Genomic DNA, 56,961 nt, shown 5'->3' on the forward strand with positions numbered 1-56,961 from the left:
ATGCCACAGAACCTACGCGGACGCAGTTTCATCAAGCTGCTCGATTTCACACCGGACCAGATCCGGCACCTTCTGCAACTGGCCGCAAGCCTCAAAATGGCTAAGGCAGGTGGATATGAACGGCCAATGCTGGAAGGCAAGAACATCGCCCTGATCTTTGAAAAGGACAGCACCCGCACTCGAAGTGGTTTCGAGGTCGCGGCATATGATCAAGGTGCGCATGTGACCTATCTGGGGCCATCGGGCAGCCACATCGGCCACAAAGAAACGATGAAAGACACCGCGCGGGTTCTGGGCCGTTTCTACGATGGCATTGAGTATCGCGGCTTTGGCCAGAAAGACGCCGAGGTGCTAGCAGAGTTTTCCGGCGTGCCGGTCTTCAACGGGCTGACGGATGATTTCCACCCAACGCAGATCCTTGCCGATCTGATGACCATGAAGGAATTCACGCATAAACATCTGTCCGATATTGCGTTCTGCTTTATGGGGGATGCAGGCAATAACATGGGCTCGTCCCTCATGGTCGGGGCGGCCCTGATCGGAATGGATATCCGCCTATGCGGTCCGCTAAGTTGTTGGCCCGATGCTGACCTTGTCACGCAGTGCCGCACCATTGCCGAGACCACGGGCGCACGGATCACGTTGACCGAGAAACATGCCGAAGGGTTGGAAGGTGCCGATTTTGTCTATACGGACGTCTGGGTGTCCATGGGCGAGTCCGATAACGTCTGGGAAGAACGGATCGCGCTGTTGTCGCCTTATCAGGTCACGGCAAAGATCATGGAGTTGACCGGCAATCCCTACGCGAAATTCCTCCATTGCCTGCCCGCCTTCCACAATCGCGACACCGAAGTGGGCGAGACGACCTTCCAGAAGTTCGGGATCGACTGCATGGAAGTGACGGAGGAGGTGTTTGAATCCCCCGCCTCTGTTGTTTTTGATCAGGCAGAAAATCGGATGCACTCGATCAAGGCGGTCCTCGTCGCCACAATGGGGGCCTGACATGCGTGTCGTTGTGGCTCTTGGCGGGAATGCTTTGTTGCGCAGGGGCGAGCCGATGACAGCAGCCGTTCAACGTACGAACGTGCGGATTGCCGCCCTTGCACTTGCAGATCTGGCACGCGATCATGAAATTATCGTGGCACATGGCAATGGCCCGCAGGTCGGGCTTTTGGCGCTGCATGGGGCGGCATATGATCCGGCAAAGCCATGGCCACTGGATGTTCTGGGTGCTGAAACTGACGGCATGATCGGCTATCTGATTGAGCAGGAGTTGATGAACGCCCTGCCCAATGGTGCGCAGTGCGCGACACTTCTTAGCCGGGTCGAGGTGGACCCGAACGATCCCGCTTTTGCGCATCCAAGCAAACCGATCGGCCCAGTCTACGCGGAGGATGAGGCAGCACAGGTCGCAAGTGAACATGGCTGGTCAATGGTGCACGAAACATCTGGTGGCCGCAGACGCGTTGTACCGTCGCCCCTGCCGCTCCGGATCATTGGCCTGGATGCTATTAAGGCTCTGCTGGCCGCCCAGCATATCGTTATCTGTGCGGGCGGTGGTGGCATACCGGTGATGCGAAATGCTGCAGGCGAGATGGAAGGCGTTGAAGCGGTCATCGACAAGGACCGCACGTCCGCCCTTTTGGCTGTGGGTCTGAATGCTGATGCGCTTTTGCTGCTTACAGATGTCGCGGGCGTCTATCGCGGTTTTGGTGCCGATGACCAACGCATAATCGGGTCAATAACACCGTCCGAGATCGAAACCCTTGAGCTACCGCTCGGGTCAATGGGGCCAAAAGCCGCTGCAGCTGCCACCTTCATCAATTACGGCGGCAAATGCGCTGGTATCGGCCAACTCTCCGATGCACGCGCCATACTTGATGGTCATGCCGGAACACGTGTTGCGCCAGACGCGCGCTGTTAAAGATGATGCTCACACCTTTCTCAGGGACCCTAAAGTGCGGCACATCCGTTCTGATCAGGGAAGTGACGCAAAACGACCGTCACCTTCTTGAGATAGGTCTTGAGCACTTGTCAGCACGCGCAAAGTATTTCCGTTTTCTGGGCGCACACAAAGATCTTTCGCAAAAGGAATTGGACAAATTCACAGCGACCAACACGCCTGATCACGTCGCCGTTGGCGCGCTGCTGACTGGCACGGATGAACCTCAACCGATCGGCATTGCCCGTTTCATTCGGTTGCCCGACCAGCCGAATATTGCAGAAATCGCGATCACCATTTCCGACAAATATCAACACCTTGGACTTGGCAGCCTCCTGCTTGGCGTGCTTGCCAAATTTGCGCAACAGGGCGGCATTACTGCGTTCAATGCCTTGGTACACAGCGAAAACACTGCCATGCTTGGGCTGCTAGGTCATTTTGATTGCGCGCAGACGTCGCTTGGTGGAACAGAAATAGATGTCATATTTCCAGTTCCCACGGACCTTGATCAACCAGCGGCACCGGCATGGCGAGAAAACCTTACATCTTAGGTCCGAACCAACTTGCATCAGTATGGGAAGACGACGGCGGTGCGATACTGAAATTGTTCGCTACGCAACAGTGAACAGTCGACAAGTGAGAAACACGCGGGGAACGACATGTCCCTTGTCCCCCTACCCGCGTGTTTCTCGTTTTTCGCTCGTGGCGGAACTACAAAACACGCGCTCACTTTAACAGTGGACCCAACTGATCCAGATAGCTGACTTCAAATTCTGCAAATGCGACCAACTTATCATAATCATCGAACGTCACATGCCCGTCGCGAAACGTGACCATGCCCTGCTCGCACAACTGTCGCAGCACCCGATTGACATGCACAGCACTCAACCCGATTGCATCGGCGATCAAGTATTGGGTCAGCGGACAATCATATCCCGCCTTGCTGCCCATGCCGACAAGGGATAACCTGTTGCCAAGTTCCAGCAGGAAGTGGGCCATGCGTTCCGCCGCACCCCGCCGCCCGATACCCACCAGATGTTCCACCACCATCGCCTCATCGCGGGACGCCGTCCAAAGGAGAGCTGTCGCCAGACGTGGCGTCTCAGCAAACGCCTCAAACAGATCAGCGCCAAATACTTCGGTGACTTCTATGTCTGTAACCGGCTCAACGCTGTGATCCGAGACGTGCAGGACCACACTGCGCAACCCCAAAAAGTCACCGGGGATTTGGAAATCTACAATTTGTCGTTGGCCATCATGCAAAAGTTTGTATGAACACGCCCAACCGGAAACAAGGATATAGGCCGCTTGATCCGCCTGCCCTTGATGCACCAAGTCGCGCCCGGCTACAAAAGTACGCCTACGCTTGTGCAACCTTTCGAGAACGCAAAGCTCCGCCTCGGACAGTGCTACAAAAGCACCCAGTTTACGCGCGAGTGGTCTTGTTTCGATGATGGTCCCCTTTCTCAAAAGAATGAACACTTATCAAATAAAAACCATCATTGACTGATGTAGATCAGCCCAAAGTCGTTGGTTCTTTGAGAGTCTGTTATGACCGCTGCGCGGGTCCACTGTGCAAGCGCAACAGTCCGGAGAGGCCATCAATATGTCCGAGCATAGCACATCAGGTATCGCAGCGCTTTCAATTTGTGAAGCACTCATGCTTGCACTGAACGATGCGAAAGTCCTGCCAGAACGGGAGATTTTGGGCGTCCTAGAAGATGCTGCCGCCACCCATGAGAATGCGGGCGGTTCTGACCTCGAGATAGAAGAGCACAAAGCGGTCGCGAGGCTGATCAAAAAGATCATCGCTGGCGGAAATTCTGTCCGGAGGCAACAATAGTACTGCGCGAGACTTAGTCGAATGATGTCGATTTACACATTTGCGCGCTTATGCGAATTTGTCCCTATGTTCGGGCAGCCGTCCCACCAGTAATAACGATCATTTAGCAAGTGTTTGAAGCCTGCCAAGAAACGCAAACAACTCTTCGGGCGTTGTCGATTTGGCCTTCGCCAACATCTTGGAACCAATCTTAGCGTCAACGAAAGCTGCCGTTTTTCTTGAATTAAGCCACAGTATTGCCAACTCCGATGTTTCCCAAACAGAGACCAAACCAACCATGCTCTTGCCATCCGGTCCGATGAGCCGCGCAATGGGCGTTGCTTCGTCATTTAAATGGGGCACTCTTTAATTCACTCTTGTCTGCAGGTCGGATGTCGTGCCGCCGATAAGCAGCTTCGATATTGATCCATATTGAGGGTTAAGTCATCGTAAAAGATCAGAAAATTCAGGAATCAAGCCTGCCTCCTGTAACAGTCCTATTCTTGATGGATCCTCCCGTTGGGATGGATAGGCACCTGATAAAATAATCAGTCACAGTTCTCACCCAACTCCCACGTGCAATTTTACTTCATCACTCGCCCAATATGGCGTGCAACGATAATTTGAAAAATTTTCACCCAAAGACAATAGCCTGAGATGCGAATGTAGAATATATTGCGTGGCTAAATACTCTACATCCGGGCTCTGCCTTTGGCATGAAGCTACGGGTACAACGTATCCGTCCGGTCTGACTGCCCTGCCTGCGTGATAGAGTGGGTGATAGTGTCCATTATGGATAGTGGACATCTTGAGGTTGGTCATGGGTGGGGTGAAGGGTCAGAAGAAGCGGCGCTGGTCTGACGACGAAAAGCGTTCGATTTGCGAGCAAACGCTGACGCCGGGTGTTTCAGTTGCGCAGGTTGCGCGGCGGTATTCGATGAACGCGAACCTGATCTTTACGTGGCTACGGGATCCACAGTTTGCGCCTGATCGAAACACCAGCGCAGCGACCGAGGACACTTCGGATTTTCTGCCTATCGAGATTGAGGGCACAGCGTGGTCCTCCGAGATATCAAACCCGCCCATTTCTCCACGCCCACCGAAGACCGGTGCCGCTATCTCGGCGCACCGCGTGGACATCACCTTGTCTGATGGGCGGCGCATTCTGGTGGAAGGCTCAACGGAGTTGTCGGCGATTTTGGGTCTGATGCAGGGGCTGATGACATGATCCCGGTGCCGAGCAACACGCGGGTTTGGCTCGCGGCAGGCGTGACGGACATGCGGCGTGGGTTCAATACGCTGGCGGCGCAAACCGAGCGGGTGCTGGCCGAGGACCCGTATTCGGGGCATCTGTTTGTCTTCCGTGGCCGCCGTGGCGATCTGCTGAAGATCATTTGGTGGGATACGCAGGGCGCCTGTCTTTTTATGAAGCGTCTTGAGAAGGGACGGTTTGTCTGGCCCGCAGCCAAGGACGGAAAAATTTGCGTGACAGCTGCTCAGTTGGCGATGCTTCTGGAGGGAATCGACTGGCGAATGCCGCAAAGAACTTGGCGGCCCCTGCAGGCGGGATAGCCCAACAAAGCATGGGTTTTTTGAGTGTTTTAGTGTTCCGTTCGGTAGGCTGATCGGATATAAATTCCGTATGCTTGAGACCTTCAAATCCCTGCCCGAAAGCCCCACCGAACTGCGGGCTATCAGCGAGCTGATGGCAGTCGAGATCAAGTCTCAAGCCTACCAGATCGAGAAGCTGAAGAAAGAACTGGCGGCACATCGCAAGGCCCGTTTTGGGGCCAAGTCCGAGAGCCTGGATCAGCTCGCGTTCGATCTGCAGGAAGACACTGAGATTGAGGCGGCCGCTGAGGTGCAAAAGGCAGCGCCAAATGGCGACGTGGATGAGGCTGCCCCAGCCAAACGCACCCACAATCGCGCCCCACTGCCTGACCACCTCGAACGCCAAGAAGAGGTGCTCTCGCCCGGTGATGCCTGCGGCGATTGCGGCGGTGCGCTCAAGCAGCTCGGCGAAGATGTCACCGAAGAGTTAGAATATGTCCCCGGCCACTTCATTGTGAAGCGGATCGTGCGTCCGCGTATGACCTGCACCTGCTGCGAGGCTTTCGCTCAGGCCGAGTTGCCCTCGCGCCCGATTGCGCGCGGACGTGCCGGTCCGGGTCTTCTGGCACATGTGTTGGTCGGCAAATATTGCGATCACTTGCCGTTATATCGCCAGTCCGAGATCTATGCCCGGGACAAGGTCGATCTACATCGCTCCACGCTGACCGATTGGGTTGGCCGTTCCACGGCGCTGCTGGAGCCCTTAGCCGACCATATTGGAAAGTTGGTGCGGGCAGGACCAGCCCTCTTTGCAGACGACACGCCCGTCAAAATGCAAACCAAGGGGAAAACCGGAAAGGCCCAAACCGCGCGACTGTGGAGCTATGTTCGCGATGAACGCCCCTGGCGTGGGCAGGCACCGCCCTGTGCGTGGTATCAGTTCAGCGTGGATCGCAAGGGGGAGCATCCGGTCAGCCATTTGTCTGGCTACAAAGGGGTCGTGCATGCGGACGGATATACTGGCTTTAACGGGCTGTTCGGGCATGGCAAGGCCAGCGAACAGGCTTGCATAGTCCATGTGCGCCGTAAATTTGTCGAGGTCTATGATCGCGAGGGCTCTGCCATCGCCGAGGAGACGATCAAACGGATCGCTGCCCTCTATGCCGTGGAAAAAGAGGCGCGCTACAAGCCCGTTGAAGAACGCGTTGCCCTGCGGCAGGAAAAAGCAAAGCCGGTATTCGACAATCTGGAGGTATGGCTGCAACTGCAATTGCCCAAGATCTCCGGCAAGTCGACATTGGCCGCGGCCATCCGCTACGCGCTCGGCCGCATGCCCAAGGCCCGGGCGTATCTCGAAAACGGCAAGCTGGAGTTGGACAACAATATCTGCGAGCGCTCAATCAGACCGGTAACTCTTGGCAGGAAAAATTACTTCTTCATGGGGTCAAAGGGGGGCGGTGAAGCCGCCGCCATCGCTTACACGCTCATCGAGACCGCCCGTATGAACAAGGTCGATCCAGAGGCCTGGCTTCGCTGGGTTCTCGCTCGCGTCGCGGACCACAAGATGACCCGTCTCGAAGACCTCATGCCTTGGAACTGGGCGGAATAAGTCAACGCCAGTCAGACCGGACGGATACTCATGATCCGGGTTTTGCCCTCAATGACATCCACTGGAAAATGGGTATGGCCGTAAAGCCAGTAGTCCGACTGATAGGTATCGATCACCTCGGACAGGTCTGACGTATATGCGGGCGCGCAGCTTGCATCAGACTCCATGCAAAGGCCAAGAGGCCCATGGTGAGTGATGACGCCGTCACCCCCTCAAAGGGCTCTGAGAGCCGCGCTTAAAGCCAGGCGCGATGCTCCCTGTGAAGGATGAGCGTCTCGACCGGCCGGGCGGGCGGGGCGATACCCAGCCTTGTCGACCCGCTCATCATTCATGATCTGTCCCGCCTCATACATCGCTGACTGGCGGTTGGATCATCCAGCCGCTACCAAGGCGGACTTTTGCACCGCCGTTCTCAAGGTCGACCCGGCGACACGTATCAGCGCCGAATATGAGCACTGGGACACTGTCGGCGCCATGACTGATGGCGGCACGCTTGGGATCCAGCATGATGTCACTCCATCGATCTATCTCGATGGCCAGGTGAGCTACTAGGAAACCGAAGGCGCGGACATCAACGGCGTGAGCGTTGGTCTGGGCTTCCGCTTCTAACCAGACCCCCCTGCCCCGCTACAGTAAGGCCTGCCGGAAACTGCGGGCATTATTTCTTTCTAGGGCGGGTGATCCAGCCACTGCCGATTTCTCATTATCCAGTCGATGATGACCTTGACGCTTGTTTCGTCAATTTCAACGCATCCGGGGCTTGGATCTGGAATCCCATCACGAAAGTGAGGATTCATCGGCAAATCTCGGATAAGATCATATGAAGCATATTCTACTGCCTGTGGAAAACTCTTGCCAGATCGTCCTCGCGATGTCAGAACGGAATAAGTAACGCCGTTGCGTCAAGCTTGAGGCATTCGCGTTACGAACAAGAGCCCCTGAAGGGGCCAGATCAGGCACGAGGATATAGCATGAGTCTCGACGGACAGGAAACGGTCTTCCATGAGATCGAACGTGATGCCAAAAGGCTCACCAGCGCACTCAATGCGCATATTAAACGAAGTTTCTCTCCTGAGAACGTAAAGACGCTACGGCGCTTCACCTCCGGCGAGGTGGCGGATCTGCTTGGCATCAGCCAAACCTATCTGCGCAAGCTTCATCATGATGGCAAGATTCCCGACATCGAGAATGATGAGCGGAACCGGAAGATGTACCGCGCGGAGGACGTCCAGGAAATCCGGGTGGCGCTCGCGGCGCAGTCGAAGACGCCCGGTAAATTTCTTCCCAAAAGGCAAAAAGATGAGCCAATTCAAATAGTTGCGGTGACGACCTTCAAGGGCGGCTCCTGCAAGAGCACATCTGCCGTCCATCTCGCCTCCTTCTTTGCATTGGCGGGATATCGAGTGCTTTGCGTGGATCTCGATCCGCAATCATCGCTTTCTGGTTTACTCGGCCAGATGCCCGACGCGGACCTGAATGCGCGACGAACCATCTACGATGCCATACGATATGATGAGCAACAGGTTCCGATGCAAGACGTTATCCACAAAACTTACTTCCCGAATCTCGATCTTGCTCCGGCGGGTCTGATCCTCTCGGAATTCGAGACCGAATCGCCCCGCGCACTCCGCGAAAGCGACCAGATGCCCTTCTATCTCAGACTGAAAGCGGCTATTTCGCAGGTCGAGGAGCAGTATGACATCGTTATCATTGATACTCCGCCGCAGCTCGGTTTCATCACCCTATCGGCAATGGTTGCAGCCACCGGACTTCTGGTCACAGTCGTCCCGAACATGATCGACATGGCCTCATTGGCGCAATTCCTGACCATGGCCAGCTCCCTGCTCGATGTGGTGCGTCAAAACGGTTATGAGCTGAATTACGACTTCATCCGCTACTTAGTCGCCCGGTTCGAGCCCTCGGATGGACCTCAGGCGCAGATGGCTGCGTTTCTACGGGTTCAGTTCGGATCAAGTGTCATGACGGAGCCTTTCCTCAAATCGACTGCCGTTTCGGACGCGGGAATGACCAATCAGACCCTGTTCGAGATCGACCGGGGGCAGATCAACCGCCGCACCTATGATCGCGCGTTCGAGTCGATCACACGTGTCGCCAAGGAACTCGAGGAATCCATTCACCATGCATGGGGACGGGTCTGATGGCACGAAAAAACATGTTCGAAGGGTTGGAGCCGCGCGACGAGGCTGAATCTGAGGCCCCCACGGCCCCCTCCCCTGCCCCGCCCGAACCCAAAGCGACTCCGCCCAAGGACAAAGGTCCGAGCATGGGCGCGCTCGGCGCGCTCAGCATGGATTTGTCCGGGCGCAATTCGCGCATGGTGCAGGATCTCGATCCCAGCCTCATAGAGAGCTCCGGTCATCGCGACCGGCTCGACATCGATGCTACGGATATTGACGCGCTCGCGCGCAGCATGACCGATCATGGTCAACAGGTGCCGATCCTTGTGCGCCCGTTGTCGAGTGACAGATCCCGCTATCAGATCGTCTACGGCCGCCGCAGACTTGCCGCCGCGCGCCGCGCAGGATTGCAAATCAAGGCGATGGTCCGCACGATGGGCGAAGAGGAGGCCGTTCTTGCCCAAGGGCAGGAGAATAGCCAGAGAACCAACCCGACCTTCATCGAGAAGGCGGTCTTTGCAGCTGATCTTCGAAAAGCCGGGTATGAAACCGACATCATCACTGACGCGCTCGCGATAGATCGTACCTCACTGTCACGGATGGAAGTCGTCCTGTCGCTCATCCCGATGGATTGGATATGTGATATCGGCCCTGCCCCAGATGTTGGACGTCGCCGCTGGCATGACGTTGCCTTGCGTCTGAAGGATGGGATCGAGTTGCCGGACCTACCATTGGGTGCTTTTTCGCAAGCACCGGGTTCACTGGAGCGTTTCGAGATATTCGAGGCCCTCATTGCAGATCTTGAGGCGCAGAAGGCGTCAGGGAAGGCAGTCGGGAGCGGATCCGCCCGCGCCAAGGTCCCTCCACGCAAGATTACGACGGCTGACGGCCGGGAGATTGGCGAGATCCGCTCCGCTGGATCAGCCCTCACACTCAAGGTTCTGTCAAAGCAGAACCCGGAATTCGGGTCATGGCTCGAGGCACGCGCGGATCAGGTTCTGCGTGAGCTTTTCGAGCAATGGTCTGAAAGCTCGACCCATAGCGCCGATAGCGCATCGGGCGATAACTCGTAACCATCAACCTAGAAAAGGAGGCACGTCAGAGGACCATAAAAAAAGACCCCCCAGGACATGATATCCCGAGAGGCCTCTATGCTTGACACCACAGAGATACCACTCCCCGCACTCATGTCAAGAATAACCGATTCGGTCGGACCGATAATTGTTGCCTGAAGGCACTTTTATCGACACCCCCGCTTCGAATCAGAGTTCTTCAGACCTTGCCCACGGGCAAAGCTGAACCGGCCAATTGGTCGGCATGGGAAAGGTCTGCCTGGTCTTTACGTGAGCAGTACATGGCATTTCATCAGATCCAGACGAACTCGGCCCTTGCGGCGCCGACCCGAGACACTTCTCCGCAGTCAGCGTCCGACGCTTGGAAGATCTTGCGTGACCTTCGATCTGCGCGCCGTCAATACGGCTTAAAAGATCGTGCCATTACGCTGCTTCAGGCGTTGATCTCGCTTTTGCCCAAGGACAATCCGCGCACCCGTATCTTCGCTTCCAATAAAACACTCTCGGATCGGGCCAACGGGATGGAGGAGCGTACAATCAGACGCCACATCAGCATACTGGTGCGTGCGGGACTTATTGAACGTCATGACTCTGCAAATAGAAAGCGGTTTGCGCGCCGTGACCCCGATACCGGAGAACTGATCGGGTACGGTTTCGATCTCGCCCCCATCTTCAATCGCGCGCAGGAAATCTCCGCTCTGGCATCTGAGGCTATCTTAGAGGCCGGAAGGATCGCAATCCTGCGAGACCGGCTCTCACAGATCCGCCAGGTCATCCTCGAGGGGGGAAACGTTGACAGTGATGCGGAGATCATCAGAAAAGCACTCCGACGCAAACTGAGTGCGGCACAGCTACAGTGCATGATCGCAGAATTGAGCCCGGCAGACAGTCGGGACCCCCCTGCCCCGACCACCATTCTGTCCGGCGATGACAGTCAAATTGACCGGCACATTCAGAAGTCAATTACAGAAGATCTTGATTCTGATAGCCCGAAGATCGTGACGCTTGATACGGGCCAACGAGATCCAGCCGATGTTTCGCCACCAAAGCGCAGAGAGGATAATAGGAATTTAAATGCCTGTGACCACGGACAAGCGCCAAGCCAATCAGATGATCTTGAGATAAGGCTTGATCAAGTGAAGGCCGCCTGCCCTGAAATTATGTGCTTCGCCACGGCACCCGTCACGAGGTGGCATGATATGGACAGGCTGGGCCGATCAGTTGGCCGTATGGCCGGTATCGCTGAAGATGTTCTTGATCAGACCGAGCTCAAGTTTGGAAAAACCGGCCTTGCTTTAACGGTTGCCGCCGTACTTCAAATGGGCAGCCGTATTAAGAATCACGGGGCCTACATAAGATCACTTGTTTCAGGCAAGCATGCAGACACATTCGATCCTGCGAAGCTTATAATTCGATTGATACACGCTCAGAAAGTGGCAGTCGGATGATGAGCTTCCACCCAATTGACCGCGGTCAATTAAGACCGGAACGGACCCAATTGACCGCGGTCAATCGAGTTTACTTGTTAAAGCTGCTCGGGAGTGGAAGCAGTATGAAGCGACGGGCCACGGGCAAACTGCCCGCAGCCCACATAGGACATCTGTGCTGCAATACGCATCTCTCAGCGGCTCAACCCAGCGCAGGCTCCGGCACGACTTGTGCATTCAGCTCCAATTGAATCTTCGCGAGCTGCTCCTGCGTAAGCGCTGTCAGAGGGGTGCCGGTTACCATCTCAGATCCGGTATCCACCGTCAGGCGGCCATCTTCATGGATCTGGTGAAGATCGCCCTGCGCCTGGCTGTGAGGACCGGTCTCGACTGTAATTCTTCTGACCATCTGATATCTCCAAAGGTCTACGTCTGATGTACCTGATGCTATTGGATCGTATGAGGTGTTCTGTTTAGCAATTCCGCGCCATCCGATACCCGAAGCTGACCGCTTCTGATTCGGTCTCGAAAGGCACCCGGTTGCTTCCGGAGATCTGCAGAAAGCCGCGACAATGCGGCAGGTCATAGATCATGGAGTTACTGTTTCCGATCACCTCGGCCGCATGCGCCGTCTCGACAGCAGGATCCGATGAGACTTGGTTTTGCCCGCGGGCAGTCGAGATATCCCGACGTTACTTGGTGAATGAAAAGGGCGGGGGCCTATAGCCCTGCCGCCTTGGTCAGATTGACGTGGAAGCGGTCGCGCCGCCGCTGATAGCGGCGGGTCAACTCAGCGCTCGCATGACCCAGATGTTTCTGGACATGGCGCTCATCGACCTCGGCGCTACTTGCGAGACCTGCGCGCAGGGAATGCCGGAAAAATAGCGCCAAACGGCCCATCTCGGGCAGATCCGCGCGAATACCTGCGCTCAGTACGGTTTGCTTAATGAAGCGTGCGACTTGCTTGTCGTTGAGGCGGGCCTCCCAGGCTCGCTTGCCGTCACGAGAGGTCCGCACGAACGCCGGGCCGAAGGTGATACTGGCAAAGCGCAGCCATCGGTCCAGCGTGTGAACCGGACAGGTCTGGTTGGATGATCACCGGCTAATCTCGACCTCGCGCCAGCATCGAGGATCTCGATCCAGCCACCTGAATCTGGAGTGTCGTCTTTGCCGTGATCCAGGCTGACGATGTCGGATCGCCTGAGAGCGTCCGCATATCCCAGGAACAGGTTTGCCCGGTCTCTAAGCCCCCGCAAATCAAAACCCAGAGTGGCCACCATGGCGAGGATATCATCGCCATGGTGGCTTCCTTCTAAACCGGGGGCCGCGCGCGTGTTTGCGCCTTATCCCGGCCAGCACGGTGGCAATATGGCGGTTCTTACGATCAAGGGTGACACCACGCTGCGCGTAGGCCCAGGCAAGACCCGACAGGCGGCGTTTGATGGTGTTGACCGCCATCGGGCGGCCCGGCGAAAGGGCAGGGGCCGTGAAGGCGACGCCAGGTCGGCGAGATAGAGCCCGATCATCTCCGGCGCGGGGGGCAGGGGGGACGCGCCTTTCAGCCTGCACCAGCGGGTAAAATGTTCCCAGTCTTTTGCATAGGCGCGTAGGGCGTTTTCCGAAGCCGCTTGTATTGCGTAATCGCGCGCGGTTTCGACAAGGCGATCCAGCGTGCCGGATCCCGCCACCCAGGCAGGCAGATCGATTTCGTCGCGCTCCTCTTGCGGCGCGGAGGCGTGTGGTTTATACTCCTTATTCATACATATACTCTTGGAGGTCTGGATGGGACGGATAAAAGTCAATCTGACGCTCGATGCGGGCGTGGCGGAAACGGCGCGGGCGCTCGGCCTCAATATGTCGCGTCTTGCGGAGGCCGCGATTTCCGAGGCCGCAAAGGTTGAGCGAAACCGTCTGTGGCGGGAAGAAAACCAGGCGGCGATCAGGGCCTATTCCGAAGAGGTGGCCCGGGAGGGACTGCCTCTCGCACCGTTCCGAAGCTTCTAGGGTCTTACTCGCATGGCACAGTTCGACCTCTATCGCCTGAGCAGCGGACAGCTTGTTGTGGACCTGCAGACCGACCTGATCGGTATCGAGGCCTCACGCATCGTTGCGCCCTTGCGCGAGGCTGGCCGCTACACAGCGTTTCCCGGTTTGACGCCCGCTGTCGTGGTCGACGGGGCGGCCTGGATCGTCCGTGTTCAGGAACTGGCTGCCGTGCCGGGCGCGGAGTTGCGAGAGGTTGCTGGATCCTTGGCCGACCATCGCGATGCATTGAAGCGCGCCCTGGATATCCTGACTGACGGTGTGTAGCGCCCCGGAGTCGGCACCGAAGGCGGGGGATAGGGCAGGCGGGCAAAAGGTATCAACGCCGATAGGGGCAGGATATGGAAGCGGCGAAACCTCCCGAAAACTGGGTGCTACGTCGCCATCACAAGATCGAAAAGGATGTTCGGTGGACGCTAAGGTCCCATGTGTTCGCTTAAATTTTGCGAAGGTTTCAACTGACATGATTGATCAAACCGAGGTGATGGCATATATTGCCAATAAGGAGGTGGCCCATGGTTACACGCAATGTGGTGCTGACAGAGTCCCAAGATGAGCTGGTTCAAGGCCTTGTTTCATCTGGAAGATATCAAAATGCCAGCGAAGCCCTTCGGGCAGGCTTGCGGCTGCTCGAACGCGAGGAAGCCGGTTTGGCCGACCTTCGAAGCGGCTTGAGGCAGGGGCTGGCACAGGCGAAAAATGACGAGTTAGCCGATGGTACGGGCTCTGACGCCATTCGCCGCGCCTTCGGTAGAGCCCGTTCGCAAGCGTGACACGATCGTTTCGCCTTACGCGACGCGCAGAGGACAGTCTTGTCGATATCGCGAGATGGACGATTCAACAGTTTGGTGTCCGTCAGGCAGACATTTATGAGACCGAACTGGTCGCAAGATGCGAAGCGATTGTGCGTGGCGATGCGGTGTCCCAAAGTTGTTCAGTCCTTATCGATGACGAAGCTGACCTGCGCTACGCTAGGGCAGGGGAGCATTTTGTCGTGTTCCTGGAGCGCTCCACTGAGGTATTGATCGTAGATTTCTTGCATTCGCGCAGTGATTTACCCCGCCATATCGCAGCTTTGGGGACACTCAAGAATGACGGCTCGGACAAGGGTTAGTATTTCGCCAACACCTTACAGGCCCGCAGCTTTGGTCAGGTTTACGCGGAATCGGTCCCTGCGCCGCTGATATCGCCGTGTCATCTCGGCGGACGCGTGGCCGAGGTGTTTCTGGACGTAGCGCTCATCAACTTCGGCCGAACTCGCGAGGCCGGCGCGCAGGGAGTGGCCGGAGAAGAGGGCTAACCGATCTTTCTCCGGCAGGTCCGCGCGAATACCTGCGCTCAGTACGGTTTGCTTTATGAGGCGTGCGACGTGCTTGTCCGTGAGCCGTGCGGGAAGGGTTTTCTTCCCGTCACGAGAGGTCCGAACGAACACCGGCCCAAAATCGATCTTGGCAAAATGTAGCCACTGCTCCAGCGCGTGAACGGGGCAGGTTTGGTCACTTGATCCCCGGCCGACTTCCACTTCACGCCATCCTGTCTTTGCATTGAGCGTGAGCAGGGCGCCGTCGTCGGAGATATCTATCCAGCCACCTGACTCTGGCGTGTCGTCTTTGCCGTGATCCAGGCTGACGATCTCGGATCGCCTGAGACCGCCCGCATATCCCAGAAGCAGGATTGCCCGGTCTCTAAGCCCCCGCAGATCGTAGGGCAGGGTGGCGACCATGGCGAGGATGTCGTCGCGCAGGATCGCTTCTTTCTGCACCGGCGGCCGCGCATGTTTGCGCTTAATCCCGGCCAGCACGCTGGCGATGTGGCGGTTCTTGCGGTCGAGGGTGAAGCCGCGTTGCTGATAGTGCCAGGCAAGACCGGAGAGGCGCCGTTCAATGGTCGTGACCGTTATTGCCGGGGTCTTACCAACTGGCGCAGCCATATCCGCCAGATAGAGACCGATCATCTCGGGCGAGGGCGGCAGGGGATCCGCACCTTTTATCCGGCACCATCGCCCAAAGTGTTTCCAGTCGGCAGCGTAGGCCTTGTTGGTGTTTTCGGCTGTGGAAGCTTTGGCGTAATCGCGCGCGGTATCGACAAGGCGGTCAAGCGTGCCAGAGCCAGCGACATGCGAGGGCAGGGCGATCCCATCGCTTTTTGCTTGATCTCTCTCGTCTCCGTCGTTCTGTTGGCCCATATCAGAGGGGCTCCGAGAAAGGCGCGTTCGAGCGTCGCGAGAGACAGCGTCTTTTGAGGCATCTTGCCAACAAACGACGTCCCTGGGCAATATTCGATGCATCAGAGTGGGATGAAGTGGACCTCTCGGTCTCTGAGTCCATTATTTCCCCTAAAATTCGCTAATTTTGAGACTGTCCTGCAGCGTAATCTTTTAGGTCCGATAAGACAACCTTATTGGACATAACGCAGAGATGTAAGGTGGGGCGGTTAGCGCAACATTTTCTGGAGTAAAGCGCCGCGTGGGTTTAGGCTTTCGGGATGAACCAAGCCGCTAAACCCACTCTGAGCGCTACCAAGAGCATACAGTTGCTACCCGGCTGGATCACCCTTCCGCAGGACGATACCCCTGAAACTGTTGCGTTTATATCGGGGGCGGCCCTGGCCACGCTAGATGTGGTGCTGCGCGATTCGGGTGCCAATTTGCCCGGTGCGCTGTTGCGGGACCGGTTGGCGCTGGATGCGGCGGTCGCGTGCTTAAAGCTGGAAGGGCGCAGTGACTCCGCCCCCGATATCCGGGACGCGGTGTCTTTGGCGCGGCCAGTGCGACTGGGGCGGGCAGGGGATGCTTTGGGGCCTGCTGGTGACATGTTTGTGGCATGGCGCAAGCTGGCGCGGGTGAACTTGGCCGCGGGTGGCTGGAACGACCGCGTCAGGACGGTGGTGCCCGCCGCGGTGGTGGACGTGCTGCCGGATTTTGGCGCCCCTGCAGGACCGCCGGTTGCACAGGCAAGCCGGATACTGGCGGACGTGCTGCGACAGTTTCCCCGCGAGGAGGCGGCGGCATTGAGGTTGGCGGATCTGACGCTGGCCCGCGCGGTTGGGTGGGATCGGCCCATGCCGTTATTGGCGGCGCATCTGCCGCGCAAGGATATCCGCGCGATCGCGGACGGGGCAGGCGATCCAGGTCCTCGTGTGCATCTGGCAATGATTGCGGCCTGCGATGGGGCCATTCGCAGGGCTGCGGATCTTGGGAGGCGTGCCGCCAAGTTGCAGGCCATTGCGCCAACCCTGCGGGCCAAAGGATCAAATGAGGCCTTGGCGGTGTTCTTGAGCCATGATGCAGTGTCGCCATCGGGGATGTTGTCTCCGATGATACAAGGCACGTCGGTCCCAATGACAGACCGTGCGGCACGGCGGCTCTGTGATCGTTTGGTGGAGTTGGGCGTCGTGCGCGAACTCACTGGGCGCGCGACGTTCCGGCTCTACGGGGTGTGAACATGACCAAGGAAACGCCCGAGTTAGACACTGAATTGGAAGACCTGCCGCCGGACCTGCGGTGGCGGGAATGGATGGGCCGGATCGAGGCGGTGATTTTTGCCAGTGCGGCACCGGTGCGCGCTGCGGATCTGGCGCGCGTTGTGGGGCAGGGCGCCTCGGTGGATGTGCTGATCGAGGATATCAAAGCGGACCTGGCCGGTCGTCCCTATGAGCTGGTCGTGGTTGGCGATGGCTGGATGATGCGCACGCGGGTGCGATTTGCAAGAGCGATACGCGCGGCGGCGGACGTGGGCGACCAGCTGGTAGACTTGAATGAATTCGAAGTCGCTGTGCTCGCGTCGATTGCCTATCACCAGCCACTGACCCGCGATGGGTTGAAGGATATTTTCGGCAAAGATATCAACCGCGATCTAATCGCACGTCTGCGAGCGCAAGAGTTGATCACCACCGGACCGCGCAGCCCGCGGGCCGGGGCACCCTATACCTATGTGACGACGCAGAAGTTCTTGGTGGTGTTCGGGATGGAAAGCCTCCGCGACTTGCCTGATCACGAAGGGTTACAGGATGCTGGTCTGGCGAGTTGACACGCAGAAGCTCATGTAGTGTGCAAATGGTGAGCTTCCTAATGAGCAAATGGTGAAGCTTCTAGTAGACAAATGGTGGACATTCTAATATGCAATCTGTGGTAAGGAACCAGACCCCTCACACGGTATGTTTTCCACAAAGTTCGAAAGGGAAGCTCCGATCCATGAGTGAAACAGAAGACTACCTGCCAAGACACCTCATTCCAGAGCTTGAAGATGCAATCGCATCAGCACGTGTGGTTAACCTCATAGGTCCGAGGCAGGTCGGCAAGACGACACTTGTAAGAGACTTGTTTGGCAATGGCCGTTTTATCACTTTGGATGACGCTGCAGTCTTGGCCGCCATTGAATCGGACCCAGAAGGGCAGCTCGCCAGTCTGATGGAAGACCTAGACCGCGCACCGCTTATCATTGATGAGGCTCAGCGGTCTAAAAAGCTGGCTCTGGCAATTAAGAGGGTTGTGGATACCAATCGGCGCAAAGGGCAGTTTGTCCTTACCGGATCCTCCAACGTATTTACGACCACTGACGTAGCTGACTCGCTTGCGGGCAGGATGCGCACACTTAAGCTCTGGCCCTTGTCAGTTGCCGAAGTCAAAAGAGCACCTGTCAGCCGCCTAATGGATTGGGCGATGCAAAAAGACCCGAAGCTAGGGCAAGTGGTTGATCCAGAGCCGGTCAGCCGAAGTGACTACATTGATCTCATTCTGGAAGGTGGCTTTCCTGAAACCAGAACGCTGCCACTCAGATCCCGTCAGCGGCAGTATCGGGACTATATCGACGCGGTCGTTGAGCGCGATGTGGCAGATATCACGCCGGTTCGGAAGCCAGATGCCCTGCGTATCCTGATAGACCAGATGGCGGCACGGTCGGCTCAAGAGATCAACGCGTCCGAACTCGCCAAACTGACCAAGCTGCAGCGCGCTACGGTCGAACAATATCTAGATATCCTGATACGGTTATCAATGCTCACCAAGCTGGGTGCCTGGACATCGGGTGAGGGCAAGCGGGAAATCAAGAACCCAAAATATCACTTCGCAGATTCAGGCATAGCCTGTGCCTTGCGCCGCTTCACTGAAGATACCTTTACCATCGACAACAATCCGCAAGCCCTCGGCGGTCTGCTTGAGAGCTTCGTTTTGAACGAGATCCAGCGTGCCGTCCCAATGCAGGCCGCTGACTATCGGCTCTATCACTGGCGCAGTGCGGACCAGCGAGAGATTGACATCCTGATCGACGGCGGCAGCCATCTGGTCTGTGTCGAGGTCAAAGCTTCTGCATCAGTCAGCGGAGATGATTTCAAACACCTCAAATGGTTCTCAAAAGACGGACCCGGTCGTAGTCGGGCATGTACCGGCATCGTGTTCTATTTGGGTCAGAAAAAACTCACCTTTGGTGATAGAAATTTTGCACTCCCCGTGAGCGCCCTGTGGAGTGACATCAATGATTAAGCCTTGGCATCCTAGGACCTGCCTTGGTCTGCTCTCATCGTGACGCGGACCGAGAGCGTAGTTATTGAAAGTCGCAGAGATTTTCGCTGCTACTTTAGCGATAGTGATTGCATCGCAAATCACGCAATCTAGTGTGTTCCGAAAGAGGGTTTCGTTAATGGCATCAATTCTAACGTTTTTTCGAGTTTTATTTTTTTTCGCGATTTATTTTTTGATATGCATGGTGGCCGTAGTGACTGTGTTGCAAGGCTGGCCCGTTGGCGGTCAAATGCTCTTTGCCTTTGGGTTGCCTATCTTGCTTGTGTGGTTGCAAGAGCGCAGAAGGGCACGGAAGGCGCTCAGCAAGCCGGATACGGTTGAAGATAAAAAACAGCGTAGCCATTCACCCAACATCGCGCCGCGCATTTCCGATAAAGAGATTGTCCGCAAACCTCCGATGAGCGCTGAGAAGCCAGCCGCATCTCCCCAACTGCCGCCTGAATTTCCAAAACAGGATCACGCTGAAATTGTGCGTGCTGGCCAGTCTGCGGCACCAGCACTTTCCGCCATTGCAACGCAGTATGAAAACGCGCGGCCAAAAGGACAAAAGACGCAAACGAATTCACGTAGGAGTGGCTGGATATCTGCGGCAGAGACAGCGACCGTTGCTGGACGAGATATCGGTGGAATGGTTTATGTCGGCACGCCGCCATTGCTCAATCAGCACGGCTATCAAGACAAATGCAGAGCATTCATTGACCCGTCTCTTTCTGTCGCTAGGACAGGGGACGATAGGGCAGGGGAGGGCATGTCGTACTGGCCTGGGTACTCCGATATTTCAGCACGAAGCAGGGCTACCTATCTTGAGTGGTTGGCAAGTGGCCGTTCTGACCCATCCTATAATCCGGGTTACATGTTTTTGTATTTTTACGGGTAAGAGCGGCGATTTTTCGTCGACCAATCCAACGCAGATGCAAAGGATATCATCGCGGAAGTTCGGAGATTGATTTCTCTTTATCCTGAAAACCATTCGGTGAAACGATACTTGGGTGAATTTCTTGATATCGCGACACTTGCCGAAACTGAGTTTGAGGCGCTGGAGCCGACCTTTGAACGCCAGGGTTGGGAGCTTCCATTTTCGTTGAAGTATGCGATTGGCGCGCGTCTCGATAAGGGAGAAAACCTGAGCGCAGACTGGGTCCTGAGCTGGTTGATTTGCCATCCAGAGAGCCATTTACGCACGCCCGCTACGCGCTGTCGTGAAGAGTTTCTGGCGTTGTTCAAGATCCGGTTCGACGATCGCTTTCCCAATGGGCTAAAGGTCAGCAAGACGCGCAAACACCTCAAAGCAACGTATCGCGCAGCCTCAAGCGAGTTCGAGGGGACACTCAACCCAACAGCCGACGGCAAACCCGTTCCAGATATCTCCGGATTGCGAAAGCCGGTCGAGATTGCGCAGGAAGTCGCGGACGAAGTCATAGACGGCCTTGATAAGCTGAGCCGCTATCTTGGTCGGAACCCCGAGGGTCGCGGAAGCATCGAAGCGCATGCCCTCTTGCCACTAGATCTGTGGACCCTGTTCCCATCGACAGAAATGGAAGCGCTGAAAGAGTGGGCGAGGGGGATCATGAAGAGCGGCGGACTTATTCCGCTGGCCGACGTGATCGAAAAGCTCGAAGGACAGCGCAGCACGAAAATTGGCAAGCGACAGCTAACAGGGGCGGCAGATGCTTTGGCGCGTCTTGGATTTGGGCTGGCACCTGATCCACGCTTTGCACTGCGTTCCCCGAAACCGGAAGAGCCTGTGGTCTTGTTTGATCTCGGCGAGCAGATCGAAAAGCTGGAAGATGTTTCGGCAAGTTATCAGACTGCGTTGATGGAGTTAGCTCTTGCCTCGTTTGTCGCCCATGCTGATGGGCGTATCGCCGAAGCTGAACGCAATGCGTTGGAGGCTCAAGTTGCATCTGTTGAGGGGCTGAGTGAGCAGGAGCGCCACCGGCTTCAGGCAAATATGGTATGGTTCCTTGCTGTGCCGCCTGACATGACGCTGCTGCGCCGCAAACTCAAAGATGTTGGTGTGGAAGACCAAACGGCGATGCGTGCGGCCTTGGTGGGTGCGGCACACGCCGATGGTGTCATCCAATCCGAAGAAGTCGCCAGTATTGAGAAGGTGTACAAGGCATTGGGTCTTGATCCGTCGCTTGCGTATTCAGACCTGCACGCTGGAGAAATTGCGGATGCACCACGCACTGTTCGCGCGGCCCAGCCGGGCAATTCTGGAGAGGCCATTCCTGAGCTACAAAAGGCAACCGGGCCAGTGCTGGATGCATCGCGGATTGCGGCTATTAGATCAGATACGGCGCGGGTGTCTTCTGTCCTTGGACAGATATTTGAAGCCGAGGAAGAAGCAGAAGAGGGCAGGGACCCCAAGGATGTAACGCTGTTTGCTGGGCTAGATGCAAAACATGGGGCACTGCTGTTGGATTTGGTGGGTCAAGAGAACTGGACCGAGGACGCATTCGAGCAGCTTTGCGGAAAGCATGGATTGATGCCGTCAGGTGCATTGGAGGCCGTAAACGAGTGGGCCTTTGAGACTCATGATGAAGCCTTGCTGGACGAGTATGATGGATATGACGTGTCTCCGGAGATTGCGGATGCGGTAAAACAAAAATTGGAAGGGGAGGGGCGTCATGTCTAAATTGAAGCCACGTGAACGCGATGCAATTGTTCAGGCTTTGCGGGCGGGGGTCGTGCCAAAACTGGGCCTGCGTCATATTCAGGTAGGACGCGTTCGCGAGATCGAAGAACTTGTGAAGGACATGGAACGTATCGCGGACGGCGGCTCAGCCATCCGTTTCGTTATCGGGGAGTATGGATCAGGCAAGACCTTCTTTATGAACCTGATCCGTTTGGTGGCTTTGGAAAAAGGGCTAGTGGTGATGTTCGCTGATCTTGCCCCTGATAGACGTATTCACGCGACGGGAGGTCAGGCACGTGGCCTCTACGCAGAGATGGCGCGCAACCTGTCGACGCGCACAAAGCCCGACGGCGGTGCATTGGCCAGTGTGGTTGAACGGTTTGTCAGCCAAGCCCACCGAGACGCCGAGGAAAAAGACGTGCCGACTGGCACCATTATCCGTGAGCGTCTGAGCCATTTCGAAGAACTCACTGGTGGCTTTGAATTTGCTGAGGTCATTCGCCGGTATTGGGAGGGCCACGAGAACGGGGATGACGAGCTCAAATCTGCAGCACTGCGCTGGCTGCGGGGAGAATTCGCAACCCGCACGGATGCACGTAAGACCCTTGGCGTGCGCACGATTGTCGATGATGCGAGCGTTTACGATCATCTCAAGCTGATGTCTGCTTTTGTGTGCGAGGCCGGTTACAAAGGGCTGCTTGTCGGCCTCGATGAAATGGTGAACCTGTTCAAGCTGACATCGTCCCAAGCGCGCAATGCGAACTACGAGCAGATTCTGCGCATTTTGAATGACGTCCTTCAGGGCAGCGCGGAGAACCTTGGGTTTCTCATGGGAGGCACGCCAGAGTTTTTGATGAACACGCGCCGTGGGCTTTACAGCTACGAAGCCCTGCAATCGCGGCTGGCAGAAAACACCTTTGCCCGTGATGGTCTTGTTGATTTGTCGGGGCCGGTTGTGCGGCTGGCAAGTCTGACGCCAGAAGATCTGTTTGTTCTGTTGGCCAATGTCAGACGCGTCATGCAAGACGATGAAACGGCTTTGCCGGATACAGCGTTGGAAGCCTTTATGAACCATTGCTCAGATCGGATTGGAGAGGCCTATTTCAGGACGCCGCGCAACACGGTGACGGCCTTTGTGGATCTGTTGTCGGTGTTGGAGCAAAACCCAGGCGTCGAGTGGAGCGATCTAATCGAAAAGATTGACGTTTCGGAAGACCTTGGCGAGGATATGAGTGAAGTAGAGGAAACGACTGGCGCTCAACCGAGCGGTGACGACGATCTGATCAGCTTCAAGCTCTGAGCCTCGAGGATGAGCAGCGCCTTTGACCAACTTGCCCGCCCCGTCCAGAAGTGGATCAGACAGCAGGGGTGGCGTGAGCTGCGCGACATTCAGGCGCGTGCAATTTGGACTATTTACGAAAGTGACAACGACCTCATCGTCGCGGCATCGACGGCTGGCGGCAAAACAGAGGCCGTATTTTTCCCGTTGATCTCTCAGGTGCTGGATGCGCCAGCAGAGGGTGGCGGGTTCGACGTGCTCTATATTGGGCCACTCAAGGCGCTCATCACCGATCAGGCGGGACGGCTGGAAGGCATCTGCCAAGAGGCGGAGCTTCCAGTGGTGCCGTGGCACGGCGATGTGTCGCAATCAGTCAAAACGCGTGCGATGAAAAACCCCAAAGGGATACTATTGATCACGCCAGAGTCGCTTGAGGCATTGTTCGTACGTCGGGGCTTGGAAATCGCGCGCCTGTTCGGTGCGACCCGAGCTGTGGTGATCGATGAGTTGCACACTGTGCTCGATAGTGAGCGCGGGGTGCAATTGCGATCTTTGCTCACTCGTCTTGAGTTGGCAATCAAAAGGCCCATACGCCGGATTGGACTATCTGCGACGCTTGGCGATATGGATCTTGCCCGCGCTTATCTGCGGCCTGACAATGCGGAACACGTCACATTGATCGAAGCAGACGGCGGAGAAGCGGAACTGAAACTCCAGCTACGGGGATATCTGTCCGGTGGAGAAGACGACAACACCCCATCTGCCACAGACGCTGTCGCAACGCATTTGTTCGCGCATCTACGGGGAAGCGATAATCTTGTGTTTGCCGGTGCGCGTCAACGTGTCGAGATTTACGCTGACCGACTGCGCAATCTGTGCGAGCAAGAGCATCTTCCCCAAGAGTTTTATCCTCACCATGCCAGCCTTTCACGCGATCACCGCGATTTTGTTGAACGGCGCCTGAAAGACAGCAGCAAACCGACCACGGCTGTCTGCACGTCCACTTTAGAGTTGGGTATCGATATCGGTGATGTAACCTGTGTGGCGCAAATTGGCGCACCTTTCACTGTCGCAGCCCTACGGCAACGTTTGGGGCGTTCGGGGCGCAGGGAGGGTCAGCCAGCCATCCTTAGACAATACGCGGTAGAAACGAGGCTTTCTTCGGATAGCAGCTTTGTGGATCGTCTGAGATTAGGCTTGATCCGGTCTATTGCGATGATTGATCTGTTGCTGGAGGGCTGGTGTGAACCACCCAAGCCGCAAGCGCTGCATCTGTCGACACTTGTCCATCAAATCCTTTCAGTGGTCGCGCAGCGGGGAGGGGCCCCAGCAAATGTTCTTTACAGCGTGCTTTGCCGCGAAGGGCCATTTCGCCAAGTCAGCACAGCAATGTTTACGGATGTGCTGCGCGCGCTCGGTCATCCTGAAACAGGGTTGATAGAGCAAACAGACGGCGGGTTGTTGCTGTTGGGGCAAACTGGGGAACGGCTGGTCGAGCACTATAGCTTTTATGCTGTGTTCAAGACCCCCGAGGAGTACCGACTGGTTTCAAACGGGCGGGATCTTGGGACATTGCCAATCGACAACATCCTTTCGCCGGGGATGATGCTGATCTTTTCAGGACGCCGCTGGTTGGTCCAGGAAATCCATGACCGTGAGAAGGTCATCATGGTCAAACCCGCCAAAGCAGGTGTGCCGCCTGTGTTCGGTGGTGACCCGGGCGAGATCCATGACAAAGTGATCGCGCGCATGTTCGATGTGTTGGAGGGCGATACCAAGCCCCTCTACATGGACGGGAATGCGCTTGAAATGCTTGAGGAGGCGCGGCTGAACTATGCGCAGATGGGGTTCAGTAATGCGCGCCTAATCAATTTGGGCGAAGAGACCTCAATCATCGCAACACGAGTAGGGACAATGAAAACGACAACCTTGGCGCTTGCGCTGAGAGGGTTTGGGTTTTCTGTCGAACAATATGATGGGTTCTTACAAGTGGAAGCGGGTTACGAAACCCGGCCACTAACCGAGGTTCTCAAGAGCATTGGAGAAGGTGAAGACGTTGATCTATTTGCAGATGCTGGGAACCTATTGACCGAGAAGTTTCACCCGTATTTGACTCGCGAATTGTTGGAGCTGGATGCGATTTCATCAAAGCTTGAGCCACTTAACCTAATCACAGTGGTTGAGACGATTTTTTCAAACCACAGGAAAGATGGACTCAATTAGAGAAGTGACCATTCGGCACTTCTACGTCAAGGCCTGCTTTTGCAAAAGGCGTACGCGCTTCTGGCCAAAGCTATGTGTTCTACCAATTTAGATATTTGATGCCGAACGCGGTTTGAACCCAGTGCCGGACAGTTTTGCAATACGCATAATAGCTTACGTGTTCCATCCCGGATGATCACATAAGCCCTCGGCGGTCTGCATTTTTCATGGCAAGATCGGTTCTGAGGGACATTCGGGACGGGGTGCGACCATGCTGATCCATCTTCACAAGCAAGCGACGACAACGCCGAAGATCCGGGCTGCGATCCAAGCGAGTACGGAGCCTGCGCCTTTGCTGGCAGAGCGCTTCGGCATCACGGAGCAGACCGTGTATAAGTGGCGCAAGCGCGACAGCGTCGAGGATCGCAGCCATACGCCGCATCGGCTGCAGACAACGCTGACGCCCGCGCAAGAAGCCGTCGCCGTGGCGCTGCGCAGGACTCTGTTGGTCTCGCTGGACGACCTTCTGGCGGTGGTGCGCGAGTTCCTGAATCCAGACGCTTCGCGCTCTGGTCTGGACCGCTGCCTGCGTCGGCATGGCGTAGGAAACCTGCGCGATCTCAAAGCCAAGGCAGCCGTGCCGAAACACAGCGCCTTCAAGGCCTACGTGCCCGGCTACATCCACATCGACGTGAAATACCTGCCGCAAATGGCCGATGAGGACCGACGCCGCTACCTTTTCGTGGCAATCGACCGCGCGACACGCTGGGTCTTCATCCGCGTCTTCAAGACCAAGACGGCGGCCAACGCCCGGCGCTTTCTACGTGACCTGGAACGCTCTTGCCCGCTGCGCATCCGCACGGTTTTGACTGACAATGGAAAAGAGTTCACCGACCGGCTCTTTGGTTTGCGCAAGCGCGCCGCGACAGGTGAGCACGAGTTCGACAAACTCTGCGCCGCTCTCGCTATCGATCATCGCCTGACACCGCCGAAGTCGCCTCAGACCAACGGCATGGTCGAGCGCTTCAATGGCCGCATCGAAGAAGTGCTGCAAAGCCACCATTTCCGATCAGGCGAGGAACTGGAGACGACGCTGCACCGCTACGTCTGGCTCTACAACCAGCAGCTTCCTCAATCAGCCCTGGGCAGCAAGACGCCCTTGCAGGCGATGAAGGACTGGCACAAACTCAAGCCAGAGCTGTTCAAGAAACAGCCATACTACCTGCCGGGATGTGACACTTACGAGGGGCAAATTCATTATGCCAGTAACGCAGTCACAACCTTTTCTAGAACAGGAAATTTTCTACCAGCCTCCCAAGCAGACGACATTGAGGCTGCAACATAAAGCGGATGCTTTTTTGAACCTCTCAGATTGCCTACAGCGTTCCTTCCAGCCTGGTGGAAGGCTTCGCACTCAGAGCCAAACTCCTGATCTAGCGTGGACTCTATATCGATATGCCAAGCTGTAAGGTTTTCCCTAAAAACGTGCTCATCAGGAAACTTTCCTAGTTTACCGTGGCCCGCAAGTTCTAGGATTGCGTCGTTGTCGCGAATGTGTTCGTTGCGGGCGCCTTGGTATTTATCAGGGTTTTCTCGGAACTTCTCTTCGTAACCCGAGTCGCAATCGAAAATTACATGACATGGTATGCTGAAACTCTTTGCAATTAAGAGCATAAGTGCAAGTGAGCTTTTGCCTTCACAAACAACAATGGAAGCACCAGATTTCTGGAAATCTGATTTCTTACCCGAGAGTCGAAGGTAGGCCTCGAGACAGGCGAGATCCGATATTCCTTCGACTAGCACAACTTTCTCAGCAAAGAAGATTTCGTTGAATTTCGGTTGTGTTTGGATGGCCAGCTTTGTTCGCGCCTGATCCTCGTTGTGCAATGCCTTGTCAAAGGCTGTATTGTAATCGCTCAGAATGTTCGAAAACGATGACTTAGACACCGAAACCGATCCGGACACATTGCGGAACATTTTAATGCCATCAAAGTGCTCGACCTCCACAAAGTAGGGACTGTGCGTCGTGATTAAGACCTGAGCATCACCTTTTGATAGCTCCATCAGGATTTCAGCGAGATGCCGCGCTTGTGGTGGGTGTTGATACAATTCGGGTTCTTCACACCCTAAGAGCAGCGTTGGGCTGACCGTGCCATCAACCGCCATCAGCTCTTGAAGGATAACTAGCAGGAACGAACGCTGTAGTCCGTGACCAAATTTTTCAACATTGTCGAGATAACCTCGCTCAGAGAGTTGAACTTGTGCCACAGGTTCTTGAACGGAGACTGACTTTTCGTCTTTCTTCCAGTCCAAAGTTAAGTCGGCGTCAGTCATGACGGCCGCCTGCAACCTTTCTGCTAACCGGCCCTGCAGCGCGGTCAAGTGGGTCCGTTGATTAGATAAGAGCTTCAAATAGGAATCAAGTGCTTCAGTTCTGATCCGGTCAAGTTCTGCGTCATAGTCCATCCCAGATCTGATGGTGTGCTGGATCAGCTTGCCCAGATGAGATGTTTTCGCTTCTTCGGACTCGCTCGAAGCATCCTTGACCGCAGGAACATAAACCCAACTGATATGGCGTTGGAATTTGTGTGCGCCTTTACTGACGCCGAAGAATTCGGCACCACTTACAGCTAACTGCTTTTCGGTATCTGGGAGTGCCTCCTCGTAGTCTGCAAGGGCCGCACGACGATTTTCGTCATTGGTGGCGTTTTCAAGTCCTTTGTGTTTTCCTTGCAGGCGCTTGAAAATATCGCCGCGTTCCTTCGCGGATTTAGCTTCAAAAAATTCTTTGAATGGAGAGAAGACAAGGCGCTCCCCGCGCACGGACTTCTTGAAAGATCCGTCTGAGTTAGCCGCCACTTCCGATTGAACCACAAGAAGACCCGCCCTCACATAGTGACTAAACTCTTCCGCCGCATCGTCACTTAGGTGATGAAAAGTGATCTTGATCACGATAGGAGCGCTCGTGTCGCGGTTGTGAAAATCTTCTTCTGAAAACGAATTAATTTCTCCGAAAAATACGTTAAGTGCATTCAAGACCGTCGATTTCCCTGACCCGTTCGGGCCAACAAACGAATTGAACTGCGTGCAATCTAGAGTCTCGCGTTTGATTGATCTAAAATTGTGAATTTCAACACTTTTTATTTTCAAGGTAGCACCAATATGTAAATGAAAGGGACCGACACATATTTGCCGGCTTAAGGTAATCTCAAGACGCTGTTGAACTCTACGATATCACCGCGCATCTTGGTTAGACTCCGTATTGGTCTCGAATGTGATCATTGAAAAACGTTCCTTTTGACCTTGCTGCAAGGAGCCTCTCGAAGATCGCTTCGGGAACATTGTAATATTCGTACCTTCCAGATCCCGTGAACCAGATCGAAAGTGTTCCACTGTCCCATTCAATACGAGAGATGGCAGATGAGTTTACGTAGGGCATTCGGATCTCCGATTAATGGCGTTTGGACCGTAGATAAAAAGTAGTTGATTAGAATTTCACTGCTTTAAGGAGGCATTTTGCCAACTAGCTCAAGAAACTCCAGTTCACCAATTATACGAATATCAAAGCCTTCGCTGATAAGTTCTTCGGCCCGACGGTGTTTGGAGCTCTTGGTGTGCCCCACGAGAGTAGCCAAATCTTGTTCACCAACGACGGTCAACGTGACCTTTCTGGACATGCCCGCTTTGACAGCAATACCGGCGCCAGCTGCTATAGTTGCAGCTTCGGGCCGGCTGAGAGACAACTGCCCGGTAAAACAAGCAACGTGTCCGTAGAGTGGCCCGCTTTGGTTGCCCCCAACGGCCACGGAAACCGGATAGTTCTGATTTCGTTGCTTCGCTGTTCTTGCCAAGGCTGTGAACTTTTCACCTGAGTGAGTCTCTGCAAGAAGAACAACTTCGGCTGCAGCCCGGGCGTCTTCTTCGGCGTCATGGTGATCAAAATCTAAGTTCAGGAACGTCTTGAGGCTGGCCAATCCGTGGCCTCCATTGCCTTTTAGCTCTGGCCAAGCTGTTCGGGCGATGATGACGCTATCGAGCCAGTTTGTTCGCAGGTTCGGAATACCGTTCCCTTTGCAAGCAGCATCAAAGGCCCGCTTGTCAAAACTACTGTGCTGGATGAGTGTGTGCCGCTCCAGAAATGGCCTCATTGATCGAAGCACCACTTCAAATATCGGCGCACGGCAAACGGCCTCCTCATCAATTCCGTGAAGTTGGACATTGAAGTCGTCGAACCGTTCCTCTGGATCAACCAAGAAACTTGCGGTGTGGATCTCGCCAGTAACAGAGACCATCGCTAGGCCAATTTGGCAGATGCTGTAATTGTTGCTGTTGGCGGTTTCTACATCAACGGCCACGAACCTAAATGTTCCCGTTTTCAGTAGCTCAAATCTATCACTCGATCCGGGAAGTATCGGGTGCGAGGCTTCGGCTTTATTGTTCTCAACTACTTCTACAGTCTTGCTGATGGACTTGTCTGTTGTGCCAAAAAGGCGGCGATAAAAATTCGTCATGAAATACCTCTGGCTGTAAGGTTAGGGGATGGAATGCCAAGGATCAATGCAGCCAATTTGAATTCGGCATGGCAATACGATGCAAAGCGTACTTGCATTGCTGACGATGCCCCTTAGCAACTGATTAAGCTTTGTCGGGCTGCTTTGTACGGGTTTCAGAAATTGCTGGTTTGCAGGCACATCTTCAAAGATCTACGGTGGTGTACAAGAGATTTTAGGAGCTTTTCTGGTGCGATTTCTTCATACAGCCGATCTTCACCTCGCAAAGCCCTTCGGTCGTTTCGACGCTGACACACAGGCGGCGCTACGCACAGCTCGTCTCGGTGCCTTAAGGCGTCTCGGTGATGCGGCGCGGACCGGCAAAGCTGAGCTCATATTGATTGCCGGAGATACCTTCGACGCCGAAGCGCCGCCCTCTAAGGTTGTCCGTCGCGCACTTGATGTCATGAGCGAATTCGCAGACCTGCTGTGGGTACTCTTGCCAGGCAATCACGACAGCCTGGCTGCTGTTGATCTTTGGGAACGCATTGAACGTGACAAGCCCGACAACGTGATCCTTGCTCTAACACCTGACATTATCGAAATCGGCGATCACGTAGCGATCCTTCCAGCCCCGCCCACAGTGCGGAACCCTGGCGTAGACCTTACGAACTGGATGACAGATGCGCAAACCGGTCAACGTTCCAGGATAGGTTTGGCACATGGCGGCATTCTGGATTTTGGCAGCGAAGAGGGCACAGTTGCGGTCATTCAACCGGATCGGGCAGAACAGTCTAAACTCGACTATTTGGCACTCGGCGATTGGCACGGCCAAAAATCAATCACGCCACGGACGTGGTATTCGGGCAGTCCTGAGGCCGACAGCTTCAAAGGGCATTCCCAAGCGGGTGCGCTGCTTGTCGAGATTGCAGCACCCGGAGACGTCCCGCAGGTGACACCCGTTCCGATTGGGCAATTTGACTGGCGACTTCTGGCGCTCGACTTCTTTGCGGGCACGGACCCTGCCCAACAGTTGATAGAAGCACTTCCAGCTTCGGATCGGGACAAAATGCTGGTTCGGTTTGAGGCGTCAGGGCGACTTGGTCTGCTCGAACAAAGCCAGCTTCGGGATACGTGTAACCGGATCGTTGACGACTTTCATTATTTCGAGATGATCCTAGATGGATTGGGTATTGAACAGGCCGTCGATGATCTTGATTTGATTGCAACGGGAGGCGCGTTGCGGGCGGCTGCGGACAGCTTGTTCGAAGCGACGGACCTTCAGGGGCGGACAGCTGAGGATGTCCAGATCGCTCAAATCGCTTTGACGCATCTCTTCCATGTTGCCCAACAGGAACCGTCCCAATGAAATTGCGGAAGCTTGAGTTGACGAATGTACGTCGTTTCGGCGGGCAAAAAGCGCAGCTGGGACCTTTTGGTGATGGTTTGACAACCATCACGGCAGAGAACGAGGCTGGAAAGTCGACATTCCTCGACGCGCTACATGCCTTGTTCTTTGTGCCACACGGATCATCCTCGCAAGAGGTGAAGAACCTGCAACCTTATTCAGGCGGTGCCGCGTGCGTTGCGGCTGTTGTGGAAATAGACGGAAAGGATTTTCGTGTTGAGAAGTCCTTCTTGGCACAGAAGTCGGCAAAAATAATCGATTGCTCAAACGGACAAGTCATCAAGCAACAAGGCGATGCTGAGGCTTGGATTGAGGACAACATCAACAAGATGAACAAAGGGCCTGCCGGTCTTCTTTGGGTACGGCAGGGGGCAACCCATGTTGATCCAGAAGGCAAAGACAAAGACGCCAGCAACGTGGCTGCGCGCCGCGACTTGATGTCTAGTGTGCGAGGTCAGATTGATGCAGTGACTGGCGGGCGGCGTATGGATAAGATCGTCGAACAGTGCCGCAAAGAACTAGATGCCTTAGCCACCAAAGGTCTTAAAGCAAAGGCTGGAAGCCCGTGGAAAGCAATCGAGGACAACATTGATGTATTGCTCGGGCGTAAGGAGCGGCTTGAGGCAGATGTTAAAGTTCTGTCGCAGGCTCTAGTGGTCAAACGGCAGGCCAAATCGCGCCTGCACACATTGCACGATCCGCTAAAACAGAAAGCTCAGATTGAGCAACTCGCTTTGGCCGAAGAGGCTTATCAAAAGGCACAGCAGCACGATCGCAGTGTAACGGACGCCGATAGAGCGCTCCAATTGATCGTAGCTGAAAAAAACCAGCTGATCCGCCAAATAAAAGACATTTCCGACACAAAGGATCGCCGTCAGCAGCTCGTTAATGAGATCACGCAGAAAGAGGCGAAGACGTCTGATCTTCGGACTGCGCAAAGCAAGTCAGACAAAACGCTAACGGACGCAAAGGCGGTGATCGCGCAGAAAGAAGTGAAGCGACGCGATCTGGTTGAATCTCTGAGTGCTGCGCGCGCGACCGAAAAATCCCGCCGCAAGTGGGACCGTCTGCGCGCGCTTGCCGATCTCGCCCGCCAGCGTTTGGCGCCACAGAAAAAGCTGCACGATGCGGATGTGATTTTGGGACGTACTGAAATTACACAGATTGACCTTGATCACCTTGTTGATCTTGGTCGGCGTATCAGCGTCGCACATGAGCAGCGTCGCGCACAATTTGCCAGCTTCTCAGTCCAGCCATCAGCAGCGGGCACCGTTGAATGCGACGATGTGGCGCTTGAACCTGACAAGGAAACGCTGATTGATCGTCCGATCGCGCTGAAACTCTCAAGCTTTGGCACCATCAATCTCTCTCCAGCGGCGGGGGCGGGGAAGGGTATCGAGGACCCAGACGCGTTAGCAGTAGACCAAGATGCAGCCCTTCAAGCGTTTGGTGTTCAAACAGTGCAAGATGCTCGCAGTGCCTTTAATGCGCGTCAAAGTGCGGCGAATGACAAGGCTGTGGCCTTAGCGGAAATCAGAGGGCTAGCGCCTGATGGCATCGAGGCATTGAATGAGGAATGGCAGGCACTCTGCAAAGATCTGGAGCATGCGCCAGATGATCAGCCCCCAGACCCAGCTGGCCCACAACCTGGGGACCTTTCGGCTGAGCAGATCGAAGAACAGATAACAGACCTTGATGATGATGTTGAGGACCTCAGGTCCAACATCCAAGCGCTTCAAACAGCCGCCACGCAGGCAGCAAACGATGTGGCCGAGGCCAGTGGTGTGCTGAACCATCTTCTGGAGGAACAGACCTCGTTGGCAAAGCCGCTGGGTGAAGACGCCGCCCTTGCCGCATTACAAGCATCCCGTGACGAGGAGGCTACGAAAGAAGGAGCGGCAGTCCGAACCCTCGCGGTACTTAAGCAAAATGCGCCCGATCTGGACGTGGCGCGATCCACCCATGAACGTATGCTCAGTGCCGAGAAAGCAGATCGCGACGAAATCAACAAACTGGAACGCGAGCTTGCACGCTTGGACGGGGCAATTGAGACGCAATCCGAAGGTGCGGTTGAAGAAAAGCTCGCAGAGGTCGTAGACCAGCTTGAGAAGTCATTGGAGCGCGCCAAGCGATATGAGCTGCAAGCGAAGGCCTTGAACATGCTCATCGCGCATCTTGATGAAGCACGAAGAGATGCACAGGAAACCTATTTCGAACCGATCCGCAACGAACTACGCCCGCTGCTGGCGCAGTTGCATGCCGGGGCTGATTTTGAACTCGATCCAGACAAGATGCTTGTTGGTAAGATCATCCGCAACGGTGTCGAAGACGACATTAGCGTTTTATCAGGTGGTGCCTATGAGCAGATTGCTATCCTGACCCGATTGGCGTTCGCAAAGTTGTTTGCGAAACAAGGCAGGCAGGTGCCCCTAATCCTTGATGACGCGCTGGTACACACAGATGACGAACGGATTTCAACGATGTTCAATATGCTGTCGCACGCAGCGAAGGATCAGCAAATTATTGTGCTGAGCTGTCGTACCAGGGCTTTTTCTGATCTAGGTGGGACGAGGGCGTTCATCGAAACTGAGGCAATTTAGAAAGTTAGATCGTGTCAGTTGGGAGCTGACGTATAGGGGATTTGTCGCAACCCAGTTTAGAATGAGTGTCGAAATTTTTAAATGGTGAGACGCCGCTTGCAATGAAAACAATCACTTAGCATTTTTCATTGTTGAGACTGGGCAAGAGCGATAGCCGACCTTCGCTGCGGGGCGCACGAACTGGTAAGATGCGGGACGAAGCTGCCTTTGACAAGCGTAAACCCAGCGACTACTTTCAGCAGTCAAGATAGGTCATCTATGCAAGAGGCAGCCCGTTCTCTCACCACTGGATGCTGAACCCTGCTGTTAGGCCAAGTCCTGAGCTGCCGTTGCTGCTGAGAGATTCACGATACGAGACTTCACCGTAGATTGCCTTGTTATCATCCCAAAACTTTGAGCCACCGAGGCCGATCTCAGCCCACGTGTGGTTGTAGTTTGCGCCCAAAGATGCCCCGGCCACGTTGACAGAGCTTGCGCTGGAGAAGTCACGCACCAGATTGCCGATAGCATAATACTTTTCCGGGCCACCATCCGTGTCAAGGTATTCGTGCTCATATGCGAGGCCCAATCGGCCAATCAGGCTATCTCGGCTACCAATATCAACAGCGCTACCCGCACCGTCCGTAAACGAATCCCCATCAATGCTGGACCAGATCAATTGCGCTTGAGGAATAAGCGATACGGTGTCGTGCAGTGCCAACCGTTTGCCCATCTCAACGCTCAAACCATAGCCCATAGCATCCTGGTCGGATGCAAGATCAGTGCCGTTAGCTGCATAGTCCCCACTTAACCAGTTCAGCTGTGCCTGAGCATCAAAGAAAAGCCCGTCTTGGCCATACCAGGTTGCCGTTGCTCCAAGCCCGTAGCCGTCACCTTTGATGCTCCCATTTCCCATGGCATTTGTGACCGTGCTATTCACAGTACCGTACTGACCTGTAATGCCAAAGACCCACTGACCATTGTCGCCAACTTCTGCCAAAGCGTCATAGCCAAATTGTAGACCTCCGGAACTTCCGTCAATCGACGCCCCACTTGTGCTGCTGGACGGCGTAACGTCAAACCGGTCCCCATAGGCACGTAGCCACGCGCCGTGTACGATCTGCCTGTCTCCTGCTACTTTTGTGAGGTATCGCCGTTGGCTGACTCGCTGTTCGAGCGACGGCAGGTCAACGAGAGTGCCTAAAACAAACGGCGCAGATTCGTAAACACTGCCGACTGAGTTTGCGCCTATGCTGGCCAAGAACCATTGGCTTCCCAACAAACTGAGATCATAGTTGAACGCGCCAGCTGCTACCGGACCGCCTGCAAGCGTAAAGTCTCCCGCAGCTGTCGTTCCAGTGACATCCACGACCAATACGTTATTGCCCGTGGACGCTCCTGAGGAGACGTTTGCAACGGAAATCGCCGTTCCAGCGCCAGTCACGCTCCCCCCAACGGTTAGCGTATCTGCCGTGTCGGTCGCAAAATCCACGTCAACATGAAGCAGACCACCGCCGGAATAACTGCCAGACATACTGAAGGTATCCCCGACCACACCATTTAGCGTCGATACTACGCCGTTGTTGGATAAATTGCCGGTTAGGGCAAAACCGCCTGCCGCATTGAGAATGCCTCCATTTAACAAACTCAGGCCGGTTCCAGGGTCAGATCCAACAGATAAAATTGGACTAAAGCTGAGCGATCCACCGTCAACAATTATAGTTTCCCAATTGATATAATTCGCACCATTAACTGCTGCGGATGCGCCGCGAATGGTCAGAACATCGATTAGGCCATCCGCCGAAGAAAAGTCATCGCCGCCATCAAAGATTCCAGTAAATGCGCCCAGATTAAAGCTGCTTTCCACAAGCGCGGTATCAGATCCGTCGGTGCCATTTGTATGCCCCGGCCCATCGTCCATGAAAATCGAACCAGCAATGGACCCCGACCTTAAAATCAGTTGGTCTGAACCACCCTCGAAGATTACATTGCTACCCATTGCGGTGCCATCGAGTGTCAGAATGTCGTTTCCGCTGCCCGATGAAAAAATGCCGCCGATAGAACCACCGAAAAGATTGATGGTATCATTCCCCTGTTCGGCATTCAAAACCCCGTCGATCTGCGCGGTGCCCGACATGTTAAATACATTGTTTCCGGCCCCGAGGTTGACGCTGCCAATGCGCCCCCCTGTAAATGTAACGTCATCCCCATCCGTGAAAAGCCCGATGATATGACCACCGTTCATTACGAATGTATCAAAGCCAGAGCCCTGATCGAGGCTAACCAAACTACCCCCGGTCATTGTGAAGCTGTCGACACCGGCACCGGTGTTGATTGCAGGCGTTACAGGGCCGCCAACAACACAGTTTGTTGTGTCAGCATTGCCGACTGACGTAGTTACACAGGCAGCATGGGCCGGGCTAACCAGTGAAACGAGCATCATCCCTGACGCAATGTTTAATACCAAGCCTACCCATTTCACAATACGACCTGCTGCGTACCATGATCTCGCACCATACCCGATAAATGTGAACTTCTGAGGCAATAGTAACTCCTTCATTCGCAAAGCTGCGCACCTTTAGTCGACCGATAACAATGTCTACTTTTTTAGCACCGGCCGCCAAAAGTTGGCTGAGACATAATTGGAAATAGATGAAATTCACACAAAAATTCTGAATGTAGTTTCATTTTCAAAAAGACCGCTTCCCAAATATCACTGTGGATGCCTTGACCTGAATGTATTGATACAGGTCAGCAGCCGCAGCGCCTATAACGGGCACATTGGGCTCTTTCAAGACCTTCGCTGCTATCTGCACGAACGGCTGCTTCAGCGAAATCGCGGGGTTGATGACGGCGTCCGAGGTAGATCATGTGGTTACTTCTGCCCCGAAGCAGGGGGTCGGGTTTTACATATTTTTACCAGCTGATCAAAAACGCATAATAGTCAATATGTTCAAGAGTCGTAGTTAGGATAAGTCCGAGTTATCGTAACCAAGTTCGGCGGTGCCGGATCTAAGCTCGGCCGATCGTCTGGTTACGGTAGGGCAGGGGGGCCAATCGCGATAGCAGATGCTTCTGTTGACCCCCACCATGATGGCCCAGAGGCGCATTATTGGTCTTGGAGCACAACAGGAACCGTGCGGATATGCGAGCTTGTGGGCGTCACCGACCAGACGAGCATGGCCACATAGAGAGGCATCGCAATGGCGGCTCGACCGATTGTCCGTAAAGCTGCTTCATGCCCGCCTGTCCGCTCATATTGTTCGCAACGCTGCTACTGCGCCGTCTTGCTCTATCCTCCCCAGGGGGATACGACTTTACTATGTCAGACACACACGCTCATGCAGGTCATCCTGCGCTGATTGCCCGGCTAAAACGTGCCGACGGTCATCTACGCTCTGTCATCGTAATGCTGGAGGCCGGTAAACCCTGCCTTGAGGTCGCCCAACAGCTTCTGGCTGTCGAGAAGGCGGTGGCGAATGCCAAGCGCGTGTTGATCCATGACCATATGGATCATTGCCTCGATGTCGAAGGATCGGAGACCGATCGCGCCGAACTCAAGGCGATCGCACGCTATCTCTGAGGGCAACATGCTGGCAGTTCTTTCTGATCGGACCTATCGGCATCTTTTTCTGGCGCAGGTCGTAGCGCTGCTTGGTACGGGCTTGGCGACAATGGCGCTCGGCCTGCTGGCTTACGATCTCGTCGAAGAGCGAGCGGGCCTCGTTCTGGGCACGATTTTTACAATCAAAATGGTGGCCTATGTTGGTATTGCGCCTATCGCTAGTGCGTTCGCCGACCGTGTGCCTCGCCGCGCAATGCTTGTGACATTGGACCTTGTGCGCGCGGGCGTGGCATTTGCGCTCCCTTTCGTCACCGAAATCTGGCAGGTCTATGTCCTGATTTTCCTTTTGCAATCGGCCTCGGCTGCGTTCACGCCCACGTTTCAAGCCACAATCCCAGACATCCTGCCGGACGAAGCGCGCTACACCCGTGCGCTCTCGTTGTCGCGACTGGCATATGACCTGGAGAATATCCTTTCCCCTGCTCTGGCCGCATTGCTGCTTACGGTCATGAGCTACAACACTCTGTTTCTTGGGACTGTCGTCGGATTTTCCGCGTCAGCGCTTCTGGTGGTTTCGGTTATCTTGCCCGGCCCCAAGGGGAAGGAACCGCGCGGGATTTACGACCGGATAACACGGGGCATTCGCATCTACCTCGCCACACCGCGCCTGCGGGGTCTTCTCGCTCTGAATCTTGCGGTGTCAAGTGCGGGCGCGATGGTCTTGGTCAATTCAGTCGTTCTGGTGCGCGGGCAACTGGGTCTGGGCAATACCGCATTGGCTTGGACGATGTTTGCTTTTGGGGCCGGCAGCATGATCTCGGCGCTCGCCTTGCCGCGCCTGCTGGACAGATTTCCCGATCGACCTGTGATGATGTCCGGGGCGTGGATGATGATCGCAGCTCTACTGGGGATTGCTGGTGCCGTCTGGAGCACCGGGCTGAACTGGCCGCTTCTGCTCGCCGTTTGGTTGCTGATCGGCGTTGGCACTTCAGCTGTAGTAACGCCATCAGGCCGCCTCTTGCGACGCTCTGCCCACCCCGAGGATCGACCCGCGATCTTCGCTGCGCAATTCGCGCTGTCCCATGCTTGCTGGCTGCTGACCTATCCCCTTTCGGGCTGGCTGATGACTGCCTTTGGCACAGTGCCCGCGCTGACCGTTCTTGCCCTTCTGTCTGCCGCCGGGGTCATCCTGTCCATCTTGATGTGGCCAGCGCGAACCTCCTCCGAGATCGCGCACTCTCATAGAGATCTACCACCAGATCACCCGCATCTACAAAGCCATGGGGTCCGCGGGCACAGTCACGCGATCATTATCGACGATCTTCACCGTCACTGGCCCATGCGTAGTTGATATGATGGCGCTATCCGGTTTATTTTTGGCGGCGTTTCTAGCCGCAACCCTGATCCCTGCCCAGTCCGAGGCGGCGCTGGTCGGATTGCTGTGGGCCAACACGCATCCCATGGGGCTGCTTATTCTCGTTGCCACGGTGGGGAATGTCCTTGGCTCTGTGGTCAACTGGGCCCTCGGACGATACCTCAACCTTTTCACTGACCGGCGCTGGTTCCCGGTGTCTGCAACGCAGATGGAGAACGCATCGCGCTGGTATCAAAAATGGGGCTACTGGAGTCTGCTCGGAAGTTGGCTGCCAGTTGTCGGGGATCCGCTGACCCTTGCAGCGGGCGTACTGAAGGAGCCTTTGGGACGGTTTCTGATCATTGTGACCTTCGCAAAAGCGGGTCGCTACCTCGCGCTGGCGATGGCCACATTGCAATATCTATGAAGAGCTCAGAATGCGCATGGCGGATACTTTTCAAAGTCCGCTTAGACGAATTGGCTGAAGCATCTCAACGACCGGCTATCCCGACGGAAAGCCGTGATCAACTTGGCAATGTCGCTGCCAAATTTTATCGCAAATGCGATTAGCAGAAGATTGTCCTTGATGTACGAAACGATCTCTACGATCAGGCAAAAATCATCGCATAACATACATAGTTATTTCGCGATTCATTCCTATAAATAAATACGAATTTATTAATTTTTCTTAAACTATACTCATCGTAAAAGAAATTAGTATTATATAGAAAAGGAAATAATATGTTATATAAGAAAAATAATCTGCCGTACAAGAATATAGGTATTGAATCTCAAGCAAAAAGTAAAGGGTATAGTGATAAAGATATATGCGCAGCGTTTGCATATTATAATCGAAAAGAAAGAAACTGACACCCACCGGGTGAGTTCGACAATGCAGGAAGATTCTACTCGGAAGAACGGACAGATTACATGAGCAGTATTCGAGGCCCAAGTCGGCGCTTTCCTTATTCGGAAATGACTGCCGCCCGCTCCGCAGAGCACTGCGCCCAAGTCTTCGGGGCCAAACCCCTGCATGTGAAGAGAATCTACAAGGTGATCAGCGAGGCGCATCTATTCGAAAACATGCCTGATCACCAAGCTGAGATCATCGCAAAAATGAAAGCGGCCAAGTGAGGTCACTGCGAGGCCTCAAGCGTGACCACTTCGTCTGCAAGGTCTTATCATGTGAAGAGTGAAGCGATTTCAAGCTGGCACGCCTCATTTCTGCGTCAATATTGCAGGACCTTCAGACGCTGGTCTGAATTATGGGCAGCACAGCCCGCGGTAGATATTGAGAGTTCGTCTCCAATATCTACCGCTTTGGCTAAAAAAAATAGCACCATGTCGTCCTTACCGCCAAAGCGGAAAAATGGATGCGGGGCAGAGTTGAGATCACTTCTTTTCGTATGAAAATCTTCTTTAACGTTCTTTAAAGATGAGCGGCCCAAGTCTTCCTTAAACCCAAGGGAGACAGATATGAATTCTATCAAAACAGAAGCCAATGATTTGCGACGCAGGTCAATCGACCAAACCAGACAGCAGTTTGCAGAGCTCGCGCTGGCGGGGTTCCGAAGAGCCGCTTACGCCGGAGTATTTCAGAAGATCACCGGGACGAAGGCGCCCACCTATATTTGTGATCTAATCCTGGATGGCTATCAGAGCAATCTGACCATTCGTGTGCAGGAGGTGGCGCCTGAAGCGGATCAGGAGAACAGTCCCCGGAAATATATGACAACGATCCGAGGTCTGCGACTTGGGCGGAAACCGGCGTCGTTCGCCCTCGTTCGGAATACTTCCGAAAGAGGAAAGGGGACCTTGTCGGGAACACTTGATTTTGGTTTTGCACAGATGGCGCTGACCGTACTGCCATATTGCGATGCGACTGGTGCCGATCTCTGGATCTGCGTTCTCGAAATCCTGCGATCGGAAGGGTAAAGCGCATGATACACCCGCCTTCGCAATTTCAACAAAAGCGTTACCGTTTTCAACAAATACGTGCCGGAATTGGAGACTTTCGTTACCCTAGTGCCTCCTTTAGGGCGCGATCAGAAGCGACGGCCGAGGTCAGATTGGCGCTATGTAATAGCCGTCCTCACCCCGCGTGTCAGGGTGATCACTACGGACAGCAGTGCAGTCGCATTTTTCGAACCCCCGAATTTGCAGGCATCGGTTTCTTGGCATTTTCAGCACAAGGAGTGATCTCATATGAACAGGATTGAACGTAGCCCTTTTGCAAATGAGGATGCAGATGGCCTTGAGCTCGACGGAGATGGCGGACAGGGGCGCGGGGCCGTTGAGATATCTTTCGAGCAAAGCATCGAGGCCCATGATCTCGCTCTTCAGTCGACTGCTTGTTATTCTTTCGAAGACCTTTTGCAGAGTGGAACCTGGCACAAATATGAACAGCGCACGGCAGCCATTGCGCGCAAACATCCCTCACGCGATCCTTTCATCAGCTATCTTGCGATGGACGCCGAAGGCGGGTGGACGACTGCGAATAGCCGCCAAAGCGACCGATCTGCGCTGACGAGGATGGCTGCCCGGGATGTGCTGGAATTGGGTCCTCTCTATTGGCGGCAAATGATCACGGGTCAGAAAAATGAAGACGATCAACGCCATCTTGTCCAGTGCCTGAAGCCTCACCTTGATGTAGATGTTCGAGGTCGCATGGCAGGGAGCCAGGAGCCGCTTTCCCGTGACGGGCTGCACCAGTTGAGTGGCGCCATCGCGTTCCTTCTGCAAGTTCGGCCGGATCCCCATCATACCGCGCTGCGGGACCGTCCTGCTAAAAAGGATACCAGAGAAGACCCCGGTGCATCCAGTTCAACGGCGTCGCAGAAAACCACCCTCTATGCGCTCAACCAGCATCAGCGGCGCAAAGCGAAGACCTTTCCAAATTATGATTGGCGGTCGCATTTTTGGGGGAAGGCGGTCATCCTGGATGATCACTTGGATGATCATCGACGTGCTCGCCTCGCCGCTCTCATGCTGACAGGCTGCCGACCATCTGAGTTCAGTGATGATCTTGGGGTTACTGTTTACAAGGTGACTGACAGCGATCATCCCTCTCTGCGTTTCGAGATTATGGGCGCAAAGGTGTCCGATGATGTCGGGACACATCTTGGCAAGGGTCAGGAGTGGCGCGTGATCAAGTTGGCGTGTCTGACAGCCGAAGCCCTCTGGTTGTTCCATCACATGTCGAAAAGGAACCAGAGTTGCCTAGCCCTCGAGATTGCTGCGAAGACACGTAAGCAGAATGGCGAGACGCTAATGCCGATTGAGCGTCATCACAGGGTGTCAGTCTCCCTGAGCAAGCTGGTCAGCCGCCTCGGCAGAATCGCCTTTCCGAGGCTGCGGCATAACCTGACGCCTTATGTCTTCCGCCATGCCCTGACATCGGATTTCAAGTCAGGGGGGCATGCGCTGGAGGAGTGTGATCTCGCCGCGGCGCTTGGGCACCAAAGTACGCGAACCCAAGAGCACTACGGGAACGCAAATACAGCGCGCGGCCTTGCCGGAAGCCGCGCGCTGCAGATCAGGGAGGTGAGATGTTCGGCGCCTGTTCGCCAACCCTTGCGGCAGGGCTATGCATCGACAGAAGACATGGAGGTCCGGCCGGGACATCATCCGGGCGCGTCCAGGCCTGATTAGACCCTTTGGACGCTGTAAACGGCCTCCTGGCGGTGCGCGTCCATTGAGGCCGCTTGAACCGGCAAACTGCGCCGGATCGCTTCCAGTTCTTGCCCATCCAGTTCGCGCGCCTCGACCAAGCGGTCTGCAATTCTGGACAAAAGCTCTGTGTTCTCTTCGATCATAGCCATGGCTTTCTCATGCGCCGTTCGCAGATGGCGCTCGACCTGGTCCTTGACCTTCTCCGGCGCCGTATCGATCCCGAATACACTGGCGCCATGCCACGCCAGACCGCTTTCTCCAAAGCCCCAGCGCGTCTCCGCAGCCAGCGCGAGCTCGGTTGCTTGCGCAAGATCGCTTTGCGGCCCGAGGCCTGCGCCGCTGGTCGGAACGCCACAAAGGTGGATTTCAGCGGCACGCCCGGCCAGCAAGACCTGAAGTCGAGCCCGCGCCCAATCTGGTGTCAGAATTGGCAACGGACCTTGTTCGACCATGCCGCCTTGCGCTGTCAGTTGTGCCCGCTTCGGGGTTGGCAAGGGCGAAAGCAAAGTAGCTAGCACATGCCCGGCCTCATGGATTGCAATGCGGCGCTGCAGTGAGGGGCTGAGCGTGGGAGCCAGATGATCAGCAGCCTCCATCAGATGCTTTTGCTGCAATTCGGTTTTCTCTGCGCGCGCCCGCCCCAACGCGTCCCTTACGAGGGCCTCGACGGTGGCGCCCGATTGGCCGACAAGACGATCGGTAACAGCCCTGAGATTCAGCTGTTCCGCGCGCTTCTGGCCAAGTCTTGCCGACAGGATCGCCTCGATCCCTGCCCGGTTCGGGTACGGAATATGCAACTTGAGATCGAAACGGCCACTGCGAATGACGGCTTCATCGATCGCATCGAGATGGTTGGTCGCGCCAAGCAGGACCAAGCCCTCCACCTCGACGGCATGATTAATCTGTTCTAAAAGCCCGTTCACGACACCGCGCATGTAGGATCTGTTGCTCGCGTCCCCACCACGATCGGAAAAGCTGTCGATCTCGTCGATGAACAGCACCGCAGGGGCCGCCTGCGCGGCCTCCTCAAAAGCGGCCGAGAGAGCCGCGAGCATGTCGCCTTGATGCCCTGCTTTCTGACACTCTGCATAAGACGTCGAAATCAGCGGGATGCCAGCAGAGCCCGCAATGGCTTTCGCAAGCATCGTCTTCCCGGTCCCCGGCGGGCCATGGAAGACAGCGCTGCTGGTCACATCAGGCCATGCCAATTGGCCCTCTTGCCACTCCTGCAGATCATTCAGCATCCGGTCCAGATATCCGCGCGTAGCTCCCAGCCCCTGCACTGCATCGAGCGTCACGGCTTTTGGCCCCATCGGGGCGTTTGCGATCTCGGCAAGACGATCTGCGACAAGCAACGTCGTGGCCTCTTCGAAGGCGGCATCGATCTGCGCAGGCTCCAGCCGTTTCAATGCTGTTGGGCTGGGCAGTCGCTTCCTAATTTCAGCTTCAGCAAGCATGCCTGTGGTGCTGTGGGTCAACCTGAGGGCTTCGATGATCATCTCCGCTGTGAAACCGGCCCATCTGAAGATTCGGCGCGTCAAGCTTTCGAGTGCGGCAGGTAGCTGCCGGGCACGGCTGCTGATAATCAAAACAGGGCCATGTCTGCGCAGACTGTTTTCGACTTTGATCTGAAACTCGTGCTGTGCGCGGGTACGATCTCTTGTACTCGCATCTGGACGCGCGCTGAAATTATGAAAATGCAAGTCGGGACCCTTCTGGCTCAGGATCCGCTTTTGCCAATGATCAGTGACCACCCTTAAAATTTCCTCCAGAACACTTCTCGTTGCGGCAGAGGCACAGATGACATTCGTGATCCCGCCTGGGCGAAAAATTTTCTGGAGATCTCCCTCATCGTCGAACAACATGCCGAGGCCGGCGGCTGCAGCGATTGCGGAGGGGTGCGGGCGCCCATTTTGTGAAATTCGTTCCACGCCGTCGCAACGCGCCCATGGATCCTGAGCATTCGCAAATTCATGCGCAATCTCAGCCTCGGACAGCGCTTTTGCGGCGGGTGGACCGCTTACCGTTCCGGCCATTTTGCCAACCACAACGGTCGAATTGTCCACGGGCTGCGCCTCGACGAAATCCAGATCGTCATCACCTTCATTATTGTCGTCATCAATCACATCGATCGTGGAAAGCCATCTGAACCAGTCGGCTTTGCATAAAGCCTCCGCGCAAGCTTTGGCCAAGTTCAATTTGAATTCAATTAAGTCTGCTGTGGGGCCGTCTCTGTCATGTGTCATAGGGGTCTCCTTCTCTGATTAATATTGGGCGGTTGTGGGTGCGGCAGCAGCTACGTCGCAGGGCGCAAGCCCGCGCTCTTCAAGCGCTGCATCCAGGCTTCGGCGCGGATGCGTTCTCAATTCATGAACATCAGCCAAAAGAAATGACTGCATTCGTCTTTGATTTGCTGTGAACTTGACGACGTTTTCCGAGAGCGCGACGAGGGCGAGGAGGTCGTAATCCCCGCTACCATAACGCCGGACGCCGGTCGGCGAGCGGTGGTAGCCCTTCGATATATTGAAGTGGAACGCGCCCTCGCGGGGCCTGCTGCAGGTCTTGATTTGCACACTTAGCAATCTGCCCGGCTGATGGACGACGCAGTCTGCCGACATGAACTCCGGCAGCCCTGACGACACCAGTCCAATGCGCAGCAGCACGCTTTCCACGAGCAGCTCACCGGCGCGGCCGATCCATTTGGCGTTGGCGGAGAGCGCCTGGCTTGAAACGTGCGGAAAGTCGCGGAGGGCATGCCCCGGCGGTGGGGTTTGGGGCTCAGACAGCGCATCGAGCCCGCTTAACAGCGGTTGAAATGACATATTAATATATTCCTTTTGGGCAATAGGCAGCACAACCGGCACTCAAATGCCGGTCGAGATGAAGAAGCGAGGTTCTGAAATTACGGGCTGTCAGGCCGCCAGCGACTGCGACCAAGGAAGCGCGAAGGCCTCCTCTTCGGCGATCTCCGAACCCGCAAGGCACACCATACGGTCAAGGCATTCATGCGCGTCGGCCAGCAAATAGTGAATTTCTGGAGCGCAAAAACGCTTCGCCGTATCAAGGCACCGAGCGCTGCGGGCCAGCACGTCGTCGATCTCAAAGAGGGACTGCGACCGGATTGCGCGGGCGATCAGCCGTGACATCCGGTGCTGGGCCAGATCATTGGCGTTCTGCGGCGGAAGCGCTGTCAGCTCCTCGGCATCTTCGGCGATGGCGTGCCAGACGGCATCAGCGTCTTCAGTCCAGTCGAAGGCTGGGTCCCAGTCGGAGTCGTCGAACCAGACCTCTTCTTCGAGCGACGAATGTAGGCTGGACACGATATCCGCAAAGCGGGGTTCAAAAATCGAATGGGCTTTGGAAGCGGCTTCCTGAGCCGGAGTAGGGCTGGTAGTATAAATATTAGACATGATGATCTCCTTATTAGATCTGATTGTTTAGAGCAGGGTAAGAGATCCACCTCTTGCCTTGCTCGCTACATTATGATATCGTTATATAAGAAAGTCAATCATTAATTGGGATTTTTTATATGGCAAAAATGGGACGCCCTAAAGTCGACACGATGAGTGTGATGCTTCGCCTTCAAAATAACGTTGTAAAACAGATTGACGATCTAAGGAGGGAAGAAGAGGATCTTCCGACTCGGCCGGAGATGATCCGACGCATTCTTGACGACTGGATGGCAAAAAATACTAAAAGCTGATGGCGAAATTAATATTATTTATCGAAATAATATTTTTTCAGAACGGAACTCGAAAACTTGGCTTATAATTCTGTAAGGTTGCTGCAAGCCGCATGTTAACCGCAGTCGAACGACTTTAAATGACTCATTGTGAAAGCAACGGGCCGGTCAAATGAACCAGCCCGCTCGCCGGGGCGTCGAGTATCTTGCCAAGATCAGCTTTCGCCATCACGCGTAGATCGCTTTGTAAATAAGGGTCAGGCGTTCTCAAGGCGGTCGCTGAAATGCGTTTCAAGTATATGGTATTCGCCCCGCTGTTCCAGCCAATCCATGACCTCGTCTATGGACATTAGAGTAAGCATCTGCCGACCTTCTTTCTCGCCTTGCCCCAAGTCGACACCATAGTGTGATAGCGGTCCGCCTTCGCCGGCCAGGAACCAAGCGCCGTTCGGCGCGAGATATAAAGATTCGTCGAACCAGGAAATACTATTTCTGTTGTGAAGCTGATCCTTGGCGACCTCTCTCGCGGTTTCCGTGTCGTAGATTTTTCTATTTATAATTACTTTCATCAATATATATCCTTCTGTTATTGATGAGGTAATAGATCGCAGATCCCACTTTCGGAAAAATTAAAATTTCTTCGCGTTTAGAAATTTATGAGAATTCAATAATAATAATTCTTTTAACGGCGGCGTAACAACCTGCCAGTGGGGCGAAGCAAAAGTCGGCCACTTGATGGCGCGCCTTGAGGCGTGATCCCCTCAAGTAGCAATGCTAACCCCGCAGCGCGCCACCACTTTCACGGCCCCCTCTCAGCGTTGAGATGGCCCGCCTACTTTCTTTCAGGGGCTTACTTCAACAGATCAGCCTGCATGCGTAGCTCCGCATACATCCGCTTTAGGCGCCGCTTCTCATCTTCCATGGCCTTCATCTGGCTGATCATCGACGCGTCCATGCCGCCATACTTCGCTCGCTATTTTAGAAGGACGCGATGCTTATGCCGTCCTCGCGGCACAACTCTGCCACCGGCGCGCCACCTACGCCCTGGCGTAGGATCGCAAGAATCTGCGCCTCAGTAGATCTGCTTTTTTCATTCACATTCTCCTCTGAAATCTCGCTGAGAAAATTCTACTTATGAAACCTCGTAATTTGGGGGATCACCGTTGCAGAAATTTGGATCTGCTCAAATGGCTTGTCTAGGCACGTTAAAAAGAAGACGTTAAAAAAATTTAATAATCACAATTATTATTAATTGACACAAATGCAAGTTTAGAATTATTAGTATGATCGATAAAATAATAAAAAAGGATTTATCATGAAAGAAGAATTTGACGTTATTGTACCACAGTTCGGTTTAACAAAAACCAGTTTTAGACTGCTTGCTTGTTATAGACCGGAAGGCAGCACAGGATCCTCTGTAGATCAAATTATACGCCGCTACTCAAAAATTGTTGACGATGCGGCGAGGGTTAAAGAAAGCTTTTCCAATGAACAAATAAGTTACATGCAAAATGTTTTGTACCATTCGCCCCTATGCGTTGACGCCGATGAAAAATTATTTGACAGGGTTAAGGCGGACATTGAAGACTATCTGGAATTTTCGGAGGGTGAACTGGCCGGGTTGCCAGTCGCGTGGGAACAGATGCTTGATCGACTTAGCTCTTTGACAATTGGAGAAGAGGTTGCGCTTGTCGAGCTTATCGAAAAGATAGTAAGACTGGAAAAGCTTTACACATCTTGGCCAAAGACAAAAATGCCCAATAACAATTTGCTAACTTTCTAGCATTTTGTTTTATCGATAACCTTTTGACTTTATCGGAAGGCTATCGATACCATTGTGGGATCCTTCTGCACGTTCAGGGGAGCCTTGGATACTGACCATGAAAAAACGCCAGTGATGCTTAAAGACCTCAATTAGGTGCTCTGAACTTTAAACAGAAAGCGCTATTGTAAAAGGGACTGGCGAAAAAAGAGACTACATTACATAATAAACCTTATAGGCGCATATCTTGTACGCGCAAAGTTAGAATGTCCCACATCTGCAAAGTAGAAATGTCACACTTCCCTGTTGATCAAGCAGGATTGGAGTGTGGCCGTGGGGTTGGTGATCATGAGCGAACGCGAACTAAACCGGATCGAAGTGCTGAGCCAAGTGACACAAGGCCGGATGACGGCTGTCACGGCTGCCAACGTATTGGGGCTGAGCCGCAGGCAGGTTCATCGGTTGCTGAAGATATTTCAGTCGGATGGCGCGGCAGCGATCCGGCATAAGGCGCGTGGTCGCAGATCCAACAATTGGATCGACCCTGCGGTGCGTGAGTTTGCGGTGACGTTGGTCCGAGAGAAGTACAGCGATTTTGGGCCGACATTCGCCGCTGAGAAGCTGGCTGAAGACCACGATTTGAAAGTATCGCGTGAGACGCTGCGTAAATGGATGAAAGACGCTGGAATTTGGCTCAGTCGTAAACAACGCCGCACATTTCACCAGCCGCGGCTGCGTCGGGAATGCCTTGGAGAGTTGATCCAGATTGATGGCTCGGATCATCACTGGTTTGAAGACCGTGGTCCGGCCTGCACTCTGTTGGTGTTCATCGATGACGCGACCAGCACCCTGATGCAGGTGCGGTTCGTTACTTCCGAGAGCACGTTCAGCTACTTTGAGGCGCTGGATCTATACTTGGCAGCGCATGGTCGGCCGGTTGCGTTCTATTCCGACAAGCACACGGTGTTCCGTGTGGCAAATCAATCCGCCAAATCGGGGCACGGCATGACCCAGTTTGGGCGTGCCCTGAATGAGTTAAACATCGAGATTCTTTGCGCAAACAGCTCTCAGGCCAAGGGCCGCGTCGAACGGGCAAACCGCATATTGCAGGATCGTTTGGTCAAAGAACTCAGGCTGGCCGGGATCTCTGACATGGACGCCGCCAATGCGGTCCTCCCCGGCTTCATGGAGCGCTACAACGCCAAGTTTGCGAAGGCCCCACGCCGTGCTGACAATCTGCACAGGCTTATGAACATCGAACCAGATCGCCTGCGCGACGTCTTTTGTTTGCGCGATGAACGCTACGTCGGCAAACAGCTGGCCTTCTCGTTTGAGCGGCAACGGATCATCCTGATTGAGAACGAGATCACGCGGGATCTCGTTGGCAAATACGTCGACAGCTACGCCTTTCCGGATGGTCGCCTTGAGTTTCGCTGGAAGGGTGTCGGACTCCCCTACTCCGTCTTCGACAAGGACCAGCGCGTCACGCACGCTGCGATCACCGAGAACAAACATCTCAGTGCCGTCCTGGAGCACATTAAGGCCGAACAGGACAAGGCACCACCAATGCCGCGCCGCGCTGGCAAGCAGAAAACCCGCTATGAACCAACGGGGCGGCGCAACGATGGCTGGAACTCAAAGCTCGCCCGGCGCGCCAAGGCAAAGCTCGCAGAAACATCACCGCCAGACGCAGGGTGACCCACCCACGCAAGGCTTAACAACCCTGCGATATTTGAGGTCTCCGGGCTGCTAAGCCTTGCTGCCGTCAGCGCCCTTGGTGACATTTCTACTTTGCGCGCCGAGGGACATTTCAACTTGGTTGCAACATATCTTGTACGCGGGTGCGCGCTACCTTGAAGTGCGACTCCTATTAGAAAACAATGGTTTATCTAATGAGGAGATCATCGCATGGGAGCCGTTTATACGCAACTAAGCATGCAAGAACGTCGTAGAATTGAAGGCTGGTGGCACGCGAAAGTTCCCGTCGCTGAGATGGCGCGTGTTTTGAAGCGTCACAAGTCCACGATTTTTCGAGAGATCAAACGCAATTTCTGGGCTGACGATGCCTTTCCCAAGAAGTATGCGGGATACTTCGGAATGGCGGCGCACGAGTCAACGCATCGACGACGATCAACACAACGCAAGCTGATCCGACATCCTGACTTGTGCAACCGAGTGATCGAACACCTTAAGAACGGTTGGACGCCTGAGCAAATCGGCAATCGGATGATCTTTGACGGGGTCAAACAACGTGTCTGCCAGGAGACAATCTACCGACACATCTATTCCAAAGAAGGCATGGCACAGGAATTGTGGTGGTACCTGCCAATGCACCGTAAGAACCGCACTCCTCGCCGTGCTCGCAAACGCCAGAAGTCGAAGTTTGACCGCGATGTCAGCATCTTGTTCAGGCTGGACAATGTCGCTCATCGTCGCGAGTTTGGGCATTGGGAAGGTGATTTGATGCTGTTTGAACAAAAACGTGGCCAAACAAATGTCACGTCGCTGGTTGAGCGCGTCAGTCGCTTTACAGTGATCTTGAAGAACCCCAACAAGCGCACCAAACCGGTGATGGGAAAGATCATGAAAGCAATCAAAGACCTGCCATATATCGCCCGCAGATCCATCACTTTTGATCGAGGTAGCGAGTTCGTCAGCTGGCCCCAACTGCAGGCAAAGATTGGGACGCAAACTTGGTTCTGCGATCCCTCGTCACCCTGGCAAAAAGGAACGGTTGAAAACACCAATCGAAGGGCTCGAAGATGGCTCCCCCGCAAGCGTGATATCCGGCGGCTCACGGATCACGATATCAAGGAAATCAGCGACCGCCTCAACAACACGCCGCGAAAGTGCTTAGGATGGAAAACACCTGCGGAGGTCTTCAGAGAAAAGATGTTGGCGGAAATGGGTCAATCACCCTACCCTCAAAAGCAATAGTGGTCGCAGTTCACGTATCGCTCACAAGTTGCTCATTCGCAGAGATGGCCTCCTTCATAGCGGAATCTAGCTGCTTGAGATGCTTTTCCTCCTGGGCCAACCGTTCCCTCAGATGGCGCTTCAGAAGAGTTTGCATCGTTGTCTGGATCCGTGTTTTGACCGCGACGCGGTCTTTGATGAGGCCACGACGTGCATTCATCATCTCTCTGAGAACACTGATAATTCCTGACTTTGGGTTTTGCGGAGAGAGTTCCAGAACAGCGCCCATTCTAGCCAAGACCTCGGCATCAACTTTATCAGTTTTGGCAATCCTTCCGGTCGCCTCAGCGAAGCGTCGCGCTTGGCGAGGGTTCACTTTGGAATAAGGTAAATGTGCCTCGGATAAGTTCGTTTCCAGTTGACGGTGATAACACCCTGAGGCCTCGAACACAGTCAGAACGCTTCTGCCTTTTAGCCAGCCCGTCAAACGGTTGATCCCATCTGTGTCGTTGTCGAACTGCCGATGTTCAGTGTGCCTCGGGTTTTATCAAACTTGATGCCCACGTAGTTTTCGATGGTCAGATACTGAGGCGCCTGCTGGACACTGATCTGTCCGATGTGCTGTGTATCGACCGTGACGCGCTGGTCGAAGGCGCGATGAAGGTAGTCGCGAATGATAAGATGCGAGTACAGGACATTGGCAGTGACCTATCTCCTCAATAGCAACGGGTCGGCCAGCACGCACAAAACCTTTACGACTGCGCCGTTTTCACCATTTCGCCCAAGATTACCTTAGCTAGTTCGAGGGGATGTCCTGAATCGTCGCCGATCTCGCGGGATTTCTTATCTCCATCATAGGTGACGGTCATGATACCGTCCTTGTTGCTGTATGCGCCCTCGTATGTCTCGCCCTCGTGGGTGATTGACACTTCTTCCATATGCGTTCTCCTTTGCTCAGTTAGTGCGCTGCCGGTCGGCCAAGACGGTGACTGACTAGATATCCGCCACCTCGCCTAACGCGGCCACAACGGCGCTTTCAGCATCTAGTCCGTTCGGGTCGTGCGGCTTCGCGATCATCTCCACCTGTTCCTCTCTCAAGCGGTGATAGGTTGCGGCTTCCAAGTAACGCTCTTTGGCTATGATCGTCTCATCTGCATTGTGTTCACATGCGCAAGTTCCGCACAAGGCGCATATGAATCACAACAGGAATTCGTCTTAAACGGCTGTTTTATAGCAAATAATAACTTACTGAACTGACATATCCCAAGTAGCGGGGCTTGATGATCTCACAGACTCAGGCCCCTTGACCCGTAGACGGAAAACTATCGAGCTATGCTGGTCCTGGTACGACCAAAACAGGACAGGGTGCCGATCTCGTGACCCGTCGTGCAATAGAAGGATCAAACAAAGCTTCGAGCCAAGAACGGTTCGGAGAACCAACCACGATGAGATCAGCATCACAATCATTAGCATAGTCAACGATCACCTCTTCGATCCGGCCGCTGCGTACCTCAATCTCGGTTTCAACGTTTGAATCAATTTCAGCCCTTAGTTCTGCGAGTTGCTCTTTGCGGTGTTCAATGTTTTTATAGTCATCATTTGCAACTAGAGGAACGGAAATAACCATTGGTCCTGCACCCGATAGCCCGGCCCCCTCGAACGCCGACGGGACAATATTAAGCAAGCACACTTTACCTTACCGCCCGCGGTCTCTGCCATGTCAAAGGCAACATCTGCGATTTCACGATTCAAATCTCGATCAATGGTTGTCACGACCATAATCCGCTGGAAGCGGCTATTCTGAAGGTTTGGGTTCTCAATAGTCTCACGTTCTTTCGAGTTGGATCAACGCTGACTGAAGTTCCTCAATGTTGTATGCTGGAGTTGCTCCAGCCATACCTTCAGACGTCGCCTCCAACTTCTGATCTGCGTCAAGAACCATCGACTTTAGAACTTTTACCTTTTCATCACGGCTGAGTTTGACGTCGCTTAGAACATGACTTGGTGTTTCGAAATAGCGTGAGGGGTTTGATATTCTCGCTTGTGCGTAGGTGGTCATGAGTCTCCTCTTTCACCGCGATTGGAGTCCAATCGGGCAACTTTTGTTGAATAATATATTTTTTCGACCGCCTAGATTGGTTGGGTCAACTTGGAACCAGCGGGCGGCTTGGATATCTTGTTCCAGCACACGCTTCTAACCCAGCTCTCCTGTCGGTATTCTAGCTCCGTCTATTTAAACGTACAGGAAACATTGGAAAAATTCAATGTTAGATGTCGTGTGTGAGTGCTTAGGATTCTTTCCCAATGCCGTACTGAATTCGTGACTAGGCACAACTAAACCAAGCGGCATTAAACCTAACTCAGATGATCTTAGCTGAGCCGCAAAACTGTCCAGAAAAGTAGGACCACTTCAGTTTGTGCAGCAAGGCCATTCGTACCCGTAAAAATAGAATGAAGCAACTTGAAGCATTGCCGGTTGAAACCCACTTTCAGCGGCTTGTTGGGAATATGAAATTGCAATTTCTGGATCTCTTCTCTTGGAAGCCGCATGCAGCCGTCAGCGATATAGGAGGACGGGGATCTTCACCGTCCGGATCATCGCCGTAGTCGTCGATCCGATGATGAGACTTCGGATCCGGCTATGGCCGTATGCTCCCATGACCAGCAAATTGAAGCCCTCATCGGAGACCAGCTTGGCCAGAACCTCCTCGGGCTCGCCGGTGGCGGCGCGAGGTGACGCCAGGATGTTTGCGCCATGGAGCTTTGCAACCGCTTCCTCGGCAGTTGCCTGAGCTCGGGCATTGTCCTGTCCGACACAGAGCACGCAGACGTCGAGATCCTTGAAAGCCGGGCTGACCGACATGCGTTTGATGGCAATGTTGGCGCTGGAGCTACCATCATAGGCGACAAGAACCTTTGAGATTGGCTTGAACTCGCGCGAGGCGGCGAACACCGGCACCTTTGAGATGCGCACGATCCGTTCCAGGTTCGAGCCGAGATGGCCCCTCGCAGAATCTGCGCCTTCACCCCGTTTGCCGATGATGATGGCACGGATGTCGTTCTCGACCTCGCGGACAGCATCAAGGATGTCGCCCTTGCGCAACCGAAGGTTCACGACCGGAACTCCATCCTGCTCCAGAATGGCTTTCGCATCTTCCAGGATGGCGTGTCCTTTCGCCTGAGCCAGCTTGGCCCACTGCTCATCAAGAGACGAAAGCTCTGCTAACAGGGTCGACCGGGCACCGAGGCCCAAGGCGCCCGAAAGATCCGAGGAGGCCGCCCCCTCGCGGCGACCAAGAACGTGCATTGCCTCGACACCCGCATTCAGTTTCTGCGCGATCCAGGCGGTATGGTGACAGACGCTCTCGGAGTAGGCTGAGCCGTCCAGCAGCGTGAGTATTTTGTCCATATCGTTTCTCCTTCAATGCCCCATCAATTGATCCATCGCGCCAGGCTTGTCATGAATGGCAAGCTTGTCGACGATAGTCTCAGAAGCTTCGTTCATGCCGATTATCTGAACATCTGCACCTTCACGGCGCCATTTGAGAATTGCCATGTCCAGCGCCTGAACCGAGCTGATATCCCAGATATGCGCCCGGCTAACGTCGACGATGACACGATCAAGCGCCTCACGGAAATCAAAAGCATCCGCGAAATCCTCGGTCGATCCGTAGAAAAGTTGACCCTCAAGCACATAGGTCCGCTCGCGCCCGTCAGCGGAAAGCATCGACGAAATGCGGAATAGCTGGGCGATCTTACCGGCAAAAAAGATGCCGGACAGTAGCACGCCGACCAACACGCCGATGGCAAGGTTGTGGGTGTAGACGACAGTGACCACCGTCGCGATCATCACGATCGAGGATGAGCGTGGATGCACTTTCAGCGCCTTGATCGAGGACCAAGAGAATGTGCCGATGGACACCATTATCATGATGGCGACAAGGGCCGGCATTGGGATGCGCGCTACGAGATCGCCCAGGCCAACGACGAGGGTCAGCAAAACGACACCTGCGGTGAATGCCGAGAGACGCCCCCGACCACCGGACTTCACGTTGATGATCGACTGTCCGATCATCGCGCAGCCAGCCATGCCCCCGATGAACCCGGTCGCCGTGTTGGCGATGCCTTGACCGATGCACTCTTGATTCCGGTTGGACTTGGTATCGGTCAGATCATCGACAATGTTCTGCGTCATCAGGCTTTCCAGAAGGCCGACGACGGCGACTGCTGCTGAAAAGGGGACGATGATCAGCAGAGTCTCAAATGTCAGTGGAATTTGCGGGATCAGGAAGACGGGCAACGTATCCGGAAGGGCTCCCATGTCCCCCACGGTCCGGACGTCCCAGCCCATTGCAACCACAACCACCGTCAGCACGACGATCGTAACGAGCGGGGACGGCACCGCCGTCGTGATGCGTGGAAAGAGGTATATGATAGCCAGTCCCGCTGCTAACAGTGCATAGGTCAGCCAGCTGACGCCAGGATTACTGAGGTTCAACTCAGGAAGCTGCGCCATGAAGATAAGGATAGCCAGAGCGTTGACGAAGCCTGTCATCACCGACTTTGATATGTAGCGCATGAAGCGCCCGAGTTTGAGAAGGCCTGCCACGATCTGAAGCAGCCCGGCCAAAACAGTGGCCGCGAGCAAGTACTCGAGGCCATGGTCCTTCACGAGGGTAATCATCAGGACGGCTGTGGCAGCCGTGGCGGCCGAAATCATGCCGGGCCGCCCGCCGGTGAAGGCGATCAGAACCGCGATAGAGAAAGAGGCATAGAGACCCACCTTCGGATCCACGCCTGCGATGATTGAGAAGGCGATCGCTTCGGGTATCAGGGCCAGAGCGACGACGATACCGGCCAGCACATCGCCACGGATGTTACCAAACCACTGTTGGCGGTAGTCAGAAATTGAAATCATGAATAGTCCAATACCCTTCGTCGGAATGTCTTTCGCAAGACGGCCCGGCAGTGCAGTTTTAGCATATTTAAGGGTTGTCCGGCGGATCAGCGGCCGGAAGAGCCACCCGGGCTTTCACCGGGTCCTAGCGCTATTAGACGCGCATAAACTTGATTCTTCTCGGAACCTCAAGGGGGCAACGAAGCTCTCTTTGCTATTTGGGAGGTCTATCAGGGTAATGATGACACGATTTTGATCAACTCCCTTCCAGAAGTGATCATTCGTGCAAGATGCAGCGGTGAACAGTCTGGGCATCAAACCAGCCATGCGGCGACGCAGCAAGCGGTCCAGGCCACCGCGCTCGCCTGGTCGACATGAACGGCCCTATGGCGGCCTTGGCCGATTGATCTGACGCAGCGCAGCTTTCTCAGAGAGGGATTGTTCAATCGCGCAGTATATTCAATGGTTGGATGGCAGCTCTATAGGGCAACGCGGACACACGAAAAAGCAGCTTTTTAAAGCGCTTGATCCAGAGCATTGCGCAACGTAGCCCGACGACATACAATTATATCTTAGGCCCAGCCATCCCTTGCATTTGCGAGGGAGCTTTCGAAGGGTATCAGCATGCACATCGAGGTTAGTGCGGACAACAACATCGGCGGGAGTGAAGTCCTCACAAACGTTATCAAGAGTTTGGTTCAACAGGAACTGGCCCATCTCGACGAACATATCACGAGAATTGAAGTCCCCCTCAGTGATCTCAACACCGGCACAACCGGCTGCGAGGAAAATCATTGCATGTTGGAAGCAAGGCTCAAGGGGCACCAGCCCACCGTCGTCAAACATGCGGCTTTAACGTTGGAGCAGGCCACGAAGGGCGCAGCGAGCAAAATGAAAAGCTCGCTGGAGAGCACTCTTGCAAAGCTGTCGGATCGTCATTGAAATACCCGACTAAGGTTTCGTTAGGCAGCGATCCGTTTCCATTGGCAGAAGACAAAACACCTCATAAATGAAAGATCATAGAGTATGGCAGACGAAGAAGACCTTTGGGCTCTTGAAGAACAGTTCTGGACAGAAGGTGCTGACAGCGCGCGGAACATGACCGCGAAAGGCGCTGTTTTTGTTTTCCCATATCCAGTCGGAATTCTTCAGGGAGATTCTCTTTGGCGAGAGAGTACGGTCGCGCAGCGATGGCGGTCCGTCGTCTTTACGGAGCGCAGCTTCAATAGAGAAAAAGATGTTGCTGTGCTGGCCTATCACGTCTCCGCAGAGCGCGATAATATACCGATCTACGAGGCCATCTGTACATCCTCATACCTCCAGGATGACGGGAAATGGCTGCGGATGGCGCACCAGCAAACCCCTGCATCCTAACATCTCGACGGCTCCTGCAA

At 54.6% G+C, this 56,961-nt stretch carries 54 protein-coding genes, 5 pseudogenes and 1 other annotated feature; of the genes and pseudogenes, 35 read left to right on the top strand and 24 right to left on the bottom strand.

Going from position 1 to position 56,961, the window contains the following annotated elements; genetic code table 11:
* The 3 genes from argF to MK6180000_RS19635 all read left to right on the top strand — a co-directional run.
* Window positions 1-1,002 (top strand): ornithine carbamoyltransferase (argF, locus tag MK6180000_RS19625; RefSeq protein ID WP_138936597.1); only part of this gene is annotated, 1,002 nt, incomplete at its 5' end.
* Between the two features lies 1 nt (window position 1,003).
* Window positions 1,004-1,924 carry a carbamate kinase gene (locus MK6180000_RS19630; RefSeq protein WP_138936598.1) on the top strand — a complete coding sequence of 307 codons (921 nt, stop codon included), beginning with the start codon at window positions 1,004-1,006 and terminating at the stop codon, window positions 1,922-1,924.
* 62 nt (window positions 1,925-1,986) lie between these two features.
* Window positions 1,987-2,493 (top strand): GNAT family N-acetyltransferase, encoded by a 507-nt coding sequence (locus MK6180000_RS19635; protein WP_212751954.1) that lies wholly within the window; start codon window positions 1,987-1,989, stop codon window positions 2,491-2,493.
* Window positions 2,494-2,668: 175 nt separating this feature from the next.
* Here the strand turns inward: MK6180000_RS19635 and MK6180000_RS19640 are convergent, their stop codons facing one another.
* Window positions 2,669-3,397 (bottom strand): Crp/Fnr family transcriptional regulator, encoded by a 729-nt coding sequence (locus tag MK6180000_RS19640; RefSeq protein WP_138936692.1) that lies wholly within the window; start codon window positions 3,395-3,397, stop codon window positions 2,669-2,671.
* Window positions 3,398-3,548: 151 nt separating this feature from the next.
* Between MK6180000_RS19640 and MK6180000_RS19645 the strand changes: the two genes are divergently transcribed.
* Window positions 3,549-3,785 (top strand): hypothetical protein, encoded by a 237-nt coding sequence (locus MK6180000_RS19645; RefSeq protein WP_138936600.1) that lies wholly within the window; start codon window positions 3,549-3,551, stop codon window positions 3,783-3,785.
* 99 nt (window positions 3,786-3,884) lie between these two features.
* Here the strand turns inward: MK6180000_RS19645 and MK6180000_RS19650 are convergent, their stop codons facing one another.
* Complete coding sequence (locus MK6180000_RS19650; RefSeq protein WP_138936601.1) at window positions 3,885-4,127, bottom strand: hypothetical protein; 243 nt, start codon at window positions 4,125-4,127, stop codon at window positions 3,885-3,887.
* Between the two features lie 457 nt (window positions 4,128-4,584).
* Between MK6180000_RS19650 and tnpA the strand changes: the two genes are divergently transcribed.
* The 3 genes from tnpA to tnpC all read left to right on the top strand — a co-directional run bounded on the left by tnpA (window position 4,585) and on the right by tnpC (window position 6,924).
* Window positions 4,585-4,992, top strand: coding sequence for an IS66-like element accessory protein TnpA (gene tnpA / locus MK6180000_RS19655; protein ID WP_138936602.1), 408 nt, complete (start codon window positions 4,585-4,587; stop codon window positions 4,990-4,992).
* Window positions 4,989-5,336, top strand: a complete 348-nt coding sequence (tnpB, locus tag MK6180000_RS19660) for an IS66 family insertion sequence element accessory protein TnpB (RefSeq protein ID WP_138936603.1) — start codon at window positions 4,989-4,991, stop codon at window positions 5,334-5,336. Before tnpA ends, tnpB begins: the two co-directional genes overlap by 4 nt.
* 70 nt (window positions 5,337-5,406) lie before the next feature.
* The gene (tnpC, locus tag MK6180000_RS19665) at window positions 5,407-6,924 is read left to right on the top strand and encodes an IS66 family transposase (RefSeq protein WP_138936604.1); all 1,518 of its coding nucleotides are present in this window, start codon (window positions 5,407-5,409) and stop codon (window positions 6,922-6,924) included.
* An 11-nt stretch (window positions 6,925-6,935) separates the two neighbouring features.
* Here tnpC and MK6180000_RS20460 read toward each other — a convergent pair whose 3' ends face one another.
* Together MK6180000_RS20460 and MK6180000_RS20520 are read right to left on the bottom strand one after the other, a co-directional pair.
* Window positions 6,936-7,091, bottom strand: a complete 156-nt coding sequence (locus tag MK6180000_RS20460) for a hypothetical protein (protein ID WP_171054730.1) — start codon at window positions 7,089-7,091, stop codon at window positions 6,936-6,938.
* A 178-nt stretch (window positions 7,092-7,269) separates the two neighbouring features.
* Window positions 7,270-7,431, bottom strand: a complete 162-nt coding sequence (locus MK6180000_RS20520; protein ID WP_212751955.1) for a hypothetical protein — start codon at window positions 7,429-7,431, stop codon at window positions 7,270-7,272.
* Between the two features lie 464 nt (window positions 7,432-7,895).
* Here MK6180000_RS20520 and repA point away from each other — a divergent pair, with 464 nt between their 5' ends.
* The 3 genes from repA (at window position 7,896) to repC (ending at window position 11,583) form a co-directional block, all read left to right on the top strand.
* Window positions 7,896-9,083, top strand: a complete 1,188-nt coding sequence (gene repA / locus MK6180000_RS19670; RefSeq protein ID WP_138936605.1) for a plasmid partitioning protein RepA — start codon at window positions 7,896-7,898, stop codon at window positions 9,081-9,083.
* On the top strand, window positions 9,083-10,135 hold the full coding sequence (repB, locus tag MK6180000_RS19675; protein WP_171054732.1) for a plasmid partitioning protein RepB: 1,053 nt from the start codon (window positions 9,083-9,085) through the stop codon (window positions 10,133-10,135). Before repA ends, repB begins: the two co-directional genes overlap by 1 nt.
* Window positions 10,136-10,416: 281 nt before the next feature.
* Window positions 10,417-11,583, top strand: a complete 1,167-nt coding sequence (gene repC, locus MK6180000_RS19680; RefSeq protein WP_138936607.1) for a plasmid replication protein RepC — start codon at window positions 10,417-10,419, stop codon at window positions 11,581-11,583.
* 181 nt (window positions 11,584-11,764) lie between these two features.
* On the opposite strand, the gene MK6180000_RS19685 is transcribed toward repC, so the two are convergent.
* Complete coding sequence (locus MK6180000_RS19685; RefSeq protein ID WP_138936608.1) at window positions 11,765-11,971, bottom strand: hypothetical protein; 207 nt, start codon at window positions 11,969-11,971, stop codon at window positions 11,765-11,767.
* 311 nt (window positions 11,972-12,282) lie between these two features.
* Window positions 12,283-13,322: pseudogene (locus MK6180000_RS19690) on the bottom strand (tyrosine-type recombinase/integrase).
* Window positions 13,323-13,344: 22 nt separating this feature from the next.
* Between MK6180000_RS19690 and MK6180000_RS19695 the strand changes: the two are divergent.
* The 4 genes from MK6180000_RS19695 (at window position 13,345) to MK6180000_RS19710 (ending at window position 14,719) form a co-directional block, all read left to right on the top strand.
* Window positions 13,345-13,566, top strand: coding sequence for a type II toxin-antitoxin system CcdA family antitoxin (locus MK6180000_RS19695; protein WP_138936609.1), 222 nt, complete (start codon window positions 13,345-13,347; stop codon window positions 13,564-13,566).
* Between the two features lie 12 nt (window positions 13,567-13,578).
* The gene (locus MK6180000_RS19700) at window positions 13,579-13,872 is read left to right on the top strand and encodes a CcdB family protein (RefSeq protein ID WP_138936610.1); all 294 of its coding nucleotides are present in this window, start codon (window positions 13,579-13,581) and stop codon (window positions 13,870-13,872) included.
* Window positions 13,873-14,120: 248 nt separating this feature from the next.
* On the top strand, window positions 14,121-14,378 hold the full coding sequence (locus tag MK6180000_RS19705) for a type II toxin-antitoxin system ParD family antitoxin (protein WP_138936611.1): 258 nt from the start codon (window positions 14,121-14,123) through the stop codon (window positions 14,376-14,378).
* Window positions 14,375-14,719 carry a type II toxin-antitoxin system RelE/ParE family toxin gene (locus MK6180000_RS19710; RefSeq protein WP_138936612.1) on the top strand — a complete coding sequence of 115 codons (345 nt, stop codon included), beginning with the start codon at window positions 14,375-14,377 and terminating at the stop codon, window positions 14,717-14,719. Before MK6180000_RS19705 ends, MK6180000_RS19710 begins: the two co-directional genes overlap by 4 nt.
* Window positions 14,720-14,734: 15 nt before the next feature.
* On the opposite strand, the gene MK6180000_RS19715 is transcribed toward MK6180000_RS19710, so the two are convergent.
* Window positions 14,735-15,790 carry a tyrosine-type recombinase/integrase gene (locus tag MK6180000_RS19715; protein WP_171054733.1) on the bottom strand — a complete coding sequence of 352 codons (1,056 nt, stop codon included), beginning with the start codon at window positions 15,788-15,790 and terminating at the stop codon, window positions 14,735-14,737.
* Window positions 15,791-16,089: 299 nt separating this feature from the next.
* Between MK6180000_RS19715 and MK6180000_RS19720 the strand changes: the two genes are divergently transcribed.
* The 8 genes and pseudogenes from MK6180000_RS19720 to MK6180000_RS19750 form a co-directional block, all read left to right on the top strand.
* Entirely contained in the window at window positions 16,090-17,046 is a 957-nt protein-coding gene (locus MK6180000_RS19720; RefSeq protein ID WP_138936614.1) for a DUF1403 family protein, read from the top strand.
* Between the two features lie 2 nt (window positions 17,047-17,048).
* A complete protein-coding gene (scpB, locus tag MK6180000_RS19725) occupies window positions 17,049-17,633 on the top strand; it encodes an SMC-Scp complex subunit ScpB (protein ID WP_138936615.1) in 585 nt (194 codons plus the stop codon).
* A gap of 164 nt (window positions 17,634-17,797) precedes the next feature.
* Window positions 17,798-19,084: an ATP-binding protein gene (locus MK6180000_RS19730; RefSeq protein ID WP_138936616.1), complete on the top strand. Its 1,287-nt coding sequence runs from the start codon at window positions 17,798-17,800 to the stop codon at window positions 19,082-19,084.
* Between the two features lie 436 nt (window positions 19,085-19,520).
* Window positions 19,521-20,300 (top strand): annotated as a pseudogene (locus MK6180000_RS20920) (TerB N-terminal domain-containing protein); the annotation flags it as partial.
* A gap of 639 nt (window positions 20,301-20,939) precedes the next feature.
* Window positions 20,940-21,761 (top strand): tellurite resistance TerB family protein, encoded by an 822-nt coding sequence (locus MK6180000_RS20805; RefSeq protein ID WP_246040641.1) that lies wholly within the window; start codon window positions 20,940-20,942, stop codon window positions 21,759-21,761.
* Entirely contained in the window at window positions 21,754-23,061 is a 1,308-nt protein-coding gene (locus MK6180000_RS19740; RefSeq protein WP_138936617.1) for an ATP-binding protein, read from the top strand. The genes MK6180000_RS20805 and MK6180000_RS19740 overlap by 8 nt, the downstream gene beginning before the upstream one ends.
* Window positions 23,062-23,070: 9 nt before the next feature.
* Entirely contained in the window at window positions 23,071-25,263 is a 2,193-nt protein-coding gene (locus MK6180000_RS19745) for a DEAD/DEAH box helicase (protein ID WP_138936618.1), read from the top strand.
* Window positions 25,264-25,513: 250 nt separating this feature from the next.
* Window positions 25,514-26,479, top strand: a pseudogene (locus MK6180000_RS19750) (IS481 family transposase); the annotation flags it as partial.
* Window positions 26,480-26,499: 20 nt separating this feature from the next.
* On the opposite strand, the gene MK6180000_RS19755 reads toward MK6180000_RS19750, so the two are convergent.
* The 3 genes from MK6180000_RS19755 to MK6180000_RS19765 form a co-directional block, all read right to left on the bottom strand.
* Window positions 26,500-28,392: an ATP-dependent nuclease gene (locus MK6180000_RS19755; protein ID WP_171054734.1), complete on the bottom strand. Its 1,893-nt coding sequence runs from the start codon at window positions 28,390-28,392 to the stop codon at window positions 26,500-26,502.
* A gap of 100 nt (window positions 28,393-28,492) precedes the next feature.
* Entirely contained in the window at window positions 28,493-28,681 is a 189-nt protein-coding gene (locus tag MK6180000_RS21085; RefSeq protein ID WP_138936620.1) for a KTSC domain-containing protein, read from the bottom strand.
* A 64-nt stretch (window positions 28,682-28,745) separates the two neighbouring features.
* Complete coding sequence (locus tag MK6180000_RS19765) at window positions 28,746-29,753, bottom strand: exonuclease domain-containing protein (RefSeq protein WP_138936621.1); 1,008 nt, start codon at window positions 29,751-29,753, stop codon at window positions 28,746-28,748.
* Between the two features lie 229 nt (window positions 29,754-29,982).
* On the opposite strand from MK6180000_RS19765, the gene MK6180000_RS19770 reads away from it, so the two are divergent.
* Both MK6180000_RS19770 and MK6180000_RS19775 read left to right on the top strand, forming a co-directional pair.
* Complete coding sequence (locus tag MK6180000_RS19770; RefSeq protein ID WP_171054735.1) at window positions 29,983-31,101, top strand: metallophosphoesterase family protein; 1,119 nt, start codon at window positions 29,983-29,985, stop codon at window positions 31,099-31,101.
* Window positions 31,098-33,740, top strand: coding sequence for an AAA family ATPase (locus MK6180000_RS19775; RefSeq protein WP_138936623.1), 2,643 nt, complete (start codon window positions 31,098-31,100; stop codon window positions 33,738-33,740). The genes MK6180000_RS19770 and MK6180000_RS19775 overlap by 4 nt, the downstream gene beginning before the upstream one ends.
* 280 nt (window positions 33,741-34,020) lie before the next feature.
* Here MK6180000_RS19775 and MK6180000_RS19780 read toward each other — a convergent pair whose 3' ends face one another.
* Window positions 34,021-36,279 carry an autotransporter family protein gene (locus MK6180000_RS19780; protein ID WP_138936624.1) on the bottom strand — a complete coding sequence of 753 codons (2,259 nt, stop codon included), beginning with the start codon at window positions 36,277-36,279 and terminating at the stop codon, window positions 34,021-34,023.
* A gap of 762 nt (window positions 36,280-37,041) precedes the next feature.
* Between MK6180000_RS19780 and MK6180000_RS19785 the strand changes: the two genes are divergently transcribed.
* From MK6180000_RS19785 to MK6180000_RS19800, 4 genes are all read left to right on the top strand, one after another.
* Window positions 37,042-37,302, top strand: a complete 261-nt coding sequence (locus MK6180000_RS19785) for a metal-sensing transcriptional repressor (protein WP_138936625.1) — start codon at window positions 37,042-37,044, stop codon at window positions 37,300-37,302.
* Between the two features lie 7 nt (window positions 37,303-37,309).
* On the top strand, window positions 37,310-38,635 hold the full coding sequence (locus MK6180000_RS19790) for an MFS transporter (protein WP_138936626.1): 1,326 nt from the start codon (window positions 37,310-37,312) through the stop codon (window positions 38,633-38,635).
* Between the two features lies 1 nt (window position 38,636).
* A complete protein-coding gene (locus MK6180000_RS19795) occupies window positions 38,637-39,065 on the top strand; it encodes a YqaA family protein (RefSeq protein ID WP_138936627.1) in 429 nt (142 codons plus the stop codon).
* Window positions 39,066-39,568: 503 nt separating this feature from the next.
* Window positions 39,569-39,772 (top strand): hypothetical protein, encoded by a 204-nt coding sequence (locus MK6180000_RS19800; protein WP_138936628.1) that lies wholly within the window; start codon window positions 39,569-39,571, stop codon window positions 39,770-39,772.
* A 95-nt stretch (window positions 39,773-39,867) separates the two neighbouring features.
* Here MK6180000_RS19800 and MK6180000_RS19805 read toward each other — a convergent pair whose 3' ends face one another.
* Complete coding sequence (locus MK6180000_RS19805) at window positions 39,868-40,086, bottom strand: hypothetical protein (RefSeq protein WP_138936629.1); 219 nt, start codon at window positions 40,084-40,086, stop codon at window positions 39,868-39,870.
* Window positions 40,087-40,114: 28 nt separating this feature from the next.
* On the opposite strand from MK6180000_RS19805, the gene MK6180000_RS19810 reads away from it, so the two are divergent.
* Both MK6180000_RS19810 and MK6180000_RS19815 read left to right on the top strand, forming a co-directional pair.
* Entirely contained in the window at window positions 40,115-40,573 is a 459-nt protein-coding gene (locus tag MK6180000_RS19810) for a hypothetical protein (RefSeq protein WP_138936630.1), read from the top strand.
* A gap of 270 nt (window positions 40,574-40,843) precedes the next feature.
* Window positions 40,844-42,289, top strand: a complete 1,446-nt coding sequence (locus MK6180000_RS19815) for a site-specific integrase (RefSeq protein WP_138936631.1) — start codon at window positions 40,844-40,846, stop codon at window positions 42,287-42,289.
* Here MK6180000_RS19815 and MK6180000_RS19820 read toward each other — a convergent pair.
* From MK6180000_RS19820 to MK6180000_RS19840, 5 genes and pseudogenes are all read right to left on the bottom strand, one after another.
* The gene (locus MK6180000_RS19820; protein WP_138936632.1) at window positions 42,286-44,556 is read right to left on the bottom strand and encodes an AAA family ATPase; all 2,271 of its coding nucleotides are present in this window, start codon (window positions 44,554-44,556) and stop codon (window positions 42,286-42,288) included. The genes MK6180000_RS19815 and MK6180000_RS19820 overlap by 4 nt on opposite strands.
* A gap of 18 nt (window positions 44,557-44,574) precedes the next feature.
* Complete coding sequence (locus tag MK6180000_RS19825) at window positions 44,575-45,132, bottom strand: hypothetical protein (RefSeq protein ID WP_138936633.1); 558 nt, start codon at window positions 45,130-45,132, stop codon at window positions 44,575-44,577.
* Between the two features lie 90 nt (window positions 45,133-45,222).
* The gene (locus tag MK6180000_RS19830) at window positions 45,223-45,720 is read right to left on the bottom strand and encodes a hypothetical protein (RefSeq protein ID WP_138936634.1); all 498 of its coding nucleotides are present in this window, start codon (window positions 45,718-45,720) and stop codon (window positions 45,223-45,225) included.
* 529 nt (window positions 45,721-46,249) lie between these two features.
* Window positions 46,250-46,561: a hypothetical protein gene (locus MK6180000_RS19835; protein WP_138936635.1), complete on the bottom strand. Its 312-nt coding sequence runs from the start codon at window positions 46,559-46,561 to the stop codon at window positions 46,250-46,252.
* 284 nt (window positions 46,562-46,845) lie between these two features.
* Window positions 46,846-47,090: pseudogene (locus MK6180000_RS19840) on the bottom strand (transposase); the annotation flags it as partial.
* Window positions 47,091-47,307: 217 nt separating this feature from the next.
* Here MK6180000_RS19840 and MK6180000_RS19845 point away from each other — a divergent pair.
* The 3 genes from MK6180000_RS19845 (at window position 47,308) to MK6180000_RS19855 (ending at window position 50,691) form a co-directional block, all read left to right on the top strand.
* Window positions 47,308-47,775 carry a hypothetical protein gene (locus MK6180000_RS19845; protein WP_138936636.1) on the top strand — a complete coding sequence of 156 codons (468 nt, stop codon included), beginning with the start codon at window positions 47,308-47,310 and terminating at the stop codon, window positions 47,773-47,775.
* A 312-nt stretch (window positions 47,776-48,087) separates the two neighbouring features.
* Complete coding sequence (locus MK6180000_RS19850) at window positions 48,088-49,452, top strand: ISNCY family transposase (RefSeq protein ID WP_138934111.1); 1,365 nt, start codon at window positions 48,088-48,090, stop codon at window positions 49,450-49,452.
* A gap of 210 nt (window positions 49,453-49,662) precedes the next feature.
* The gene (locus MK6180000_RS19855; RefSeq protein ID WP_138936637.1) at window positions 49,663-50,691 is read left to right on the top strand and encodes an IS30 family transposase; all 1,029 of its coding nucleotides are present in this window, start codon (window positions 49,663-49,665) and stop codon (window positions 50,689-50,691) included.
* A gap of 10 nt (window positions 50,692-50,701) precedes the next feature.
* Here MK6180000_RS19855 and MK6180000_RS19860 read toward each other — a convergent pair.
* The 7 genes and pseudogenes from MK6180000_RS19860 to MK6180000_RS19880 form a co-directional block, all read right to left on the bottom strand.
* Window positions 50,702-51,187 (bottom strand): annotated as a pseudogene (locus MK6180000_RS19860) (IS110 family transposase); the annotation flags it as partial.
* 235 nt (window positions 51,188-51,422) lie between these two features.
* Complete coding sequence (locus MK6180000_RS19865; protein WP_138936639.1) at window positions 51,423-51,608, bottom strand: hypothetical protein; 186 nt, start codon at window positions 51,606-51,608, stop codon at window positions 51,423-51,425.
* A gap of 55 nt (window positions 51,609-51,663) precedes the next feature.
* Window positions 51,664-51,792, bottom strand: a complete 129-nt coding sequence (locus MK6180000_RS20925) for a hypothetical protein (RefSeq protein ID WP_281284969.1) — start codon at window positions 51,790-51,792, stop codon at window positions 51,664-51,666.
* A gap of 208 nt (window positions 51,793-52,000) precedes the next feature.
* Window positions 52,001-52,354, bottom strand: coding sequence for a universal stress protein (locus tag MK6180000_RS20810; protein WP_246040633.1), 354 nt, complete (start codon window positions 52,352-52,354; stop codon window positions 52,001-52,003).
* Window positions 52,355-52,495: 141 nt separating this feature from the next.
* The gene (locus MK6180000_RS20815) at window positions 52,496-52,729 is read right to left on the bottom strand and encodes a hypothetical protein (RefSeq protein WP_246040634.1); all 234 of its coding nucleotides are present in this window, start codon (window positions 52,727-52,729) and stop codon (window positions 52,496-52,498) included.
* Between the two features lie 498 nt (window positions 52,730-53,227).
* Window positions 53,228-54,079, bottom strand: coding sequence for a universal stress protein (locus MK6180000_RS19875; protein ID WP_138936640.1), 852 nt, complete (start codon window positions 54,077-54,079; stop codon window positions 53,228-53,230).
* 12 nt (window positions 54,080-54,091) lie between these two features.
* Window positions 54,092-55,588, bottom strand: coding sequence for a SulP family inorganic anion transporter (locus MK6180000_RS19880; RefSeq protein WP_138936641.1), 1,497 nt, complete (start codon window positions 55,586-55,588; stop codon window positions 54,092-54,094).
* Window positions 55,589-55,660: 72 nt separating this feature from the next.
* Window positions 55,661-55,716 (bottom strand) — a sequence feature (sul1 is cis-regulatory element that is thought to sense ions involved in sulfur or methionine metabolism; They are found in Alphaproteobacteria).
* A gap of 475 nt (window positions 55,717-56,191) precedes the next feature.
* On the opposite strand from MK6180000_RS19880, the gene MK6180000_RS19885 reads away from it, so the two are divergent.
* The gene (locus MK6180000_RS19885; RefSeq protein ID WP_138936642.1) at window positions 56,192-56,509 is read left to right on the top strand and encodes an HPF/RaiA family ribosome-associated protein; all 318 of its coding nucleotides are present in this window, start codon (window positions 56,192-56,194) and stop codon (window positions 56,507-56,509) included.
* 84 nt (window positions 56,510-56,593) lie between these two features.
* Window positions 56,594-56,941 (top strand): hypothetical protein, encoded by a 348-nt coding sequence (locus tag MK6180000_RS19890; protein ID WP_138936643.1) that lies wholly within the window; start codon window positions 56,594-56,596, stop codon window positions 56,939-56,941.
* The last annotated feature ends 20 nt before the right edge of the window (window positions 56,942-56,961 follow it).

This window comes from Roseovarius arcticus (genome assembly GCF_006125015.1).
Lineage (GTDB): Bacteria > Pseudomonadota > Alphaproteobacteria > Rhodobacterales > Rhodobacteraceae > Roseovarius > Roseovarius arcticus.

Excerpts from the sequence above, each read along its gene's own strand:
- MK6180000_RS19630 (WP_138936598.1), top strand. The coding sequence starts at position 1,004 with ATGCGTGTCGTTGTGGCTCTTGGCGGGAATGCTTTGTTGCGCAGGGGC.
- MK6180000_RS19645 (WP_138936600.1), top strand. The coding sequence starts at position 3,549 with ATGTCCGAGCATAGCACATCAGGTATCGCAGCGCTTTCAATTTGTGAA.
- tnpA (WP_138936602.1), top strand. The coding sequence starts at position 4,585 with ATGGGTGGGGTGAAGGGTCAGAAGAAGCGGCGCTGGTCTGACGACGAA.
- tnpB (WP_138936603.1), top strand. The coding sequence starts at position 4,989 with ATGATCCCGGTGCCGAGCAACACGCGGGTTTGGCTCGCGGCAGGCGTG.
- tnpC (WP_138936604.1), top strand. The coding sequence starts at position 5,407 with ATGCTTGAGACCTTCAAATCCCTGCCCGAAAGCCCCACCGAACTGCGG.
- MK6180000_RS20460 (WP_171054730.1), bottom strand. The coding sequence starts at position 7,091 with ATGGAGTCTGATGCAAGCTGCGCGCCCGCATATACGTCAGACCTGTCC.
- MK6180000_RS20520 (WP_212751955.1), bottom strand. The coding sequence starts at position 7,431 with ATGCTGGATCCCAAGCGTGCCGCCATCAGTCATGGCGCCGACAGTGTC.
- repA (WP_138936605.1), top strand. The coding sequence starts at position 7,896 with ATGAGTCTCGACGGACAGGAAACGGTCTTCCATGAGATCGAACGTGAT.
- repB (WP_171054732.1), top strand. The coding sequence starts at position 9,083 with ATGGCACGAAAAAACATGTTCGAAGGGTTGGAGCCGCGCGACGAGGCT.
- repC (WP_138936607.1), top strand. The coding sequence starts at position 10,417 with ATGGCATTTCATCAGATCCAGACGAACTCGGCCCTTGCGGCGCCGACC.
- MK6180000_RS19685 (WP_138936608.1), bottom strand. The coding sequence starts at position 11,971 with ATGGTCAGAAGAATTACAGTCGAGACCGGTCCTCACAGCCAGGCGCAG.
- MK6180000_RS19695 (WP_138936609.1), top strand. The coding sequence starts at position 13,345 with ATGGGACGGATAAAAGTCAATCTGACGCTCGATGCGGGCGTGGCGGAA.
- MK6180000_RS19700 (WP_138936610.1), top strand. The coding sequence starts at position 13,579 with ATGGCACAGTTCGACCTCTATCGCCTGAGCAGCGGACAGCTTGTTGTG.
- MK6180000_RS19705 (WP_138936611.1), top strand. The coding sequence starts at position 14,121 with ATGGTTACACGCAATGTGGTGCTGACAGAGTCCCAAGATGAGCTGGTT.
- MK6180000_RS19715 (WP_171054733.1), bottom strand. The coding sequence starts at position 15,790 with ATGGGCCAACAGAACGACGGAGACGAGAGAGATCAAGCAAAAAGCGAT.
- MK6180000_RS19720 (WP_138936614.1), top strand. The coding sequence starts at position 16,090 with ATGAACCAAGCCGCTAAACCCACTCTGAGCGCTACCAAGAGCATACAG.
- scpB (WP_138936615.1), top strand. The coding sequence starts at position 17,049 with ATGACCAAGGAAACGCCCGAGTTAGACACTGAATTGGAAGACCTGCCG.
- MK6180000_RS19730 (WP_138936616.1), top strand. The coding sequence starts at position 17,798 with ATGAGTGAAACAGAAGACTACCTGCCAAGACACCTCATTCCAGAGCTT.
- MK6180000_RS20805 (WP_246040641.1), top strand. The coding sequence starts at position 20,940 with ATGGAGTTAGCTCTTGCCTCGTTTGTCGCCCATGCTGATGGGCGTATC.
- MK6180000_RS19740 (WP_138936617.1), top strand. The coding sequence starts at position 21,754 with ATGTCTAAATTGAAGCCACGTGAACGCGATGCAATTGTTCAGGCTTTG.
- MK6180000_RS19745 (WP_138936618.1), top strand. The coding sequence starts at position 23,071 with ATGAGCAGCGCCTTTGACCAACTTGCCCGCCCCGTCCAGAAGTGGATC.
- MK6180000_RS21085 (WP_138936620.1), bottom strand. The coding sequence starts at position 28,681 with ATGCCCTACGTAAACTCATCTGCCATCTCTCGTATTGAATGGGACAGT.
- MK6180000_RS19765 (WP_138936621.1), bottom strand. The coding sequence starts at position 29,753 with ATGACGAATTTTTATCGCCGCCTTTTTGGCACAACAGACAAGTCCATC.
- MK6180000_RS19775 (WP_138936623.1), top strand. The coding sequence starts at position 31,098 with ATGAAATTGCGGAAGCTTGAGTTGACGAATGTACGTCGTTTCGGCGGG.
- MK6180000_RS19780 (WP_138936624.1), bottom strand. The coding sequence starts at position 36,279 with ATGAAGGAGTTACTATTGCCTCAGAAGTTCACATTTATCGGGTATGGT.
- MK6180000_RS19785 (WP_138936625.1), top strand. The coding sequence starts at position 37,042 with ATGTCAGACACACACGCTCATGCAGGTCATCCTGCGCTGATTGCCCGG.
- MK6180000_RS19790 (WP_138936626.1), top strand. The coding sequence starts at position 37,310 with ATGCTGGCAGTTCTTTCTGATCGGACCTATCGGCATCTTTTTCTGGCG.
- MK6180000_RS19795 (WP_138936627.1), top strand. The coding sequence starts at position 38,637 with ATGATGGCGCTATCCGGTTTATTTTTGGCGGCGTTTCTAGCCGCAACC.
- MK6180000_RS19800 (WP_138936628.1), top strand. The coding sequence starts at position 39,569 with ATGAGCAGTATTCGAGGCCCAAGTCGGCGCTTTCCTTATTCGGAAATG.
- MK6180000_RS19810 (WP_138936630.1), top strand. The coding sequence starts at position 40,115 with ATGAATTCTATCAAAACAGAAGCCAATGATTTGCGACGCAGGTCAATC.
- MK6180000_RS19815 (WP_138936631.1), top strand. The coding sequence starts at position 40,844 with ATGAACAGGATTGAACGTAGCCCTTTTGCAAATGAGGATGCAGATGGC.
- MK6180000_RS19820 (WP_138936632.1), bottom strand. The coding sequence starts at position 44,556 with ATGACACATGACAGAGACGGCCCCACAGCAGACTTAATTGAATTCAAA.
- MK6180000_RS19825 (WP_138936633.1), bottom strand. The coding sequence starts at position 45,132 with ATGTCATTTCAACCGCTGTTAAGCGGGCTCGATGCGCTGTCTGAGCCC.
- MK6180000_RS19830 (WP_138936634.1), bottom strand. The coding sequence starts at position 45,720 with ATGTCTAATATTTATACTACCAGCCCTACTCCGGCTCAGGAAGCCGCT.
- MK6180000_RS19835 (WP_138936635.1), bottom strand. The coding sequence starts at position 46,561 with ATGAAAGTAATTATAAATAGAAAAATCTACGACACGGAAACCGCGAGA.
- MK6180000_RS19845 (WP_138936636.1), top strand. The coding sequence starts at position 47,308 with ATGAAAGAAGAATTTGACGTTATTGTACCACAGTTCGGTTTAACAAAA.
- MK6180000_RS19855 (WP_138936637.1), top strand. The coding sequence starts at position 49,663 with ATGGGAGCCGTTTATACGCAACTAAGCATGCAAGAACGTCGTAGAATT.
- MK6180000_RS19865 (WP_138936639.1), bottom strand. The coding sequence starts at position 51,608 with ATGGAAGAAGTGTCAATCACCCACGAGGGCGAGACATACGAGGGCGCA.
- MK6180000_RS20815 (WP_246040634.1), bottom strand. The coding sequence starts at position 52,729 with ATGACCACCTACGCACAAGCGAGAATATCAAACCCCTCACGCTATTTC.
- MK6180000_RS19875 (WP_138936640.1), bottom strand. The coding sequence starts at position 54,079 with ATGGACAAAATACTCACGCTGCTGGACGGCTCAGCCTACTCCGAGAGC.
- MK6180000_RS19880 (WP_138936641.1), bottom strand. The coding sequence starts at position 55,588 with ATGATTTCAATTTCTGACTACCGCCAACAGTGGTTTGGTAACATCCGT.
- MK6180000_RS19885 (WP_138936642.1), top strand. The coding sequence starts at position 56,192 with ATGCACATCGAGGTTAGTGCGGACAACAACATCGGCGGGAGTGAAGTC.
- MK6180000_RS19890 (WP_138936643.1), top strand. The coding sequence starts at position 56,594 with ATGGCAGACGAAGAAGACCTTTGGGCTCTTGAAGAACAGTTCTGGACA.